The 57,671-nt window shown below is 40.8% G+C and carries 38 protein-coding genes (2 of these 38 cut by a window edge); 27 read left to right on the top strand and 11 right to left on the bottom strand.

The window, feature by feature from the left end; all coding sequences use genetic code 11:
- On the top strand, positions 1-422 hold the end of the coding sequence (locus tag VS868_RS03480) for a RagB/SusD family nutrient uptake outer membrane protein (RefSeq protein ID WP_266069209.1). Its footprint begins 1,519 nt before the window's first position; only the last 422 of its 1,941 coding nucleotides appear in the window; its start codon lies beyond the left edge, outside the window; the stop codon is at positions 420-422.
- A gap of 274 nt (positions 423-696) precedes the next feature.
- On the opposite strand, the gene xylA is transcribed toward VS868_RS03480, so the two are convergent.
- The 3 genes from xylA to xylE are packed head-to-tail and all read right to left on the bottom strand — an operon-like array spanning position 697 to position 5,126.
- Positions 697-2,010 (bottom strand): xylose isomerase, encoded by a 1,314-nt coding sequence (xylA, locus tag VS868_RS03475; RefSeq protein WP_266069208.1) that lies wholly within the window; start codon positions 2,008-2,010, stop codon positions 697-699.
- 2 nt (positions 2,011-2,012) lie between these two features.
- Positions 2,013-3,509 (bottom strand): FGGY family carbohydrate kinase, encoded by a 1,497-nt coding sequence (locus VS868_RS03470; protein WP_345599210.1) that lies wholly within the window; start codon positions 3,507-3,509, stop codon positions 2,013-2,015.
- 9 nt (positions 3,510-3,518) lie between these two features.
- Positions 3,519-5,126, bottom strand: a complete 1,608-nt coding sequence (gene xylE, locus VS868_RS03465) for a D-xylose transporter XylE (protein WP_345599209.1) — start codon at positions 5,124-5,126, stop codon at positions 3,519-3,521.
- Positions 5,127-5,283: 157 nt separating this feature from the next.
- On the opposite strand from xylE, the gene VS868_RS03460 reads away from it, so the two are divergent.
- Together VS868_RS03460 and VS868_RS03455 are read left to right on the top strand one after the other, a co-directional pair.
- Positions 5,284-6,003 (top strand): NUDIX domain-containing protein, encoded by a 720-nt coding sequence (locus VS868_RS03460; RefSeq protein WP_266069205.1) that lies wholly within the window; start codon positions 5,284-5,286, stop codon positions 6,001-6,003.
- Between the two features lie 102 nt (positions 6,004-6,105).
- On the top strand, positions 6,106-7,134 hold the full coding sequence (locus VS868_RS03455; protein WP_345599208.1) for a LacI family DNA-binding transcriptional regulator: 1,029 nt from the start codon (positions 6,106-6,108) through the stop codon (positions 7,132-7,134).
- Positions 7,135-7,211: 77 nt separating this feature from the next.
- On the opposite strand, the gene uxaC is transcribed toward VS868_RS03455, so the two are convergent.
- Together uxaC and VS868_RS03445 are read right to left on the bottom strand one after the other, a co-directional pair.
- Entirely contained in the window at positions 7,212-8,609 is a 1,398-nt protein-coding gene (uxaC, locus tag VS868_RS03450; RefSeq protein WP_345599207.1) for a glucuronate isomerase, read from the bottom strand.
- A gap of 18 nt (positions 8,610-8,627) precedes the next feature.
- Positions 8,628-10,832, bottom strand: coding sequence for a glycoside hydrolase family 3 N-terminal domain-containing protein (locus VS868_RS03445; RefSeq protein ID WP_345599206.1), 2,205 nt, complete (start codon positions 10,830-10,832; stop codon positions 8,628-8,630).
- A gap of 178 nt (positions 10,833-11,010) precedes the next feature.
- Here VS868_RS03445 and VS868_RS03440 point away from each other — a divergent pair, with 178 nt between their 5' ends.
- The 20 genes from VS868_RS03440 (at position 11,011) to VS868_RS03345 (ending at position 48,862) form a co-directional block, all read left to right on the top strand.
- Positions 11,011-13,176 carry an alpha-glucuronidase family glycosyl hydrolase gene (locus VS868_RS03440; RefSeq protein ID WP_345599205.1) on the top strand — a complete coding sequence of 722 codons (2,166 nt, stop codon included), beginning with the start codon at positions 11,011-11,013 and terminating at the stop codon, positions 13,174-13,176.
- Positions 13,177-13,183: 7 nt separating this feature from the next.
- The gene (locus tag VS868_RS03435) at positions 13,184-13,927 is read left to right on the top strand and encodes an SDR family oxidoreductase (protein WP_266069200.1); all 744 of its coding nucleotides are present in this window, start codon (positions 13,184-13,186) and stop codon (positions 13,925-13,927) included.
- Between the two features lies 1 nt (position 13,928).
- On the top strand, positions 13,929-15,098 hold the full coding sequence (uxuA, locus tag VS868_RS03430; RefSeq protein ID WP_345599204.1) for a mannonate dehydratase: 1,170 nt from the start codon (positions 13,929-13,931) through the stop codon (positions 15,096-15,098).
- A gap of 6 nt (positions 15,099-15,104) precedes the next feature.
- Entirely contained in the window at positions 15,105-16,247 is a 1,143-nt protein-coding gene (locus VS868_RS03425) for an endo-1,4-beta-xylanase (RefSeq protein WP_345599203.1), read from the top strand.
- Between the two features lie 12 nt (positions 16,248-16,259).
- Positions 16,260-19,121, top strand: a complete 2,862-nt coding sequence (locus VS868_RS03420; protein WP_345599202.1) for a glycosyl hydrolase 115 family protein — start codon at positions 16,260-16,262, stop codon at positions 19,119-19,121.
- A gap of 14 nt (positions 19,122-19,135) precedes the next feature.
- Positions 19,136-20,122: an aldo/keto reductase gene (locus VS868_RS03415; RefSeq protein ID WP_345599201.1), complete on the top strand. Its 987-nt coding sequence runs from the start codon at positions 19,136-19,138 to the stop codon at positions 20,120-20,122.
- A gap of 467 nt (positions 20,123-20,589) precedes the next feature.
- On the top strand, positions 20,590-21,765 hold the full coding sequence (locus VS868_RS03410; RefSeq protein ID WP_266069195.1) for an AraC family transcriptional regulator: 1,176 nt from the start codon (positions 20,590-20,592) through the stop codon (positions 21,763-21,765).
- Between the two features lie 567 nt (positions 21,766-22,332).
- Positions 22,333-29,373 carry a gliding motility-associated C-terminal domain-containing protein gene (locus tag VS868_RS03405; RefSeq protein ID WP_345599200.1) on the top strand — a complete coding sequence of 2,347 codons (7,041 nt, stop codon included), beginning with the start codon at positions 22,333-22,335 and terminating at the stop codon, positions 29,371-29,373.
- A gap of 11 nt (positions 29,374-29,384) precedes the next feature.
- On the top strand, positions 29,385-30,278 hold the full coding sequence (locus VS868_RS03400) for a type IX secretion system membrane protein PorP/SprF (protein ID WP_345599199.1): 894 nt from the start codon (positions 29,385-29,387) through the stop codon (positions 30,276-30,278).
- Between the two features lie 192 nt (positions 30,279-30,470).
- Positions 30,471-31,223, top strand: a complete 753-nt coding sequence (locus VS868_RS03395; protein WP_345599198.1) for a LytTR family DNA-binding domain-containing protein — start codon at positions 30,471-30,473, stop codon at positions 31,221-31,223.
- Positions 31,201-34,182 carry a histidine kinase gene (locus VS868_RS03390; RefSeq protein ID WP_345599196.1) on the top strand — a complete coding sequence of 994 codons (2,982 nt, stop codon included), beginning with the start codon at positions 31,201-31,203 and terminating at the stop codon, positions 34,180-34,182. The genes VS868_RS03395 and VS868_RS03390 overlap by 23 nt, the downstream gene beginning before the upstream one ends.
- Positions 34,183-34,831: 649 nt before the next feature.
- A complete protein-coding gene (locus tag VS868_RS03385; RefSeq protein ID WP_345599195.1) occupies positions 34,832-37,201 on the top strand; it encodes a class I SAM-dependent DNA methyltransferase in 2,370 nt (789 codons plus the stop codon).
- A 127-nt stretch (positions 37,202-37,328) separates the two neighbouring features.
- A complete protein-coding gene (locus tag VS868_RS03380) occupies positions 37,329-38,474 on the top strand; it encodes a Fic family protein (RefSeq protein ID WP_345599194.1) in 1,146 nt (381 codons plus the stop codon).
- Positions 38,475-39,791 (top strand): restriction endonuclease subunit S, encoded by a 1,317-nt coding sequence (locus tag VS868_RS03375; RefSeq protein ID WP_345599193.1) that lies wholly within the window; start codon positions 38,475-38,477, stop codon positions 39,789-39,791.
- Between the two features lie 9 nt (positions 39,792-39,800).
- Entirely contained in the window at positions 39,801-40,856 is a 1,056-nt protein-coding gene (locus tag VS868_RS03370; RefSeq protein ID WP_345599192.1) for a DUF3644 domain-containing protein, read from the top strand.
- A gap of 9 nt (positions 40,857-40,865) precedes the next feature.
- On the top strand, positions 40,866-41,456 hold the full coding sequence (locus tag VS868_RS03365; protein WP_345599191.1) for a hypothetical protein: 591 nt from the start codon (positions 40,866-40,868) through the stop codon (positions 41,454-41,456).
- A complete protein-coding gene (locus tag VS868_RS03360; RefSeq protein WP_345599190.1) occupies positions 41,456-42,853 on the top strand; it encodes a DUF262 domain-containing protein in 1,398 nt (465 codons plus the stop codon). Before VS868_RS03365 ends, VS868_RS03360 begins: the two co-directional genes overlap by 1 nt.
- Positions 42,843-44,810 (top strand): DUF262 domain-containing protein, encoded by a 1,968-nt coding sequence (locus VS868_RS03355; protein ID WP_345599189.1) that lies wholly within the window; start codon positions 42,843-42,845, stop codon positions 44,808-44,810. Before VS868_RS03360 ends, VS868_RS03355 begins: the two co-directional genes overlap by 11 nt.
- Positions 44,794-47,895, top strand: a complete 3,102-nt coding sequence (locus VS868_RS03350) for a DEAD/DEAH box helicase family protein (protein WP_345599188.1) — start codon at positions 44,794-44,796, stop codon at positions 47,893-47,895. The genes VS868_RS03355 and VS868_RS03350 overlap by 17 nt, the downstream gene beginning before the upstream one ends.
- Positions 47,896-47,914: 19 nt before the next feature.
- A complete protein-coding gene (locus tag VS868_RS03345; RefSeq protein ID WP_345599187.1) occupies positions 47,915-48,862 on the top strand; it encodes a phospholipase D family protein in 948 nt (315 codons plus the stop codon).
- Positions 48,863-48,950: 88 nt separating this feature from the next.
- Here VS868_RS03345 and VS868_RS03340 read toward each other — a convergent pair whose 3' ends face one another.
- The 6 genes from VS868_RS03340 to VS868_RS03315 form a co-directional block, all read right to left on the bottom strand.
- Positions 48,951-49,325, bottom strand: a complete 375-nt coding sequence (locus tag VS868_RS03340) for a YkvA family protein (protein ID WP_345599186.1) — start codon at positions 49,323-49,325, stop codon at positions 48,951-48,953.
- A 285-nt stretch (positions 49,326-49,610) separates the two neighbouring features.
- A complete protein-coding gene (locus VS868_RS03335; RefSeq protein WP_345599185.1) occupies positions 49,611-49,820 on the bottom strand; it encodes a cyclic-phosphate processing receiver domain-containing protein in 210 nt (69 codons plus the stop codon).
- A 45-nt stretch (positions 49,821-49,865) separates the two neighbouring features.
- On the bottom strand, positions 49,866-50,324 hold the full coding sequence (locus VS868_RS03330; RefSeq protein WP_345599184.1) for an AAA family ATPase: 459 nt from the start codon (positions 50,322-50,324) through the stop codon (positions 49,866-49,868).
- Positions 50,300-50,929 carry a hypothetical protein gene (locus VS868_RS03325; protein WP_345599183.1) on the bottom strand — a complete coding sequence of 210 codons (630 nt, stop codon included), beginning with the start codon at positions 50,927-50,929 and terminating at the stop codon, positions 50,300-50,302. Before VS868_RS03325 ends, VS868_RS03330 begins: the two co-directional genes overlap by 25 nt.
- Positions 50,930-51,095: 166 nt before the next feature.
- Complete coding sequence (locus VS868_RS03320; RefSeq protein ID WP_345599182.1) at positions 51,096-51,983, bottom strand: WYL domain-containing protein; 888 nt, start codon at positions 51,981-51,983, stop codon at positions 51,096-51,098.
- Positions 51,984-51,987: 4 nt separating this feature from the next.
- Entirely contained in the window at positions 51,988-52,482 is a 495-nt protein-coding gene (locus VS868_RS03315) for a YqiA/YcfP family alpha/beta fold hydrolase (RefSeq protein WP_345599181.1), read from the bottom strand.
- Positions 52,483-52,688: 206 nt separating this feature from the next.
- Between VS868_RS03315 and VS868_RS03310 the strand changes: the two genes are divergently transcribed.
- From VS868_RS03310 to VS868_RS03295, 4 genes are all read left to right on the top strand, one after another.
- Positions 52,689-54,785, top strand: a complete 2,097-nt coding sequence (locus VS868_RS03310) for a lipocalin family protein (protein WP_345599180.1) — start codon at positions 52,689-52,691, stop codon at positions 54,783-54,785.
- Between the two features lie 362 nt (positions 54,786-55,147).
- A complete protein-coding gene (locus VS868_RS03305) occupies positions 55,148-56,503 on the top strand; it encodes an HlyD family efflux transporter periplasmic adaptor subunit (protein ID WP_345599179.1) in 1,356 nt (451 codons plus the stop codon).
- Positions 56,503-56,832, top strand: a complete 330-nt coding sequence (locus tag VS868_RS03300; protein ID WP_345599178.1) for a hypothetical protein — start codon at positions 56,503-56,505, stop codon at positions 56,830-56,832. The genes VS868_RS03305 and VS868_RS03300 overlap by 1 nt, the downstream gene beginning before the upstream one ends.
- Before the next feature lie 21 nt (positions 56,833-56,853).
- Positions 56,854-57,671 carry the 5' portion of a TolC family protein gene (locus VS868_RS03295; protein WP_345599177.1) on the top strand. The gene runs 118 nt beyond the window's last position, so the window shows 818 of its 936 coding nt (coding positions 1-818); the start codon lies at positions 56,854-56,856; the stop codon falls past the right edge of the window.

Here is a 57,671-nt window from a genome sequence, read left to right as displayed (position 1 = left end):
CTGCTGAAGCTGCTGTAAAAGGCGCTAATGCTACAGGAATGTCTGCAAGAGAATTGATCAATGTGATTAGAGCAAGAGCAGGAGTTTGGAGATGGGATAATAATGCAGGAGAGCCTAAAATAGCAGATTTCAGCAACGAACTTATTTCTGAAACTCCGGCAGAAATAGATATTTACTACATCCTGGCAGAAAGGTCCAGAGAATATTTTGGGGAGGGATATCGCTGGTATGATCTTATTCGTACCCAAACATGGGAAGAATTGGCTTCAACCTACCGTATTGCGGGTAGTGATTATGGAGATCATAATGCTCAAACCATAAATCGGGATATTCAGCCATTCCACTACTTACGTCCCATCCCTCAAGGTCAAATTGACGCAATGGAAGGGGATACAGGAGTATACCAGAACCCGGGTTATTAAGAATAAATATTGAATATCAAAAGCTAAAGAGGCTGTCTGAAAAGGCAGCCTTTTTTTGTTCGGGTTACACCGCAAAATTTCTTGTTTAAGAATGCTGAAAAATGATATATAAGCTGTATCATTTCTTACCAATTTTTCATTACAAAAGATTGTTTATAAATGCCCTTTTTGACAGGTAAGGAGATTTTGTAACCGCACAGTTTGTATAAAAAAAAGCCGCCTGAAGAATGCTTCAGGCGGCTTAATAGTAAAACTTTGTTTGGTTGAAATTATTCTAGTAGGAATTAGCGATAATTTGTTCAAACAGCTCTTGTTTACCACTTATTTGCTGAGGTTCTCCTGCTTCACGGGCTATCTTGCTCAAATCTTCCAGAGAAAGTTCGCCGTTTTCGAATTTAGCTCCGTTTCCACTGTCAAAAGAGGAGTAGCGTTCTTTTCTAAGTTGTTTATACTTAGAGTTCTCCAGTATATTATTGGCGCAAATAAGGCCTCTCGCAAAAACATCCATTCCTGAAACGTGAGCAATGAATTTATCTTCCAGGTCGGTAGAATTACGTCTTACTTTAGCGTCAAAATTGATTCCTCCGCCCTGTATTCCGCCGCCTTCCAGGATAATAAGCATTGCCTGCGTGATTTCGTATAGATCAATTGGGAATTGGTCTGTATCCCAGCCGTTTTGATAATCACCCCTATTTGCATCGATGCTTCCTAACATTCCGGCATCAACAGCTACCTGCAACTCATGTTCAAAAGTATGTCCTGCAAGGGTTCCGTGATTTACCTCCAGGTTTAATTTGAAGTCATTTTCAAGGCCGTACTGTCTTATGAAACTCAGCGAAGTTGCAGCATCATAATCATACTGGTGCTTGGTAGGCTCCATCGGCTTTGGTTCTATAAAGAAATTTCCTTTAAAACCTTGTTTTCTGGCGTAATCTTTACAGGTGTTAAGGAATCTTCCCAAATGATCTAATTCTCTTTTCATATCGGTGTTAAGAAGGCTCATATAACCTTCACGGCCACCCCAGAATACATAATTCTCACCTCCAAGGGCCATAGTAGCATCTAGAGCGATCTTTGCCTGTGCACCTGCGTAGGCCAACACATCAAAGTTTGGATTCGTAGCGGCACCATTCATATAGCGTGGATTGCTGAAGAGGTTTGAAGTACCCCATAACAATTTGATCCCGCTTTCTTGCTGCTTTTGCTTAGCATACTCTACCATGGTTTGTAGGCGTTTTTCGAACTCTGCAAGAGTTGGTGCTTCATCTACAACGTCTACATCGTGGAAACAGTAATAAGATGTTCCCAGCTTGGTCATGAATTCGAATGCCGCATCCATTTTGTCTTTTGCTCGGGTAATGGGATCGTTACTTTTATCCCATTCAAATGTTTCTGTCCCCGGCCCAAATGGATCACTTCCGGTGTTGTTAAAAGTGTGCCAGTAGGCAGTAGCAAATTTCAGGTGTTCCTTAAGTGTTTTACCTGCTACAACTTTATTTTCGTCATACCATTTAAAAGCAAGCGGATTGTCACTCTCCCTGCCTTCAAATTTGATTTTGTCAATGTTTTTGAAAAATTTTGATTCCATAATTACTCTTTTTCAGTTTTAATGTTGCTTTTCCATTTTCCGTAGATCTCTTCATACTGGCTGGAGAGTTCTTTTTGTGGTTCCAGGCACTCCAGGCGTTGAAGATTTTGAAACGCTTCTTTTAGATTTTTATAATATCCGAAGCCATAGGCTGCGCCACGTGCTGCACCCTCGGCTCCTGAAGTGTTATAGAGTTCGAGTTGTGCCTGGGTGGTGTTGCAAAAGATCTCCCTAAAAACAGGACTTAAGAAAAGGTTTCCTTTTCCGGCACGTACAATTTCACCAGATGTTCCAAGCGACTTCATAACATCGAACCCATAATTCATTGCGAATACAATTCCTTCACAGGCAGATCTTATCAGGTGGGCAGGTTGATGAATATTAAAATTGAGGTTTTCAATACCCGACTTTGCCTGTCGGTTATTAAAAATTCGTTCTACTCCATTTCCAAAAGGGTAAAAACGTAGATCTTCACTTCCGGGTTTTGCTTTTGCAGCTTCGGAATTAAGTACATCATATGAAATGAGCTCTCTGTCTCCCACCGACATTATTTTCCGAAGCCATTGATATAGAATTCCTGAGCCATTTATAATTCCCAGCAGGCCATTTCTCTTTTGATCTTGAGTATTACTCACATGAAGAAATGTATTGATACGATTTTGCTCGTCGTAAATGTCTTTATCTGTAACAGCGTATATTACTGCTGATGTTCCTGCCGTGGTGGCTATCTCTCCCGGATTAAGTACATTAAGTGAGAGGGCATTGTTTGGCTGATCGCCTGCGCGGTATGTGATTTTGACACTGCTGTCAAGCCCCAGTTGGTTTGCTACATCAGGGTGAATGGTAGCCTGCTCCCCAAAAGTGGGAACAATTTCGGGCACCAATTCCCTTTCTAATCCCATTTTCTCAAGGATTTCGGTAGCCAGCCTGCCTTCGGGAAAATTCCAGAGTGCAGCTTCAGATAAGCCAGAAGAAGTTGTTTGAGGAATACCTGTAAGCTTTGCAGCTAAAAAATCTCCCGGTAACATCATGTATTTTGCCCTGGCATATACTCCCGGCTCATTCTGCTTGACCCAACTAAGTTTAGATGCAGTAAAATTTCCGGGACTTCCAAGGATCTGCTCATTGCAGTTCTTCTCCCCTATAGTTTTATATGCTTCATGACCTATTTCTGCAGCCCGGCTGTCACACCATATAATTGAGGGCCTTACGGGCTCAAGGTTTTCATCGGTAATTACAAGGCCATGCATTTGGTAAGCAATACCAATTCCTTTAATCTGCTTTAGGTCATAGTTATGCTTGTTACTTATTTCATTTAGACCCTGCTTTAGATATTGCCACCAGCTGTTAGGATCCTGTTCGGCCCAACCAAACCTGGGTGCCTTCATTTCCATTTCAAAATCGGGTGCCGTAACAGAACATACGGTCTCACCTTTTTCTGCATTTAGTACAGATAGTTTTATTGAAGAACTACCTAAATCTATTCCTAAAAAGTGCATAAATATTCTTTATTTTTTCTTCATCCATAGTTCTTCCATATCTTCCAGGGTTCTTCCTTTAGTCTCTGGGACAAACTTCCAGATAAAGAGTAAAGAAAGAAGAGCCATCACTCCATATATCCAGTAAGAGAAGCCGTGATTGAAATGTTCTACAAGAGCCGAATTGTTATTCATCATAGGGAATGTCCAGGAAACAATAAGATTGGCTAACCATTGAATTGCTACTGCAACTGCCATTACACCCCGAATTTTATTAGGGAAAATTTCTGAAAGTAGTACCCAGGTTACAGGTCCCCACGACATAGCGAATGCAGCAATGTAAAGAAGCATAAGAAGTAGTGCTGGTAAACCTTCAGTTTCTGTATACAGTGCAAAGCCAAGGCCTATCATAGCTACAGCCATAACCGCACTACCAATCATCATCAATTTTTTTCTTCCAAAATTATCCACAGTCATGATTGCCAGTACTGTGAAGAGCATATTAATTGCTCCCACAATAATGGTTTGGAGCATCGAAGCATCTGTTTCCATTCCCATTCCCCTAAAGATTTCCGGGGCGTAGTATAAAACCACGTTGATACCTACAAACTGTTGGAATATGGAAAGAAGAATTCCTATGATAACAACACCCCACCCAAAAGAAAGCCAATGCGATTTTGTGCGACTAAAAGAGGCTTTAATATCGGACAGGATTCGGGTGGCTGTTTCAGGCCCATTTAATTTGGTAAGTACTTTCATCGCATCTTCTTCATTCCCCTTCATGGTCTGGTACCTTGGAGTTTTAGGAACAAAGAACAGGAAGAGCAGGAAGAGTAAGGCAGGAATTGCTTCAGAAAGGAACATATATCTCCATCCGGTTTCATTGATCCACAATTCTGTTTGTCCACTTACAATAAAGTAGTTTACAAAATACACCACTAACATTCCTGTAACGATTGCGAACTGGTTAAAAGAAACGAGTTGACCTCTTATATTAGCAGGTGCCATTTCGGCTATGTACATTGGGGCCAGCATACTTGCCAGTCCTACTCCTATACCTCCTATAATTCTATAGATGATAAAAGCAGTTAAGTCATTCCCGGGGAAGATATTCATGACCTCGGGGTAAGAAGAACCAAGTGCTGAAATTAAAAAGAGTAGGGCTGCAATGATCAATCCATTTCGCCTACCTATAGAATTAGCTACGTTGTCACCAAGTGAGGCTCCAATAATACAACCTACCAGGGCGCTACTCACCATAAACCCTAAAATAGAATTCCTGAGATTCTCGGTGAGAATGTTAGGAAGGGTTAGGAATTGAAAATAAAAGACCGCACCTCCAAAGATGAGGATTGCGGCAATAATGGTATAAGCTTTATTTTTCTGAAAGAACTTAAGGATAAAATCTGCAAACAAAATACCTATGGCCAGAACGCATAAGCTTATTGTGATTTTAAACTGAAAAATAGTGTCTTCAGCAAATGAAGGGCTGTTCTCGAGGGAGGTGATAAAGAAATTTTCCAGAGCACCTACCGCTCCTGATATCACTGCAGTATCATAGCCAAATAAAAGGCCTCCTAAACTTGCTACTATGGTGATAAGATAAACGCTTGTTTTACTTGTGTGGGTTGTGGCCATCTTATTTTTGTATCTTATGGTTTAATTGACTACAAGTTTAAATATTAATTTTTAATTTAGCAATTATTAAATGCTAATATTAAAGTATTCTTAAAATTTTTGTCTGTGATGATTATCTGTGTATTGCACAGGTAGTACAGATGTACCTGGTAAATAAATGAAGAAAGAATTGTTAGATATTGAATCCGGAGAACTTATTTCCACATCAGTGATGAGTTCTATTACTATTGACTGTACCATTTTTGGTTTTGAGAATGGCAGTCTTGAGGTTCTTCTGGTGAAACATGCGAAGGGTATCAGTGAAGGAAAATGGGGGCTCCCGGGGGGATGGATTCAGGAAGTGGAAAGTATAGATGCTGCGGCTCACAGGCTACTAAGAGAATTAACAGGACTGGAGAATATATACCTTGAGCAGCTCAAAGCTTTTGGAGAGCCCGATCGTTTCCCATTAGGGAGGGTCATAACTGTGGGTTATTATGCTTTGGTGAAACGGGAAGATTACAGCGTTAAAGCGGGGTTTACTGCTTCGGAAGCAAAATGGTTCAAAATTGCAGAGGTGCCCGAGCTGATATATGATCACACACAAATTTTGGAATACAGCATCCAAAACCTGAGAAAAAGAGTGCGGCAGGCTCCCATAGGTTTTAATCTTCTGCCAGAAAAATTTACACTCTTGCAGCTTATGCAATTATATCAGGAGATTTTAAAGGTAGAGATGGATAAGCCGAACTTTAGGAGGAAGTTCTTAAGGATGAAACTTTTGGTCGACATTAACGAGAAACAAAAAGATGTTTCGCACAGGGCGGCCAAACTGTACAAATTCGATAATAATACCTATCAAAAACTAACGGAAAAAGGTTTTAATTTCGAGTTTTAATAAGGCATATAGCTTTTAAAATAAAGGTATAGTTACTTAAGATTATCTATATTTGTATACATCTGCAAAACAACCATTTGTTGTTATTTCCAAGTTGATTCCATGAAAAAGAAAGAAGTGACTATTTATGATTTGGCTAAAGAGCTAAACTTTTCCCCTTCTACAGTTTCCCGGGCGTTAAATAACCACAAGAGTATCGGGAAAAAAACAACAAAGGAAATCCATAAAGCGGCACAAAGGCTTGGTTACAGGCCCAACTCTATTGCAGCCTCTCTGCGAAGTAATAAAAGTAAAACTATAGGTATCCTAATTGCCAGAATTAATAGCCCTTTTATGTCTACCCTTATAAGCGGAATTGAAGATACGGCGCGTAAAGCCAATTATAACGTGCTCATAAGTCAGTCTAATGAGAGTTATGAAAATGAGGTGAATAATGCCAAGGCGCTATATGATAGTCGCGTAGGGGGAGTGATTGTATCGCTTGCCATGGAAACAGTAGATACTTCTCACTTCAAGCAATTTTTAGACAAGAATATTCCTGTGGTTTTTGTAGATCGTGTTCCAAAAGAATTTAATTCTTACCGGGTAGTAATTGATAATTATGCTGCGGGGTATCGTGCCACGAAACATCTTATTGATCAGGGTTGTACCAGAATAGCACATTTTGCAGGGTCTCAACATGTAAATGTATATAACATGCGAAAGAAAGGATATATTGATGCCCTGATTGAAAATGGAATTGAGCTTGACGAAAAGCTGATCATTAGCCTTAAAACTATGAGTTCTACCGAAGGTTGGGAAGCGACAGAAAAACTGCTTGGTATGTCAAATCCGCCTGATGGCATCTTTTCTTCAAACGACAGTGCCGCTGTTAGTGCCATCCGCTGTGCAAAAGAAAGAGGAGTGAAGATACCGGAAGAACTAGCTATCATTGGTTTTAATGATGATCCTGTGGCTTCTATTGTGGAGCCTTCACTTTCCACTATTTCACACCCTGCAAGACGAATGGGGGAGATATCGGCTTTAAGAATTCTGGAACATTCAAAGGAAAGCCTCGGTACCAGCGTATCAGAGATCACAATGCTTGATACCAAGGTGGTTGTTCGTAATTCCAGCAGAAGAAAACCTTAGATTCCAAACTATTTTGGTGTTTAAAATATTAGATCAAGGCTAAAATAGGGTTTATAAGCGAAATCTATTTACCTGGGTTAAAAGTCAAAATATTCCTTCGCATTGTAATAGCATATATCCTGCACAATTTTTCCAATCCATTCCAAATCTTCAGGCAGTTCCTTCTTTTCGATCGCATTTCCGAAGTAGTTACATAAGATCCGTCGAAAATATTCATGTCTTGGAAAAGAAAGAAAGCTCCTGCTATCTGTCAACATACCCACAAAACAACTAACGAGCCCCATATTTGAGATGGTGGTTAATTGTTTCTCAATTCCATCTTTTTGATCGAGAAACCACCATGCAGAACCATGCTGTATTTTGCCTTTTTGGGAGTTGCCCATAAAATTTCCGGCCATGGTGGCCATAACCTCATTTTCGGAAGGATTTACATTGTATAAGATCGTTCTGGGCAGGGAATTGATTATGTCTAAAGAATCCAGGTATTTTGCCAGTGGTTTAGCTTGTTGAAAATCGCCTATACTGTCAACGCCTGCGTCTGCTCCCAGGTTATTCAACATTCTGGTGTTAGTATTACGAATAGGTCCCAAATGCAATTGCATTGTCCAGTTCTTTTCTGAATACATTTTTCCCAGATGGTACATTACTCCCGATTTAAAGACCAGAACTTCAGTTGTTTCCAGCAGCTCTCCTGACATTCTTTTATTCAGAATTCTATTGAGCGCTTCATCAGTAAAATCTTCGGAGAATGCACAATCCAAGCCATGGTCAGAAAGGCGGCAGCCATGTTCATGAAAATAGTCTATCCTGCTTTTTACGGCATCAAGGAAGCTTTCAAAGTCATCAATTTCAATCTCTGTTTGGGCTGATATTTTTTCAAGATAGGTCTGGAAACCTGCTTCCTCAATTCCCAGAAATCTATCAGGTCTAAATGTTGGTAGGATTTTAATTTGAAATCCGTCTTTGGCTATTTCCCGGTGGTAGCGTAGATCATCTGCAGGATCATCGGTAGTACAAACCACCTCTACATTCATTTTCCGAAGCAAATTCCGTACAGAAAATTCGGGAGTAGAGATGAGCGAGTTGCAATGATCATATACTTCTTCAGCATTTGAGGTGTTGAGAATTTCATCAACTCCAAAATATCTTTTTAATTCCAGGTGGGTCCAGTGATATAGCGGGTTCATTAGGGTATAAGGAATAGTCGCGGCCCATTTTCTGAATTTTTCCCTGTCGCTGGCCTCTCCCGTAATGTATTTTTCTTCTATGCCCAGTGCTCTCATTGCCCGCCATTTGTAATGATCGCCCTCTATCCACAGCTGGGTGAGGTTCTCAAAAATGCGGTTTTTTGCAATATCTTTTGCTGAAAGATGGCAGTGATAATCAATAAGGGGCATTGATTTAGCAAAATCGTGATATAACTTTCTCGCGTGATTGGTCTCCAGGAGAAAATCAGCGTCTATGAAATTTTTCATTTTAATCTTCTTAGAATATTACCTGAGTGTGAAATTGGCTTCTTTTAGTTCTTTTCCCAGTTCAATGCTTCTTTTTCCGGGGCTTGAGCCACCAATGTAGACGCTAAATTCACCCGATTCCAAAACGCTCTCTCCTTCATTATTCACTAGTTGCATCATCTGCGGAGTGATCTCAAATGAAATTTCTTCGGAAGCGCCAGGCTCCAGTTCAACCCTTTTTATTCCGTATAATTGAGATTTTGGGGTTCTTACTGAAGCTTTAAGATCAGATACATAAAGCTGAACTACTTCTTCTGCTTTCGTTTCTCCGGAATTTGTCACCACAACTTTTGCTGTTAATGATTTTCCTTTTTTCAGTTTTTTGTCTGAAAGTTTGATCTCTGAATAATTAAAGTCGCTGTAGCTAAGGCCATAGCCAAAGGGATACATGGGCTCTGCATCCATGTATTTATAGGTTCTGCCTTCCATACTATAATCTTCGTATGCCGGAAGGTCATCTAAAGACTTAGGAAAGGTTATTGGGAGCCTTCCCGATGGTGATACCTTTCCAAAAATGACATCTGCAACGGCATTTCCTCCCTCTTCCCCGGGATACCAAACCAGGAGAACAGCATCTGCCAGTTCATGTACTTCCTGAAGGTTCATAGGGCTACCTCCTGTGATCACGGCGATAACAGGAGCATCACCTGCCGCTTCATTCAGTTTTCTCAAATAATCGATCTGATTTTGTGGAAGATTGTAATCCAGCCGGTCTCCAAAAGTTTCTGAAGCTATAGATTCTCCTTCTTCTCCTTCAAGAACTCCCGAAATTCCTAATACGGCAATGGTTGCATCGCTATTGCCCGCATTTGGGGAAGCCCAGTCCTGCGGATTCGCATTTGGTCTGTCAAGCAATGTTCCCTGGCGGTATTGCATTTGGCTCTGTGGCTCAATCGCCCCGGCAAGGCCTTCAAGAATGGTGACAAGGTTGGGGTTGATTCCGTGGTAATTTCCAAGTAGCACCTCAATACTCGTAGCATTCGGGCCGGTAATAAAGTACTTGGAAAGGTCATTTTTGAGAGGTAATGCTCCGTTGTTCTTAAGCATTACAATAGATTTCTGCGCAACTTTTCTTGCCAGAGCCCTGTGTTCTTCGGTGTCGAGATCTTCTGCTGAAAGCTGTGAATATGGATTGTCTTCTGCGGGGTCAAAAAGGCCTAATTTGAACTTCGTTTTTAGAAGGACAGCAAGTTGCTCGTCAATTTCGGCTTCAGTTACCAAACCTTGTTCAACGGCTTCGACCAAGGAAGGATATACGCTTCCGCAGTTAAGGTTCACACCGCTTTTAATTCCCAGAGCTGCAGCTTCCTCGGGAGTTTCCACCACGTTGTGGCCTTCGTAAAAATCTACCAACGCCCAGCAGTCACTTACGATATGCCCCTGGAAATTCCATTTGTCACGTAAAACGTCCTGCAATAAATATTTGTTTGCGCAACAGGGTTCCCCGTTTGTCGCGTTATAGGCGCACATGATGGTTTCCACATCTGCATCTACAAGGGCTTTAAAAGCCGGTAAATAAGTTTCCCACATATCTTTCATGGAAGCTTCGGCATTGAACTCATGACGAAGTTTTTCGGGTCCGCTGTGCACGGCATAATGTTTTGCGGCCGCAGCAGTTTTCAGGTATTTAGGATGATCACCCTGTAAACCTTTTACAAAAGCTGTCCCCAATAAGGCGGTAAGGAATGGATCTTCTCCATAAGTCTCCTGCCCACGGCCCCAACGAGGGTCCCGGAAGATATTAATGTTCGGAGTCCAAAAAGTGAGTCCGCTGTATTGACGGCGATAGCCATTTTCTACTGCGGTATTATGGGTAGCCCGCGCCTCATCCGAGATCGCATTGGCAACATCAAGAATTAGATCTTCATCAAAAGTAGCTCCCATGCCAATGGCCTGAGGGAATACAGTTGCCACACCAGATCGTCCAATACCATGTAAAGCTTCGTTCCACCAGTTGTATTCGGGGATGCCCAGTCGTTCTACTGCGGGACTGTTATGCATCATCTGCCAGGCCTTCTCTTCAATAGTCAATCGATTGATTAGATCCTGAGTCCTTTCCTCTATACTTAAGGTAGGATCATTGAAAGGATAATTTTGATTTTTAGGATTTTCCTGGGCAACGGCAAATCCCGTAATAAAGGTTATAAGTAAAATTAAAAACTTTCTGATTATTAGACTTTTCATGTGGCTATTTTATGGGTTGGTTATTCTTCTAGTGTAGAGGTAATAAACATTGCATCTTAACAAATTAAATATATTTTTAATTTAAACGCAACCGATTGCGTAAAATGTTTTGCCGATAGGTTATTTTTTTCTATTTTTCCGTTCCAAATCACGTGCATATTTTAAATAATCCTCTCCAATGTCTAAATGTCTTTACTTCATATTTTTACTAGTAATTCTCCCGTTAAACCTTCGTTCTCAGGATGGTTATGACCTATGGCTGCAATATTATCCTATTGAAGAAGCGACCCTAAGAGAAAACTATTCCACCCAAATTCAGGGATTAATAACTTATGGGTCTGGCGCTACACTGGATGCTGCGGTCTCTGAGCTTGAAAAAGCTTATGCGGGGTTCTTTGACGCATCAATTCCAACCGCTATCTCCATTAAAGAAAACAGCCTGGTTCTGGGCACCCGTGATAACCTTCCTGCGTATGTGCTTCCTTCTTTGGAAGGAGAATTTACAAAAATTAATTCTGAAGGTTATATTATCAAAAAGATCCGCATTGGAAATACACCTGCAACAGTAATTACTGCAGAAACTGAAGCCGGACTTCTATACGGTACTTTCAGGTTTATCAAAGAAATGCAGTTGAGAAACGCAATAGATAAAATATCTATAACCGATTCTCCAAAAATTCAGATCAGGGTGCTAAATCACTGGGACAACCTGGATAGAACCGTGGAACGCGGCTATGCCGGCTTCTCCATTTGGGACTGGCACCACCTGCCCGAGCTTATCAAACCTGAATATATTGACTATGCCCGCGCTAATGCCTCTATTGGGGTTAATGGAACCGTGTTGACCAATGTGAACGCCAGTTCGGTTGTGCTTACTTCAGCATACATTGAAAAAGTAAAAGCCCTGGCTGATGTTTTCAGGCCCTACGGAATTAAGGTCTACTTAACGGCACGTTTTTCTTCCCCAATGGAATCGGGTGACCTGGAAACGGCCGATCCTTTTGATCCTGAAGTAAAACAATGGTGGAAAGATAAAGCCGATGAAATTTATGCTGAAATCCCCGATTTTGGTGGATTTTTAGTCAAAGCAAATTCTGAAGGACAACCCGGCCCTAATAACTATGGTAGATCTCACGTTGATGGTGCAAATATGCTTGCTGAGGCCGTAGCGCCACACAACGGAATTGTGATGTGGCGGGCCTTTGTCTACTCAGAACACGATCCTGATGACAGGGCGAAACAGGCGTATTCCGAATTTGTACCTTTTGACGGGCAGTTCCATGACAACGTGCTGGTGCAGGTGAAGAACGGGCCAATAGATTTCCAGCCGCGGGAGCCATTTCACCCTATGTTTGGCGCAATGCCCGACACCCCACTAATGATGGAATTCCAGATCACGCAGGAATATCTTGGTTTTAGTTCCCACCTGGTTTACCTGCCAAAAATGTTCGAGGAAGTGCTTGATGAAGATACCTATGTACAGGGGGAAGGATCTACAGTAGCGAAAGTTATAGATGGAACCCTGTCAAATAAAAAATTAACAGGAATCGCCGGGGTGGCCAATATTGGAACTGCAAAGAACTGGACAGGTCATCCTTTTGGGCAGGCCAACTGGTATGGCTTTGGAAGACTGGCCTGGGATCCTTACATAGATTCTGAAGAGATCGCAGAAGACTGGCTAAAAATGACATTTTCAAAGGATAAGGATTTTGTTGATGAGGTGAGTGAAATGATGTTGGATTCCCGGGAAGCAGTTGTAAATTATATGACTCCTTTAGGTCTCCATCATATCATGGACACAGGGCATCATTACGGCCCCGGCCCGTGGGTTGACAACCTGGACAGGCCCGAATGGAATCCCGTCTATTATCACCGTGCCGATTCTTTGGGAGTTGGTTTTGACCGAACTACTACAGGAAGCAATGCGCTTGCTCAATATGCAGAACCACTTAGAGAAAAGTATAATTCAATAGAAACAACCCCCGAGCAATATTTGCTTTGGTTCCACCACGTGCCCTGGGATTATGAAATGAAGAATGGAAAGACTCTTTGGCATAACATGGCTGCTAAATATCAGCAAGGTGTGGAAGAAGTGGAAGATATGGTGAAGACCTGGAATGAAATGGAAGAATATGTAGATGAAGAGAGGTTTGCCACGACACAAATGCTGCTTCAAATTCAGCTAAAAGAAGCAAAGTGGTGGCGTGATGCCGTACTTCTGTATTTCCAGCAGTTTTCTGAAATGGAATTACCCGAATTTGTCCCTACACCCGAACATGATTTAGAATATTATCAATCACTGGAATTCCCTTATGCACCCGGCATAAGCCCTTCCTGGCATTAAACTACTTATGAACAAAAATCTTATAGCACTGGTAACTGGCGCAAATGCCGGACTGGGATTTGCGACCGCAAAAAAATTCTGTGATAACGGAATTACCACCTACGTAAATGGTAGGAATAAAGAGAAAACCCTGCAATCCTGCGAGGAACTGGGGCCAAATGCAAAACCTTTTATCCTTGACCTCAATAATCTGGATGAAATACCTGAAGCCGTCGCAAAACTTGCTGAAGAAGCCGGAAAAATTGATATTCTGGTGAACAATGCAGGGATCAATATGAAAAAGGAATTTCTTGAAGTTACTAACGACGAATTTCAGAATATTCTCCACACCAATGTGCTTGCGCTGTTTGCAGTGAGCAGGGAAGTGGCAAAAGTGATGAAAAAGAATAACTACGGAAGCATCATCAATATTAGCTCTATGGCGGCTCAATATGGTATTCCTAAAGTGATCGCATATTCGGCGAGTAAAACTGCCATAGACGGGATGACGCGTGCAATGGCCGTAGATCTTGCGCAATTTGGGATCAGGGTGAATGCTGTTGCTCCCGGGTTCATTAAAACCAATATGTCCAGCAAAGCTTTGGATAATGATCCAGAACGTAAGAACAAGGTGCTTTCCAGGACCCCAATGGGAAAACTGGGAGAACCTTCAGATGTTGCAGATGCAGTTTACTATTTCGCAACTTCAGAATCCAAATTCACTACCGGAACTGTTCTTCCGGTAGATGGTGGAAACTCAATAGGTTTTTAGAATGTATAAAATGACCCAAACCATGCGTTGGTACGGCCCTAACGACGTGCTCTCGCTTAAAGAATTGAAACAAGCCGGGATCACCGGGATTGTCACTGCATTGCACGAAATTCCCGTGGGAGAAATCTGGTCCAAAAATGCCATTTTAGAGAGGAAAGAAGAAATTGAAGGCCTTGGTTTGCAATGGAGCGTGATAGAAAGTCTTCCAGTGCATGAGGATATCAAGAAACGCTCGGGTAATTTTGAAAAATACATTGAAAATTACAAGATAAGCCTCCGCAACGTAGGTGAATGTGGCATTGAAGTAGTGGCTTATAACTTTATGCCTATCCTGGATTGGGTGCGTACAGATCATTTTTACGAAAATAAAGAAGGCGCAACAGTACTAAGGTACGACCCGGTAAAATTCGCTTTTTTCGACCTTTTTCTGCTGAAGAGGAAGAATGTAGAGCAGGATTATTCCGATGCTGAGATTGCTGAAGCCAAAGCTCTTGGCGAAAAGATGTCTTCTGAAGAAAAAGAGCAGCTTTTTAAGAACATCCTTCTAGGTTTGCCCGGAAGTAAAGAGAACTTCACTCCGGAAATCATTAAAGATCTGCTTGAATCCTATAGCCATATTAATGATCAAAAACTTCGGGAGAATCTGGTTGCTTTCTTAAAAGAAGTAGCTCCTGTAGCGGCTGAAAGTGGTGTAAAACTGGCCATTCATCCAGATGATCCCCCATTTTCTGTATTGGGATTACCAAGAGTGGTTAGCAAACAGAGCGACCTGGAGTATATTTTCAGCAATGTGGATAATAACGCCAACGGACTCTGTTATTGCACCGGATCTCTTGGTGCAAATCCCAAAAATGACCTTCTGCAGATCTTTGAAAAATTTAGTGACAGGATCCACTTTTTGCACCTTCGGAATGTGAAAAGGGAAACTTCCGGAGTTTTTATGGAGTCAGATCATTTAGACGGAGATGTTCCTATGACCGAAGTAATGAAGAAGATCCTTAAACTTCAGCAGGAAAAACAGAAAAGCATCCCCATGCGGCCAGATCATGGTTATCTGCATTCCATGGAAAAAGATAAAAATTATTACGCCGGCTATTCATTTATAGGACGGTTGAAAGGTCTGGCTGAATTGCGCGGACTCGAACTCGGAATCCTTGAAACTCACAAATAGAAATCTATGGCTCAATTAAACATTTTAAAAAATTCAGCGCTTTTGATGCTGTCCCTTTCCCTTTTGACCGCTTGTAAAAATGAATCGGAAAAAGAAGAACAGACGACTTTGACCGCTGAAGAACAGCAACAGGAAAAAGGCCTTAAAGATTATTATTCAGACTATTTTCCAATAGGAGTGGCGGTGGGACCGGGCACTGTTCAGGGAGAATCTGCCGAACTTCTTAAAAAGGAATTTAACAGCATTACTCCGGAAAATGTAATGAAGATGGGGCCAATTCATCCCGAGCAAGACCGGTTTAACTGGGAGCAGGCAGATGCAATTGCAAATTTTGCCCGTGAAAATGATCTTATGATGCGGGGGCATGCCCTGGTATGGCATCAGCAAACCGGAGACTGGATCTTTGAAGCTGAAGATGGTGGGAAAGTGAGTAAGGAGGAGCTGCTAAGCAGGATGAAAACCCATATTGACTCTGTAGTCTCGCGATATAAAGGAACTATTTACGCCTGGGATGTAGTCAATGAAGCCATTGCCGATGACAGCACCCAATTCCTAAGAAAATCTGAATGGTATGACATAGCAGGAGAGGATTTCATCATTAAAGCCTTTGAATATGCCCGCGCAGCCGATCCTGATGCTAAACTTTATTACAACGATTACAACGCCATTATTCCCGAAAAAAGGGACCGTATCTATAAACTTTTAAAGATGCTGGTTGACCGGGATGTGCCAATCGACGGAGTGGGAATTCAGGGGCACTGGTCTATCTATGGCCCTTCGGAAGAGGAATTGCGTAAAGCTTTGGATATGTATTCTTCTTTAGGCCTGGAAGTGCAGATCACAGAACTTGATGTGTCTATTTATCCGTGGGAAAAGGAACAAAGAGACCGCAGGCCAGATGAGTCCGACGAGTTCACACCCGAACTGGAACAAAAGCAACTGGAAGCTTACGATATGTTTTTCCGGGTTTTTAGAGATTACAAAGATGTACTTTCAAGCGTGACCTTCTGGAACCTTTCAGATCAATATTCCTGGTTGGATTATTATCCGGTGGAAGGCCGAAAAAACTACCCGCTATTGTTTGACGAAGATATGCAGCGAAAAAAGGCATATTTTGAAGTTATTGATTTCCAGGAAGAAAAAGAATAAAATATCAGTAGTATGAATATCTCCCTAAATATCATGAAAACCAATTTTTTGTTCTTCCTGCTTTTCCTGGGATTGAGCTACAGCTCTGTACTTGCACAGGAGTCTTATATATCTACTTCTGAAGAAAACGGATTTTTTCCGTTGGTCACTACAAATATAACATCGGCAATTTACGTTGATGATCATGACTTTAAAGGCGTTCATCGCGTAGCCGAAGATCTTCAGAAGGATATTGAAAGGGTGACCGGAAAACTTCCGGAGTTATTAAAAATTTCCGAAGTAACTTCAGGTACACCTGTAATTGTTGGTACCCTGGGCAAAAGTGGCCTTATTGACCAACTGGTTCAGAATAACAAGATTGATGTTTCGGGGATTGAAGGAAAATGGGAAACCTTTGTCATTAAGGTGGTGGAAGATCCATTTCCCGGGGTGGAGCAGGCACTGGTGATCGTGGGAAGTGATAAACGCGGGGCCATTTTCGGGATGTATGATGTGTCCCGAGAAATTGGGGTTTCTCCCTGGTACTACTGGGCAGATGTTCCGGCGAAAAGATCGGATGCCCTTTATGTAAAGCCGGGAACTCATACCAAAGGAACGCCAGAAGTTAAGTACCGCGGAATTTTCATAAACGATGAAGCCCCTGCACTTGCAGGTTGGGCAACAGAGAATTTTGGCGGCTTCACCAGCGGATTCTATGTGCATGTTTTTGAACTCATCTTGCGGATGCAGGGGAATTACCTGTGGCCGGCGATGTGGGGAAGAGCTTTTTATGATGATGATCCCAAAAACCCTGTTTTGGCAGATGAATACGGCGTGGTAATAGGAACATCTCACCACGAACCATTAATGCGGGCACACGACGAGTGGAGACGCTTTGGCGAAGGGGAATGGAATTATAATACCAATCCAAAAAATCTTCAGGGGTTCTGGAGAGGCGGGATTGAACGCATGGGCGATTTTGAAAGTGTAGTTACGGTGGGAATGCGCGGCGACGGCGATGAGCCAATGGCTGAAGGTACTGCGATAGAACTACTCGAAAAAATTGTGGAAGACCAGCGGGAGATCATTGCTGAAGTCACAGGCAAACCGGCAGAGGAAACTCCGCAGGTTTGGGCACTTTATAAAGAAGTGCAGGATTATTATGACCAGGGAATGCGGGTGCCCGATGATGTTACCCTGCTTTTGGCAGATGACAACTGGGGAAATATCCGGAAGCTCCCAAATCCCGATGACGCTCCAAGAGAAGGTGGCTACGGAATTTATTATCACTTTGACTACGTGGGAGGCCCAAGAAATTATAAATGGATCAATACCTCTCAAATTTCCCGCGTTTGGGAACAAATGAACCTCGCTTACGAATTTGGAGCAGACCAACTTTGGATAGTGAATGTGGGAGACATAAAACCTATGGAATACCCTACAAGTTTCTTCCTGGATTATGCCTGGAATCCTGAAAAAATTGATACCGGAGATCTGAGAAGTTATACTGAAGATTGGGCTGCAAGGCAGCTGCCCGAAGAGCATTCCGAAGAAATTGCAGATATCCTGCTCACTTACACAAAATACAACAGCCGCAGGAAACCTGAATTAATAAGTCCCCAAACCTATAGCCTCACAAACTTCAACGAGGCTGATAGAATTGTAAAAGAATATCGTGATTTGGAACAGCGGGCGGAAGCAATCTATGTACAGATCCCTGAAGAATATCAGGATGCTTATTTTCAACTGTTATTATTTCCTGTAAAGGCGTCGGCAAACCTGAATGAGTTGTACGTTTCGGCGGCAAAAAATGAACTTTATGCAGCCCAGGGCAGAGCTGTAGCAAATAAATATGCCGATAAGACCCAGGAACTTTTTGAGAAAGATGCTGAACTGACGGAGCAGTATCATACCGATCTAGCAGACGGAAAATGGAACCATATGATGTCTCAAACGCACATTGGTTACACCTATTGGCAACAACCCGATCAAAACAATATGCCTGAAGTTGCAAAGATCGAAGTTCCCGAAAAAGCTGAGATGGGTGTGGTTGTACAGGGTGCCAAAAATGCCATTTTTGAGAGGAATTCTTCCGGCAGCTTGCCAGTCTTTGATCTCTTCAACGACCAGGAGTTTTACGTGGAAGCTTTTAATAAAGGCCAAAAATCTTTTCAGTATAAAATTCAGAAGAAGTCAGATTGGATAGAGATTTCCGAAGAAAAAGGGATAATAGAAGATCAAAAAAGACTTTTGGTTAGTGTGAATTGGGAAAAAGCTCCTAAAGGTATGACTCATGGCTCTTTCCAAATTAAAGGTGCTGGAAATAAAGTAACTGTTGAAGTTCCGGTTAACAACCCGCAGGATGAGAATATTCAAGGCTTTGTAGAGAGCAACGGCTATATTTCTATGGAAGCGGCTAACTTTTCAGAAAATAATCAGGTAAACAGCAGAGGGTGGCAATTGATCCCAAACCTTGGCCGAACAGGATCTTCAATGGCTTCTTATCCGCATGCACCCACGCAGCAGGAACTTTCTGAAAATAACCCTTATCTCGCTTATAATTTTCATAACTTTAGTTCAGGTGATGCTGAAGTTGAATTTTACTTATCTCCCACGCTGGATTTCAGGAACCAGGGCGGCTTGAAATTTGCAGTTTCTGTTGATGACAGGGAACCGGAAGTGATCAATATGCATGAGCAGACAGAGGATAACTGGAATACTTCGGTAGCCAACAACGTAACGAAAGTAAGAACAACAATAAACCTTGAGCCGGGGAATCACAGCTTGAAAGTGTGGGCCATAGAATCTGGCGTGGTGGTACAAAAGATTGTGATAAGGACGGGAGAAAATAGAGATTCCTATCTTGGACCTCCCGAAAGTGCAAAGGTGGAATAAAATAAAATTTAATAATGAAGTATAGAATTTTAGGAAAGACAGGATTTAAAATATCTGAAATATCTCTTGGAACCTGGCAGGTAGGAGGGAAATGGGGTTCGGGATTTGATGACCAAAAAGCCGAAGAAATACTTAACACCGCAATTGACAACGGGATAAATTTCATAGATACAGCCGATGTTTACGAAGATGGCTTGAGTGAGGCAGCGGTAGGAAGAGTGGTAAGATCAAGATCTGAAAAGATCTATGTGGCTACCAAGTGCGGCCGCAGGATATCACCTCATGTAAATGAGGGCTACACACCCGAAGCTTTAACTAAATTTGTAGAGGATAGCCTAAAAAACACCGGGCTGGAAAGACTGGATTTTATTCAGTTGCATTGTCCTCCAACCGATGTTTACTACAGGCCGGAGATCTTTGAGACTTTTGAAAGATTGCAGGAGCAGGGCAAAATAGACAAGTTGGGCGTGAGTGTCGAAAAAGTTGAAGAAGGGATCAAAGCTTTGGAATACGATAACGTTTCTACGGTCCAGATCATCTATAACCTCTTTCGGCAGCGGCCACAGGAGAAGTTCTTTAAAATGGCAGCAGAGAAGAATGTTGGGATCATCGTAAGAGTCCCTCTGGCGAGCGGATTGTTAACCGGAAAATTCAGTAAAGATTCTCATTTCTCGCCCGAAGATCACCGTAATTTTAATCGTGACGGGGAAGCTTTTGATAAAGGGGAAACTTTTGCCGGAGTAAATTTTGAGAGGGGGGTAGAGGCTGCAAATGCTTTAAAAGCAGTTTTCCCCGATACAGAAAATCTGGCGCCCATGGCCTTGAAGTGGATCTTGAGAAGGGAAGAGGTGAGTACTGTCATTCCCGGTGCTTCAAAAGTAGATCATTTGCTATCAAATCTTTCAGTAGAGGAAACTCCAGATCTTTCTGAAGATCAAATTCAGAAAATGAACAGGGTTTACGAGGAATTTATCAAAAACGAAGTTCATCAACGCTGGTAGAAATTTCGGCAACGAAAAATTGACAATAAAAACACCATTTTTGAGATCCCGTCACTTCTTTTGTGACGGGATCTTTCTTTTAAAGAGATCTGAATATGGATATTTTTTCAGAAGAAGCTTCATAAAAGATCCAGCCAAACATACTTTAGTGAATTCCTCAAAACCTGATACTTTCTCTTAGTGATTTGTGGGAATTTTCAGGGGGTTTATGCCTCAATTTGATGAAGTAGGTGTTTTTAAGCGATCTTCTTTATGATTTTATAATGAACAATTTACTCGACAAATCGCTTTATTGTTGACCTGATTGATGAAAAAGCTGCTTATAATTATATTTTGGGAATTTCCGTAAATATTGAGTTACTTCGTGTCGGTTATTTTAGATCCATTTTTGGAGACAAATTTTGTCTTTAAAACTGCTTTAAATTTCCGAAAATGTTAAAGGGGAGTAACATTTATAAAGGTGTATTTTGATTCTAATTTTATTAATCGCAGCCATATTCGGCTTTGTTTTATCAACTACCTTATTTCTTAAGAGGTCAACAAATACACTTGCCACCCGTATTTTGGGAGGTTTCTACTTTCTTCTTTCGCTATATGCCTTACAGGCTTATATTATAGATGGGGGCTATTTAGAACACTTTACCTGGTTCTTTCTGTGGCCTTTGTTACCATATCATCTCATTTTTGTTCCCATTTACTATTACTTCCAGGTTATTTTAACGGATAGGCTTAATTTCAAGATCACCGATTTAATTTTATTCATTCCCTTTCTACTGGGCGTTATAGATGTAAGTTATGTTTATCTTCAACCGGTAAGTTTTTATAATGATATAATCTCCCATACGATATCATCTCCGGAAAGGAGGCTGGAAGTAGATTACTGGCTGCTCACTCTTGATCAACACCTTCTAATACGCCACGTTTGGCAATTAGGGGTGTTAGTGGTATTACTGCCTCAACTTATAACCTTTATCAAAAAAGACAAGAATGATGAGCTAAAATCTATTCTAAATAAGTGGTTAGTTACTTTTTGGAGTATTCTCATGATCATGGCATTACTGGCTATTCTTTATGCATTAGAAAAAATGTTTGAAGAGAATTTATTCCATTCGTTGCTGGTCATTGGAAAAAATGGAGGTATAATTACTTTCTTTCTTTATATAGCCTTATTCCTTATTGGAGTTATTCCAATTTATTTTCCGACAATTCTGTATGGATACCCTCAAAAAGTAATACCTGCTTCCAGTCCCGAAGTAGCTGTAAAGGAGCCAAAAGAGCAGGATGATGAATTAAAATTTGGTCTCGATGAGCAGGAGGTGAAATCTAAACTCATGGGGTTAAAGGATAGAAAATTGTACCTAAACCAAAATTTTAATCTTACCGAATGTGCAAGGGAACTGGAAATGCCTTCACATCATATCTCATACTTCCTCAAAAAGCAGTACGGATTAAGCTTTGCTTCCTACAAAAATAGTCTACGCATGGAGCATGCAAAACAACTTATTGAAAATGGCTATTTAGAAAGCAACACTATTGAAGCTTTGGCCAGTGAATGTGGTTTTACCAGCAGAACTTCCTTTAGTAAAACCTTCAAAACCCTTGTGGAAGTTAGCCCTAGCGAGTATGCCGCCACTATGAATTAGCTTTGTGAAGCCTCTCTGTTTCAGTAATAAGCACGTGTCCAAATTTAATTTGAATACATCATTTGTGGGATTTTAACTGCATTAACGTTTTTTTAAGGTTTTTTTTGCGCCATGAAATGGGAGCAATTGAAGATTTATGTTAGGATCTTCTATATATACCCAAAAGTGGGTATTGTTATCAATTAAGTACTTATATATATTCGCCGCTTTAACTTTTTGTTAAGAAGTGCTTTCTTTCATAAGACATAATTGAAACAGATTTGACTTTAAACTAAATCATTAATACATAATCAATGGGGGCTGGCAGCTAGCTTTTGCTTTAGATCTATGTTAAACAACTTATTATCATGAATAAAAAGAAGTTTATCAATAACATTATTCAAAAAATTGAGTAGTTGAACCTTAATATATTGCTTTTCATCTAAAATATTTTATCCATCATGGGATTTAATGCTATCTATTTGTTAAATAAATCTAAATTAGCCTCTTTTAGTCCTGTATGTTTAAATATCCTGCAGCTTAATTGATGGATATTTTAAATAGCTAATTAATACTAAACAAATCTATATGAAGAAACTTTTACTATTTATTTCTTTCCTACTATTGAGCTTTATCAGCTCTGCTCATACAGTCCAAACTTTTTGGGAACTCAGGGATGACGGGACTATACGTTTTTGGTTAGAGCATTGGCACAATGATGTAACTGACTCGAATTTGGGTAATTTTTATATAGTCGTTAATCAGGGAAGTGGGAACCAAAATATTTCAGGATCGGGTTATTATAATAACATCCCTTTTGGCAATTTACCTGTGCAGGGTACAATAAATAACCGTGTTCAATGTAGCGGCCAGGCAAACACCTATAATGACTGGGTGTATTATGATTTCTTACCAGTTAAATGTAATGAAGAAGTTACAATTAAATTTGTGGAAGGCCCCCCGGCTGAAACTGAGGAGGCCTGTACTAATGGACTTTTTGGATACTCCATTACCCAAACTTTTTATGATCGGTCTGCCCCCACAATTACTGCAAGTGATTTAAATGTAGGTACAAATCAAACAAATTGTGAATTTGTAGCTGGATCTTTTTCTAATGTTTCTGTAGCAGACAACTGTGATTCAAATCCTACAGTAGTTTACTCTGTTGAAGGTAATGTAATTGATCCGCAAACTTTCGTTTTTCCCCTGGGGACTACTACAGTATCCGTGAATGCGACAGATAATACGGGTTATCCTTCTAACAACTCATCAAGTGCTAATTTTGATGTGATTGTGAGCGACAACCAGCCTCCAGCCTTCACAAGTTTTCCTGCAGACATTCAGGTAAATGTTGATGCAGGGCAATGTGATGCAGTGGTGACTTATAGCAGTCCAACAGCTTCAGATGACTGTGATTCTGATCCTACCATAAGTCTAACTACAGGTTTTGCAAGTGGTTCTGCTTTTCCACTGGGCGCTACCACTGTTACTTATGAAGTTTCGGACGGGACAAATAAAACCACACAATCCTTTACTGTAACAGTAATAGACAATGAACTACCAACTCTTAGCCTTCAGGATATAACCCGCAAACTTACCAGTATAGATGGGCTAACGGTTCCAGCGACAGAATTTATTTCTGCAGTAAACGATAACTGTAGCTATACTATTACACCGGCTAATTTCACCTTTGACTGTACTAATGTTGGCACTCAACAAGTGACCATCACAGCGAAAGATGGTGCCGGGAATGAGGTTATCAAAAATGCACAAATTACAATTGAAAACCCCGATGCTCTTGTGCAGCCCAGCGAAGGTAGTACTGTAGTTTCTTCACCTGGAAATTATACAGTAATTGATAGTAATTTATTGATTCTTTTGTCTGACAATGTTAACGGTGCGACTGTTTCAATTAACGAGAATTTCCAATCGGGTGATGAGTTGAGGTTGGCTACAGGTTTTACTTTGCCTTCAGGCGTCTCAGGCAGTTATAATACTTCTACGGGGGTGTTCACTATTTCGGGAGCTATGACCTCCCAGGAGCTGCAGGATATCTTTCAGAATATCCAGTTTCGTACTACCAGTAGCAACGTTCTCGAAAGAGAAATAGTTTTCAATATTGGAGCAGGAGTATCCAACTCCGATAATAATCATTATTATGAATATGTAGACGGTGCTTTTACCTGGCAACAGGCAAAAGCCGATGCTGCAACTAAAACCTTAAACGGTCTTCAGGGATATCTTGCAACTATTACTTCTGCGTCAGAAAATCAATTTATACTAACCAAACTATCAGGTGATGGATGGATTGGTGGATCAGATAGTTTTTCTGAAATCAATTCAGCAGCAGGCAATCCGCTTTACAATACTCAAGCCGAAGCAGAAGGCAAATGGTACTGGGTGACTGGCCCCGAAGCCGGAACCCAATTTTCAGAAGTGTCACAAAGTGTAAATGGTCAATTTGAAAACTGGAATGCTTCAGAACCTAATAATTCCGGTTCCTCAGAGCATTCTCTTCAAATATATTATCAAAACGGAGGTTTATGGAATGACTTGAACGGAGGCAATAGCTTAATAGGCTATATTGTAGAATACGGGGGGCTTTCAGGTGATCAATCTTGTTTTCAGTATTCAGGTGTAAAAACCCTGGAATTGAACACTCCACCACAAATTTCTGAAATTTCAGATATTGAAAACTGTCCTTCAGAGACATATAGTTTTACTGTTGAAATTACAGATGCCGAAGATTCTTATCAAGACCTGGAAGTAAAAGCTACTTCAGACAACCAGGCATTTATACCCAATACCAATATTAGTGTTGTGCATAATGGGACTAATTATGAGGTAACTATAGTTCCTGTTGAAGATACACAGGCCAGCGCTAATATTACTATAACAGCGACAGATTCCGGAAACCTGTCATCAACCGGGGTGTTTAAATTTACCGCGGTAGACAATGTAGATCCGGATGTGGTCACCCAAAACATCACCGTGCAGCTTGATGAAAACGGAGCTGCCTCCATCGTACCTGCCGATATAAACAACGGCTCTTCTGATAATTGTGAAATTGATACGATGAGTCTCGATATTACTGACTTTAGCTGTTCAAATCTCGGTCAAAATACAGTGACTTTAACTGTAAAAGATAAAAGCGGAAATGAATCTTCCGAAACAGCAACGGTAATTGTTGAAGACAAGATTTCTCCTCAAATACTTAAGCCTTCCCAATTGGTTTTTGAATCCGATTCAGAACTTTGTGGTGCATTAATCGATTTAAGATTTAACACTCAGGATAATTGTGCAAGTACTGGCAATATCGCTTATAACGGGAATGCAGCCGGAGGGTTGGCCGGTTGGAATGTTACCTTAAATGGGGGTAATGGCTGGGCAGTAAACGGAAATTCTTTTCGCACCTCTTATAGCCTCGCAAAAAAATCTCAGGTTATAGATTTACTGGCTCAGGGTTATAGTAAAGAGTTGCTCGATACCGCACCAGAGATCTCAATCTCTGAAAACTACCGTGGGGGATGGCCAGACTTTAATGATACCTACTTTTTTAGGGTTGAACTAAGAGATGAAAAAGGGGAAGTTATTGAGTCCTTCAACTCGGGTACTTTAACCGCAAATAACACCTGGCAAACAGTTAGCAGTTCTTTTAATGATTATGGAACCGGGCTGCGGTATATCTTTATAGAACATGGTGGTAAGGATGTTGAATTCTGGGCAGGTCATTATGGGACAGAGATTGGAAATCTAAATGTTCAGGTCAATGCTCCGGGTGTAACTCCAAACCTGCCGGTTCAGCAAACTGCGGGAATTCCGTTGAGCGATGAATTCCCGGTAGGGGGAACTGTGAACTCCTATGTGGTTATGGATTATGCAGGGAACACCAGCACTACAAGCTTTACCATTACTGTAGAGGATAAAACTTTGCCAAAGGTGGTCACCCAAAACATCACTGTTCAGCTGGACGAGAACGGACAGGCCTCTGTTTCTCCCGATCAAATAAATGATGGTTCTACAGATAATTGTGAGATTTCTGAAATATCATTCTCTAAAGAAATCATTGAGTTTGCAGAAGTAAATGAAAATGAAAATCTCTCTATCTCTTTGCCTGCCGGAAAAGTTGTAACAGCGGTAAAATTCGCCAGTTATGGTACACCAACCGGAAGTAGCGGTGACTATAATTTAAGTTCCTGCCACGCTGCAAGTTCTCAGGCAATTGTTGAAGGCTACGCCCTTGGTAAGAACAGTTTTACCATTCCGGCATCAAACGGGGTATTTGGAGATCCTTGCTCTGGGACAGTAAAGAGATTATATGTTGCAGTGAGTTATTTGACTGAAGCAAATGATGTAGAATATACCTGTGATAATATTGGAGAAAATACGGTCTTCTTAACAGTAGTAGATAAAAGTGGGAACGCTAATTCTTCCGAAGCTACAGTAACTGTTGAAGATAACGTAGCTCCGGTTGCGGTAATCCAAAACATCACTGTACAGCTTGATGCTGAAGGAAACGCAACCATCACTCCTGAAGATATCGACAACGGTTCTTCCGATGCCTGCGGAATTTCAGAAATGTCTCTTGATAATGCCATTTTTGACTGCTCTAATGTTGGGGAGAATACTGTGGTGCTAACTGTGGAAGACAACAATGGAAATACAACTTCTTCCGAAGCTACAGTAACTGTTGAAGATAACGTAGCTCCGGTTGCGGTAATCCAAAACATCACTGTACAGCTTGATGCGGAAGGGAATGCGACCATCACTCCTGATGATATCGACAACGGTTCTGCCGATGCCTGCGGAATTTCAGAAATGACGCTTGATAATGACACTTTTGACTGCTCTAATGTCGGGGAGAACACTATAACTCTTACAGTAATCGATAATAACGGAAATGAAAGCTCTGCGGAAGCTACAGTAACTGTTGAAGATAATGTAGCTCCGGTTGCGGTAATCCAAAACATCACTGTACAGCTTGATGCGGAAGGGAATGCGACCATCACTCCTGATGATATCGACAACGGTTCTGCCGATGCCTGCGGAATTTCAGAAATGTCTCTTGATATTGACATTTTTGACTGCTCTAATGTTGGGGAGAATACTGTGGTGCTAACTGTGGAAGACAATAGCGGAAATACAACTTCTTCCGAAGCTACAGTAACTGTTGAAGATAACGTAGCTCCGGTTGCGGTAATCCAAAACATCACTGTACAGCTTGATGCGGAAGGGAATGCGACCATCACTCCTGATGATATCGACAACGGTTCTGCCGATGCCTGCGGAATTTCAGAAATGACTCTTGATATTGACATTTTTGACTGCTCAAATGTTGGGGAGAACACAGTTGTTCTGACTGTTGAAGACAACAATGGAAACAAAACTTCTGCGGAAGCTACAGTAATTGTTGAAGACAAAGTAGCTCCTGTGGTGCTGACTCAAAACATCACTGTACAGCTTGATGCCGACGGAAACGCGACCATCACTCCGGCAATGATCGACAACGGTTCTTCAGATGCCTGCGGAATTTCAGAAATGACGCTTGATAATGCCATTTTTGACTGCTCAAATGTTGGGGAGAATACTGTGGTGCTTACTGTTGAAGACAACAATGGAAACAAAACTTCTGCGGAAGCTACAGTAACTGTTGAAGATAACATAGCTCCTGTTGTAGTCACAAAAAATATCAGCGTACAGCTTGATGATGACGGTAAGGTGACTATTGCCACTGAAGATATCGACAGCGGCTCTTCAGATGCCTGCGGAATTTCAGAAATGACTCTTGATATTAACATTTTTGACTGTTCTAATGTTGGAGAAAACACTGTGGTGCTTACTGTGGAAGATAACAATGGAAACAAAACTTCTGCGGAAGCTACAGTAACTGTTGAAGATAACATAGCTCCTGTTGTAGTCACAAAAAATATCAGCGTACAGCTTGATGATGACGGTAAGGTGACTATTGCCACTGAAGATATCGACAGCGGCTCTTCAGATGCCTGCGGAATTTCAGAAATGACTCTTGATATTAACATTTTTGACTGTTCTAATGTTGGAGAAAACACTGTGGTGCTTACTGTGGAAGATAACAATGGAAACAAAACTTCTGCGGAAGCTACAGTAACTGTTGAAGATAACATAGCTCCTGTTGTAGTCACAAAAAATATCAGCGTACAGCTTGATGATGACGGTAAGGTGACTATTGCCACTGAAGATATCGACAACGGCTCTTCAGATGCCTGCGGAATTTCAGAAATGACTCTTGATATTAACATTTTTGACTGTTCTAATGTTGGAGAAAACACTGTGGTGCTTACTGTTGAAGACAACAATGGAAACACCACTTCTTCCGAAGCAATCGTGACTGTTGAAGATAATGTAGCTCCGGTTGCGGTAACTCAAAACATCACTGTACAGCTTGATGCCGACGGAAACGCAACTATCATTCCGGAACAAATCGACAACGGCTCTTCAGATGCCTGCGGAATTTCAGAAATGTCTCTTGATATTGACACTTTTGACTGTTCAAATGTTGGGGAGAACACAGTAGTGCTTACTGTTGAAGACAACAATGGGAATACAACTTCTTCCGAAGCAATTGTAACTGTTGAAGATAATGTTGCTCCTGTAGTTGTGGTCAAAAACATCAGCGTGCAGCTTGATGATGATGGCAAGGTGACTATCGCCACTGCAGATGTGGTGGAAAGCGCGACCGATAATTGTGCAGTTGGCAGTATTACGCTAAGTGAAACGCGTTTTGACTGTGCTACCGGTGCCACAAAAGATGTGACGGTGACGGTTACCGATGTGAATGGCAACATTACAACTAAAGTTGCAACGGTGACCATTCTTGATGAAACCGCTCCCGTGGTAATCGCGAAAGACATCGTGGTAGAGCTTGACGAGAATGGCGTGGCCAGTATCGTTGCCGAAGATGTCTACGATGAGGTTTTTGACAACTGCGGAATTGCTTCCATGAGCCTTGATGTGACCAGCTTTGGATGTGACAATGAAGGGATGAACTTTGTATTGCTAAGTGTTACCGACTTTAGCGGAAACTTAGGAACGGCCGAAGCTGTTGTAGAGGTTCAAAACAGCTTTGGAGACAATGATTCCGACGGAATGAAAGACAACTGTGATGACGATGATGACAATGATGGTATTCCTGATGATGTTGACAATGCACCCTTAGTTCCAAACCCCGATCAAACAGATACCGATGGCGATGGCCTGGGAGATATCATTGACACAGATGATGACGGTGACGGAATTCTTGATGAAGATGACAACTGTCCGCTAACCTACAATCCTGGTCAGGAAGACATCGATAAAGATGGTGTGGGAGATGTTTGTGATACAACACAAATCCTTGTTTCTGAAGCCATGACGCCAAACGGTGACGGTATCAACGACACCTGGAGGGTGGTGAACATTGAGAACCATTCAAACTCCCTTGTCATTATTTACAACCGCTGGGGGAAAGAGATCTTTAGACAGTCGGCCTACCAGAACGATTGGGACGGTACGTACAACGGCGATGCACTGCCCGAAGGCTCTTATTATTTCCAGATTTACCTTGACGGAAAGAACCTGGATAAAGACGGATGGTTGTACATAACAAAATAATGAAGCTCACAATGAAAAGATATATCAATAAATTTACCGTACTGTTCCTGATATTCACCGGAACGACTTTATACGCGCAACAACAGAATTCGTACACTTTTTACCGCCAGAATATGAACATCGTGAACCCGGCTTATGCCGGGGCCGATGGGCATACTACTTTTGCAGGTATTTTCAGGAGTCAGTGGAGTGGTGTGAAAAATGCCCCCGAGGCCCAGGCTTTTTCCTTTGGCACCTATGCCGGGAAAAATGTGGGCGTGGGACTTTCGGTAGAAAACGACCGCACCTTTGTGGAGCAGCAAACCTTTGTGACTGCCGATTTTTCCTATAGGCTTCCCATGAACGAGCAACTTGACCTTTTTCTTGGTTTGAAAGCGGGTGGAAATTTTTACAATGTAAATACCTCTGAGCTGGAGACCTGGAATTACGACCTGGATCCGTCGCTGGTGGGCCTTAGCCGGTTCAACCCCAACGTGGGGGTGGGTGCTTATTTAAAGCATGAGAAATACTATATTTCTCTATCGGCTCCAAAGATCCTCGAGACCAAGCGGGCCCGAGAAGAGGAAGGCATAGTAACTACGGCGGCAGACAGGGTGCATATGTACTTAAGTGGAGGATATGACTTCAGGCTGAACAGCACGTTGGAGTTAAAACCCTCTGTTATGCTTCGATATGTGCATGGCGCCCCGGTTTCGGTAGATTTTACAGCGCTTATGAACATTCATAACAACTTTGAGATTGGAGCAGCTTACAGGACCGATGAGGCCATTAGCGGCCTTGCTTTGATCAAGGTGATCGACTGGTTTGACTTAGGTTACGCTTATGAATCTTCCCTGCGTTCGGAATTACAAAATGCAAGCAACGGCACCCATGAGCTGTTTGTGAGGTTTACGCTGAAGGACTAGTAGATAGTTTCTGAACTTGATTAAGCTTCAGGATTTATTTCAGAAATAATAAATAAGAATCTGCTGTGGTAGAAATACCCGGCAGATTTTTGTTCTTTAAGGCTGAAGCAAAAAACTTCCGAAGAAAAAAAGCTGCCCGATTTTGACATTTTTGATACCTTAACAAAATCATAAAAAATGTAATATTGTTATATGATAAAAGCAGTAATCATTGATGATGAGCTTAATGCCCGTGATTTGCTGGAGAAAACCCTTGACAGGTATTTGCCTAACCGGGTCCATATTGTGGAGAAATGCAATTCGGTAGATTCGGGGGTGACGGCAATTAGGAATCATGCGCCAGAGCTGGTTTTTTTGGATATTCAAATGCCCGAAAAGAATGGTTTTGAACTCTTCAATTATTTTGATAAGATCAATTTTGAAGTCATTTTTACCACGGCTTTCGATAGGTTTGCTATTAAAGCAATAAAACGCAGTGCGCTGGATTATTTGCTGAAGCCAATAAATCATCTTGACCTGGCTGAAGCTTTAAAAAAATTTGAAAGGAAAAACGAAGGCAACGCTGCGCAGAAAAAACTGTCTTTACTGCTGGAGAACCTCAATGTCAATGACCAGAATGTGAGTAAAATTGCATTCCCTACGCTTGAAGGTTTTGAACTGGTGCACACCAACCACATTCTCTATTGCAGGGCCGAAAGCAATTACTGCAACATAAAGAAGATTGACGGCAGCACAAAAATGGCTTCAAAGACTTTAAAATACGTAGAAGGAATACTTCCGGAGCACGCTTTTAAGAGAATCCACAAAAGCTACGTGATCAACCTTAATTACGTGGTGAGGTACAATAAGGCAAACAAGGAAATTGAATTAACAAACGGAGAGAAACTTCCTGTTTCCCATCGAAAAGAAGAAGACTTCATAAATGCCATTTTACAAAACCACTAAGGTCTTCCTTTTATTTTTGATGTGGTGTACTGTAGCACTCTCTCAAAATTATCCCGTAAAACATTTCACCTCGGCTAATGAGCTGCCCAATAATGCAGTGAGATCGCTATTTATTGACAGTAATAAGGTACTGTGGATTGGTACTGAGAACGGTGTGGTAAGAAAGGAAAATGGGGTTTTAAAATACTTTTTTGAAGAGGACGGCCTGGCCCAGAACAGCTGTTGGGCCATCGCTGAAGATAAAAAAGGCAATTTGTGGTTTGGCAGTTATGGCGAAGGGGTTAGCATCTATAATGGCTTTGATTTTAAAGTTATTTCTGAAGAAGACGGATTAATCCACAATGAGATCACCAAACTCTTTTCATACCAGGACAAGGTTTATGTGGGTACCAGCGATGGGGTTTCCATGATTGATATCAATACTTTTGAAGTAGTTTCCATGGAAAATCCGCCGGGAAATACGCTTTTTCGGGTGCAGAATTTTATCAGCTACAACAAAGAGATTTATGTGGTTACCTACAATTCGGGCATCTTCAGAATTGATTGGCAGAAGGCTGGGGTGGCTCTTGTGAAAGTAAGTGATCACAGGTTTATTTACTCTGTTTGGATAGATAAGGATAGTATTTACAGCAGCAACAAGGAGTATTTTACCAGGCACAAACTCGTCGATTATTTAAAAGGAAAAAATCTTTCGGCCAAAAAACAGGGGGCTTCTATTATTTGGGATTACGTAAAGACAAAAGATGAAAGGATATTTGCCGGGGCCTGGGGCATATATGATGCGAGCGGCGGCATTTATGAACTGGTAGGGGGGCGAATGGTCTCAAGGGCATCCGAATTTAATATCTCGAGCAGGGAAGTTATTTCCCTGGCCTATGATCCCGATTTTGAAAAACTGTATGTGGCAACCAGAAATGAAGGGCTTTATGAAGTTGCGCTAAATCCGCCAATTACTTTCCATAATGCCGGTGGAATTAAAACTTTGGGATTTGCCGGGACAAAGAATACTTCAGCAGTGCTTCGGGATGATGCTATTCTTGTCAAAAATGGCAAAAATGAACAAACAATTAGTTTGCTTCAGCTTAAAGAATGGCAGGAGGATTATGTGCAAACCACCAGCATGCCACTTCCCAGGCACGAAGATCATTTTTACGAACTTGATTATTCTACAGTAGCTGAAGATATTAAGTTCTACGACATCAAAGTTCACCAGGATATGTTTTGGGTGAACACCAATATCGGGTTGTTTGCAATCCAGGCTTCAGGAGAATTGGAGCGCTATTTACCCCTGCATTCCGAAGAAATCAATTTTACGCCTGAAGGTAAACTCATAGAAACCAATCCTTATGGCGGGGTGAGGGTTTACGACAACCTGGATGCGTTTAAGTACAGCTGGTTTAATCCTGAGAGCAACAGTACCCCAACCATGATTGTTAATAGTCTTCAAAAAGGGCAAAAAACTTACCTTTTATCCATTTTTTCAGGGCTTTACACCTGGAAGGAGGATCGCTTTATTTCCTATCTTGAAAAAGGCATCTGGAACGAAAAAAAATTAAAATATGTTGCCCCATTGGGCAAAAACCTGTCCATTTCAAATGAATTTGGTGATGTGTTCATCGTAAATGATGAAGCTGCTTTCAAGGTCTTAAAGAAAGTTCCGCGGGCTGAAATTCAGGGTAATACCATCTCTTTCATGGAGAATTACCGGGGGACACTTATTATTGGCACCGAAAAAGGACTCAATCTGTACAAAGATGACCGGTTTATTTTTGTAGATCGGGAGCAGGGGCTCGGGCAACCATTATTGAGTGCTGAAGTGAGGGAGAATATGCTTAGCATTGGAAGCGAAAACGGATTTTATGAGCTGGATCTCGATGCGCTTATTGAGCCAAAGTTGCTGGTGGATGATATTGAGCTAAAAGAAGTTTTTGTTAATAACCACAAAATTGAATGGTTGCCGGTAAATATTGAAGACAGGATAGAACTGGCCCATAATGAGAATACGCTGTTGCTGAAGTTTAGCACCAAGGCGCATCCTTTTCCCAATAAACTTAAGTACAGGTACCGGTTGAACAAGAATGCCTCCTGGAGCCTTGCCTCTTCGAAACCTGAAATATTTTTACCTTCCCTACCTTCAGAAAATTACAATATTGAAGTAATGGTTTCGGATAAAAGTACCGGGCTCAGTTTTACCCGGCCTTTGCTTAACATGGCAATATTTCCCCCTTTTTGGAAGACCTGGTGGTTTGGCTGCCTGCTGGTAATTGTTGCCTGTACCGGGGTTTTTGGGATCTACAACTTCAGGATGCGGCAGAACAGGAAATTTGAAGTGCAAAAAAGACTTATTCAAAAGCGTTTGGAAGAGACCAAAATGGAGGCCCTGCTCGCTCAGATGAATCCGCATTTTATCTTTAATGCCATGAATTCTATCCAGTATTTTATCATGGATAGTGATGTTGAAAAGGCGACAGAGTTTCTTGCGGATTTTTCAAAATTGATAAGGCTTAACCTCGACCATTGTACCAGGCCCAAGATCCTGTTAATTGAAGAAATTGAATACCTGCAGGCCTACATTAGGGTTGAAAATACAAGGTTCAATAATGCCATTCAGGTAATCTTTGAGGTAGATCCTTCGATTGATGCTTATGAGCTGGAAATTCCTACCATGTTGCTGCAGACTTTTGTAGAAAATGTCTTTGTACATGCTTTCCCACAAAGCATTAAAAATCCGATTTTAAAGGTTTCCTTTAAATTGCTTTCAGAGGGTTTACTGCAGTGTAAAATTGAAGATAACGGGGTTGGTTTTTCGAGCGGGGCAGGCAACAGGTTGCATGAATCTAAAGGGGTCAATTTGGTCAGGGAGCGGGTGGCACTGCTGGGTTACGAGGTGGAAGAGACTTTACAGGTAACTTCAGTGAAAAATGAAGGCACTCTGGTACTCTTAAAACTAGAAGTTTAACGCTTACTTTCAAATTCCATACGTTTACTAAATGCTTTAATTACTTCTTGCAATATCCTTTAGTTTTGTGGCAAATTAAGGAAAGATACAGTTGCTGTTCCCGGGATTATTATAAGTAGGGGTTGTAATTTTTTTGGAACATGCGAACTGTTCTTTTCCTTAGTTTTTATTCCTGTCTACAATTATCTGTATAACTACATCTTTTCAAGGGGCAACATAACTGAAACCTCATACCGGTTCTCGTGTGTCCAGATCTAAAGGTTTATGCTGAAGCTGTAGGATACCTGAAATTCAGTACAGAAAAATATCATGGTGCCGATCGAAACAGAATCCGATGGTTCAGTTGTGGTATTAGGATGCAATAGCTGAGAAGCAGGGTTGTCAAAAATGACATTTTTGCGAACAGTTATTTCTGAAGTTTTTGATAATTGGCTGTATGTCAGTTTATTTATGATTTATGGCTGAAGAAACATTAGGAGAAGCTTGCTTTTACGGCAATCTGCTTTCAAAGCTTTAAGAAAATATTTAGATTTACAGGCAAACCTATTCCGCATTCCCTACTTCGCGGAAAAATGCTGGTACAGGAAATTATTTCTCCTGATCAAATTTGCAGGTAATTTTTAAAACCCTACACCTAATAATTTCGTTTATGACTCAACAAACCCACAATAAATTAGTTTCCTTCATCTGGTCTATTGCCGATGATTGCCTGCGCGATGTGTACGTGCGCGGAAAATATCGCGACGTGATCCTGCCAATGGTGGTGCTGCGCCGACTTGACGCTTTGCTGGAACCCACCAAAGATGCCGTGATGGAAGAACTGGCTTTTCAAAAAGATGAAGCCGGATTTACAGAATGGGACGAAAGCGGACTCCGTGACGCTTCCGGATATGTTTTTTACAACATCAGCAAATGGACGCTTCAAAAATTACACGATACCGCAACCAATTCGCAGCAGATCCTGCAGGCCAATTTTGAGGATTACCTCAATGGATTCAGCCCGAACGTAAAGGAGATCATTGACAAGTTCAAGCTGAAGAGCCAGATCCGCCATATGGCAGGCAAGGATGTCTTGCTGGATGTGCTGGAGAAATTTACTTCGCCTTACATCAACCTAACTCCATTTGAAAAAGAAGATCCGGAAGGCCGAAAAATGCCTGCGCTTTCTAACCTCGGAATGGGCTATGTTTTCGAGGAGCTCATCAGGAAATTCAACGAAGAGAACAACGAGGAAGCCGGGGAGCATTTCACTCCGCGGGAGGTGATAGACTTGATGACGCACCTGGTTTTTGATCCCATAAAAGATGAATTGCCGCCAGTGATGACCATTTATGATCCTGCCTGCGGGAGCGGCGGGATGCTTACCGAAGCCCAAAATTTCATCAAAGACGAGGAAGGCCTCATTAGGGCGACCGGCGATGTCTATCTCTACGGTAAGGAGATCAATGACGAGACCTACGCCATCTGTAAGAGTGATATGATGATCAAGGGCAACGACCCCGGGAATATCCGTGTGGGTTCTACACTGTCTACAGATGAGTTCGCGGGTACCAGCTTCGATTTTATGCTCTCCAATCCGCCTTACGGGAAATCCTGGAGCAGCGAACAAAAATATATCAAGGACGGCAAGGATGTTATCGATCCGCGCTTTAAGATCACGCTGAAAAATTACTGGGGTGTGGAGGAAGATGCCGATGCCATTCCGCGTTCTTCAGACGGGCAGTTGCTGTTCCTTATGGAGATGGTGAACAAGATGAAGCCCGCGCACCAAAGCCCTTCCGGTTCCAGGATCGCTTCGGTACACAACGGTTCCAGTTTATTTACGGGCGATGCCGGCGGCGGCGAGAGCAACATTAGGCGCTACATCATTGAAAATGACCTTTTGGAGGCCATCATCCAGCTGCCCAACAACCTGTTCTACAACACCGGGATCACCACCTATATCTGGCTGCTGAGCAATCATAAAGCCGAAAACCGTAAAGGCAAGGTGCAGCTTATCGATGGCGGACAATTATTTAGAAAGCTACGGAAGAACCTCGGAAACAAGAACTGCGAATTCGCGCCCGAGCATATTGATGAGATCGTAAAGGTGTATGCTGAAATGCAGGCAGTAAGTCGAAGCATTGATGAAGATACGACTGCCGAAGTCCCCGGAATAGCCGCACAGGTTTTCGATAATGAGGATTTTGGCTATTATAAGGTGACCATAGAACGCCCGAAGCGCCTGAAAGCTCAGTTTACTGCGGAAAGAATTGAAGAGCTGAGATATGACAAACAGCTGAAGGAGCCAATGCAGTGGGCCTGGGAAAATTTTGGTGAGGAAGTTTACACAAAGCTGAAGGAACACGAAAAGGAGATTTTGGCTTATGCTGAAGAAAACGACCTGAACCTAAGCAGCAAAAACCGGAAGAAACTGCTGAGTTCCAAAACCTGGAAAAAGCAAAAGGAAATATTAGAGCTTGCTGAAAAATTGCACCAGGCGATTGGCAAAAAAGAGTATTCAGATTTCAACATTTTTAAAAAGGAAGTGGAAGCAAAGCTGAAGGAATGGAAATTAAAACCCGGCGCTTCAGAAAAGAATGCCATTTACAATGCCATAAGCTTGTATGATGCCGAAGCCGAAAAGGTGGTCAAAAAGAAGGAAAAACTGAGCGGAGAAAAACTCAGCAGCCTCCTCGCTCACCTCAATTGCACCGAAGAACAGCTGCCCGACTTTGGCTATTTTCCAACCGGAAAGCCTGCCGAATATGCCATTTTTGAGACCGAAAGCGACCTGCGCGATTATGAGAATGTGCCTCTAAAAGAACAAATTCACAGCTACTTTTTGGAAGAAGTGAAACCCCACGTTTCTGAAGCCTGGATTAATCTCGATGCCACCAAGATTGGTTATGAAATAAGCTTCAACAAATATTTCTACCGCCACACTCCACTAAGATCTTTAGATACTGTAGCCAAAGAGATCGTGGAGCTGGAGGAGAAGAATGAAGGTTTGATTATGGATATTTTAAATCTGGGATAAAGTAAAATAGGAAACCCACTATGTTACTTTAATTGCATGAAGGTAAAATAGATAATCTTATATTTACATTTATAACGCCTAAAGTAACATATAACATTGTAGATGTTACTTTCCAGAAACAAAAAGAATGATCGATTTAAGTACATACAAGTCAGGGAATTTCCGGAGTAGCGGACTAAAATTTGAACAATTCCATCCCAATTCCATCAATGAACAATGGATTTGGAATGACCCCCAAATCAATAGTCTTTTACAGGAAGCTGCGGTAAAACTTGGTGAACTCAATGCTTATGCCCGGTTGGTACCCAATGTTGATTTGTTTATCCAATTACACGTTACAAAAGAAGCTGTAACAAGTAGCCGCATTGAAGGAACTCAAACAGGAATAGATGAAGCCTTATTACCGGAAGATGAAATTATGCCTGGCAGGTTGCAGGATTGGTTGGAAGTACAGAATTACAGTAAAGCTCTTAATTATGCGCTTGATACATTGCCAAAACTTCCTATTTCTTCCAGACTTTTACGTGAGACCCATAAATTATTATTAAGCAGTGTACGCGAACAGGAAAAGCAACCGGGAACTTTTAGGAGTAGCCAAAACTGGATTGGAGGTACAAGTATATCAGATGCGGTATTTATCCCGCCCCCGCATCAGGAAGTAAACCCATTAATGGGCGACCTGGAACAATTCCTACACAATACAGATATTGCAGTTCCCGAACTTATTCGTATTGCCATAGCCCACTATCAATTTGAGACTATTCACCCTTTTTTGGATGGAAACGGTCGTATAGGCAGATTGCTCATAACCTTATACTTGGTAGGAGAGAAAATTTTAGATAGACCGCTGTTATATCTTTCCAGCTATTTTGAAAAGAATAAGGGCCTGTATTATGACAACCTTATGCGCGTTCGTACCCATAGCGACATGCGGCAATGGCTAAGGTATTTTTTAGTTGGCGTTCGTGACACTGCTACACAGGCAGTGGATACTTTGGGAAAACTGATAGCTTATAAACAGGAAAGCGAATTAAAAATTGCCGAAACTTTTGGAAGGAGAAGTGCTAGCGGGCATACGCTTTTTCAGTATTTACTAAAGAACTCGGTAATAACCAAAATTGAACAGGTGCAGGAATTATGTAACTTAAGCTACAAGGCCGCAAACCATCTTGTAAAGAAATTTGAAGAAGAAGGGCTGTTGAAGGAAACCACCAATCAATCAAGAGGCAGAATATTTATTTTGCAAGACTACATTAATATTATTCGGGAATAAATGGAAGCAGTAAAAGAAAAGGTACAGTTACAAAAATATCCTGCCTATAAAGATTCCGGAGTGGAGTGGTTGGGAGAGATTCCTGAGCATTGGAAAATTGTAAGGATGAAATTTCTTTACAATGATTACTCAGAAAAAAACAGGAAAGATGCAGAACTTCTTTCTGTAACTCAGGATAAAGGAGTAGTTCCAAGAAGTTGGGTCGAAAATAGAATGGTAATGCCATCGGGAAATTTAGAGTCCTTCAAGTATATCCAAAAAGGAGATTTTGCGATAAGCTTAAGGTCTTTCGAGGGTGGATTAGAATATTGTCATCACGACGGGATAATTTCACCTGCATATACTGTTTTAAAGCAAAGACGGAACGATCTTAAATCATCTTACTATAAATACCTTTTTAAAAGTCATTCCTTCATTTCTGAATTGCAAACAAGTGTTGTTGGAATTAGGGAAGGAAAGAACATTAGCTTTAATGAACTTTCATATTCATTAATGCCCATTCCTAAACCAGAAGAACAAACCGCCATTGCCACTTTCCTGGATGAAAAATGCGGCAAGATCGACACTGCCATCGCGCAAAAGGAAAAATTGATCGGGCTGCTCAAAGAGCGCAAGCAGATCATCATCCAAAATGCCGTGACCAAAGGTTTGAATCCTGAAGCCAAAATGAAAGATTCCGGTGTGGAATGGATTGGAGAGATTCCGGAGCATTGGGAGGTGAAGAAAATCAAACATGTTACAAATAAGATTGGTAGCGGAGTTACACCTTCAGGAGGTGGAACTACGTATTTAGATGATGGCATTCCATTACTTAGGAGTCAAAATGTTCATTTTGGGAATATAGATTTAGAAGGTGCTGCAAAAATATCTCAGGCCGTTCACGATTCTATGAGCAATAGTAAAGTTGAAAGAGGTGATGTATTGTTGAACATTACCGGTGGATCAATAGGAAGATGTCATTACGTGGAAACTGATGAACCTATAAATGTAAATCAACATGTGTGTATTGTTAGACCAAATAAATTAATAAGTACTAATTTTTTGAATGCGTTACTTGCTTCAGAAATAGGACAAGGGCAAATATGGTTTTTTCAGCAAGGTGGAGGTCGGGAAGGATTAAATTTTCAGGCTTTAAAAAACTTTGATATTCCGTACCCCCCAAAGAATGAACAACGGAAAATTCTAAATTTTTTAGAGGATCAGGTTAAAAAAATTGATCAAACAATTCTTTTACAACAGCAGCAAATCGAAAAATTAAAGGAATATAAGAGCAGTTTAATAGACGCGGCGGTGACGGGGAAGATAAAGGTGAGTTAACTTAAAATTATGCCAAGAGGATTACCAAAAGCAGTAAAGAAAAGTCTTGAAAAGGCAAGAGATTGTGCTCTCTTGGCGGTAGAGACTTATAATAAGCCCGCTGTAAAATTTAAGTCCGGAGGTTATATTGTTTTAATGGTAATTTCCTGGACAGCCTTATTTCATGCTATATTCTTTAAACAGAAAAAGAAGCCATTCTATAAAGATGGAAGATTTTTCAAAAAAAGGGATGGCGATTACTGCTATTGGGAATTATCAGTTTGCTTAAAAGAATATTTCGGAGCAGAATCAAATAATCCAATTCGTAAGAATTTAGAATTTTTTATTCCTCTCAGGAATATGATTGAACATAAATCTATTCCGGAATTGGATGCGGATATTTTTTCGGAATGCCAATCTCTCCTGCTTAATTTTGATAAAATAGTGGAGAATGAATTTGGAAAAAAATATTGTATTAGAGAATCGTTGTCTTTTGCATTGCAGCTCTTTCCTTCATCAAAAAGTCTCAACAATGCTGTAATTGAAAATCCATCAAATAAGCCTATCGTAGATTTTATAAAATCTTATAGAAATAGTATTACGACCGAAATAAGGGAAAGTGGAGAGTACAGTTTTAAGGCATTCCTGATTCAAGTAGCAAATCACGACAGTAAAAATTCTCTCCCAATACAATTTTTTTCTTACGATAAATTAACTGAAGAAGAAAAGAAGAAGGTAAATAAAGTAGCCGCATTGGTTAAAAATAAACATGTTCAAGTGCCGGTTCAGAATATGGACTTGCTGAAACCAAGTAAGGTTGTAGATCGTGTTCAAAAAGGCTTAGGAAATCCTAAAGTAGTAAGGAATGGAAAGGAAAAAGATAAGTTCACACAGCACACTCATACTCAATGCTGGTATGCTTATGATGTAAGACCACATAATGGGCACGCCAATCCAGAACGAACTAAGAGTGAATATTGTATCTACGATGCACCCAACAATTCATATTTATACACGGAAGCTTGGGTCGATTTTCTAATCGAAGAAATGCAAATTGAGGAAAAATATAACGCGTTATATAATTAACCAAGCAATATGACCAAAGAAGAAATTTTGATAGAAATGGACGAATGCCTTGACTGCGCAAGTATTTCAGGATTTAAAGAGCAGCTGGACCACCTGTTGGAAATTTCCAGCGATGAAGAAACCAGCCTTATTCTCGCCCAATATTTAATGACCAAGTATACGGCATTTAAGGCCGATAGCTTGGCGAGCTACATGGAAGCAGCTATAAGAAAGCGTCCCAATCTGGCAATGCTAAAACATCCTGAAAACCCACTTTTCAAATTGGCAGTAATACGAGGATCAAAAGACCTTTATGATTGTTATATGGAAGAAGCGGTTGAACCTTTTCTTGCCAATGTGAATAAGGATGAGCATATGGATCATTTTTTCGAGTTGCTAACCCTTACTGAAAAACTAAATGAAATGATCTTTAACAATTATGAACCGAGATTAAAAGGTCTGCACTATAGTGGTGCCTTTCCGGGAGAGCAACCACATTTAGTAAGGATCAACAAAGAAGATTATGAGACGATGGAAGATGTTATTGAGCAGTATAATGCAATGATTGGGAGAAGAGAGATTTTAAGGGACTTGAATAGAAGAATTGAGAACCTAGACTAATGGAAAATACAATTACCAAAACTAAAAGTCCAGAAACGGTATTTCATTCGGCAGAAATAAAACCTCAAATTATTACAGTCGCAGATTTGTTGCAGACTCAGAATCTGATAATTCCAATATATCAAAGACCTTATAAATGGACTGCTAAAAACGTTCATCAATTATTTGATGATATTCTCACATTTAAAGAAAAACCTGCGTATCGCTTAGGAACAGTGGTATATCATTTAGATGAAGAAAACAATTTAAATATTGTTGATGGGCAGCAAAGAACTTTGACACTTATGCTTATCGCTCTGGCTATAGAAAAAAAATCTTCTTTTTTTGAGGAGCTGAGAAAAATGTACTCTGATGTACCGGATTTGGGTCTTGTAAATCAATTAAAATTTACGAGCCAAATTAGCAAACGTAATCTCCGAGACAACTATCGTGTGATTACTCAAAGAATCAAGGATTTTGATGCTCAAACCGCGCAATTTTTCTACCAAAAGTGTCAGGTTGTAAAGGTTGTTTTAAAAGATATTTCAGAAGCCTTTCAGTTTTTTGATTCCCAAAATGCGAGAGGTCTGGACCTTGAACCTCATGATTTATTAAAAGCATTTCATCTAAGAGAGATGCAGGGAATTGTTTCTGAACAAGAGCAAACAAAGATCGTTGAGACTTGGCAAGATATAGATCAGAATGAATTAAAGTCCACCTTTGCGTATCATCTCTTTCGAATCAGAAATTGGTCAAAAAATAAATCTGCTAGAAACTTCACGAAGGACAACGTAGAGGTATTTAAAGGGATTACTCCTAATATAAGTGAGCCTTATCCCTTTGCCTCTATTTATAGAATAAGTCATTTCTATGTTGATAACTACAACTCCGACTACAACCGCAAAATAGATAAGAACAAGATGTCTTATCCCTTCCAGGTAGATCAGGTAATTATTAATGGTAAGCGCTTTTTCGAGATGATTAATCATTATCATGAAATGAGAAAAGTAATTATGGACCAATTAGACCCTTCCGATACTGGGAAAGAAATCATGGAAAATTTAGACCGTTATGAAGGGAAAGAAAGAACGGGAGATAAATATATTCATAATCTTTTCAAGTGCGCATTAATTTTTTACATCGATAAATTTGGCATGCAAGACATTGATAGAGCGATAGAAAAGATTTTCATTTGGGCCTATAGCAAAAGATTAGTCCATAAAAATGTGCAGTTAGCCACAGCAGATAACCATGCAATTGAATATCCATTTATTTTTAAAAGAATTAAAGAAGCTTTAAGTCCTAACGAAATTCTCAATATTCGAATAGAACCTATCCGTCGTTCTGATATACAGGCGACGAAAGTAAATGAACTTAAGCAGATTTTTGATACTCTAAATTTTATAGATGAACGATAATATTCCGGTTTTTACTATTCGAGAGTTGTTTGAAAATAGAGATTCATACCTAATTCCTATTTACCAAAGAAATTATGCTTGGGGCGAAGGTCAGGTAAATCAACTCATTCAAGATGTTTATGATTTTGCTTTTGATGAAGATAAAAATTCGAAAAGATACTACATAGGAACTTTAGTAGTAAATGCAAAACAAAAAGAGAACGACCTCTATTATGAAACTATTGATGGGCAACAAAGATTAACAACATTGAATCTTGTTTTAGCAGCGCTGCACCACACATTTCCATTTATAGAAGAGAAAATAGATTACAAACTCAATTTGAAATTTTCAAGCAGAAAGAAATCTACAGATACCCTGGAATATATTTGTCAAAAAGGTTTTCAAGGAAAATTTTTAAACGATAAAGAGTTTAACTCTAATATCAAAGAGCGATATTTTGATGCGGTAAAAACATTAAAAAAATTACTTGTTGATAACCAAACCCTCAATATTTTCTATAAATATCTTACTGATCAAGTTCAAATCGTTCGTGTCTCAGTTCCAGAAAAGACAGACCTGAATCATTATTTTGAAATAATGAATAATAGGGGCGAACAATTGGAAAAGCATGAAATCCTAAAATCAAAAATGCTGGAAGTGCTTAAAAATGATGAAGATTTGAGCAACGCTTTCAGTACAATTTGGGATTCTTGTTCTGATATGGAACGTTATGTACAATACGGTTTTAGCGTAGAGGAAAGAAACCTGATTTTTGGCAGAAATAATTGGAATGATTTAAAATGTAAATCCTTAAAGGAAGTAGCTGAAAATTTGCTAAAGGAACAAGATCAAACTAAGAAGGAGTTATCTCTTATAGGAATTGCAGAATCTAATTTTTCTTTTGATTTAAATACTAACCATTCCAAGGATGCTCCGGAACGATTCAATTCTGTAATTAATTTTCAGAATTTCTTACTTCATGTTTTAAAAATTCAAACTAGGGCAAGAGATGCTTCTTCGAAGAAAAATGAAGTTAAAGCAGTTAGCCTTGATGATAAGAGACTATTAGATTTTTTTGAACCATATATAAACCCAAAAATTAATGAGGAACATTACGAATTTGTAAAGGAATTCGGGTTTAACTTATTGAAAGTAAAACACCTTTTTGACCAATATATTTTAAAAAGAGAATTTAAAGGAGATAAGGATGAATGGAGTCTAAAAAAACTAAAATGGTATCCTGATAACCGTGTCAATTATGTGAATTCTTTTGGCGAAGAAGAGGATGACAATATTCAAAATCAAGAATTAATTATGCTCCTTTCAATGTTTCACGTGTCAACACCAACATTGGTCTATAAGCATTGGTTAAACGCAGCATTATTTTATTTATTCCAAAATTCTGAGAAAGCAATCCTGGCAGATAATTACAAAGACTACCTTAAAGATCTCGCACGTAGATTTCTGTTCAATAGATTTTTGAGTGTCGGACCGGAAATGTCTTATTATGACATTATATTTAGATCAAACCATGCGGATCTTACGATCAATTCAAATCCAAACTGGGATAAAATAGATAATGGTACTTCCGTAGAAAACTTCATTTTTAATTATTTAGACTACATTTTGTGGAGAGATTTGGAGGAATTTAGGAATTTCAAATTCACTTTTAAAAGTTCTATTGAACATCATTATCCTCAGAATCCACCAGATAATCACAGAAAATTAGATTATCTAGACCTACATAGTTTTGGCAATCTTTGTTTAATGAGCAGTCAGAAGAATTCCCGATTTACGAATAATATGCCCGAGGCAAAACAGAAAAATTTCAATCTGGATAAGACTTCAGACAGCATTAAAATGCAACTTATGTTCAGAAGGACCGATAAGGAAGGATGGAGTGAACAGCAAATAAGGGAGCACAGAGAAGAAATGAAATTAACTTTACTAAACGGATACTATGCCCGCCCAAACTAACGAACAAGCATTAGAAGCCGCCATTCAGGAAAAGCTCTCGGGGCTCACTCTGGAGGAGATCAAAGAGAAAGATCCTGCTGCCAATGTCGCGGAGGAGTCGGAGCAATATAGATCCGGCAATGGCTACTATATAGGAGATCCTAATGATTTTAATTCTCGTTACGCGGTTGACACCAGGAGGTTCTGGAGCTTTTTGCAGGAGACCCAAAATGAGGAACTGGAAAAACTTCAAAGGCACGGAGACTGGAAATTAAAGATCCTGGAGCGCCTGGACAGGCTAATTAAAAAATACGGTGTACTTCGGCTGCTAAAGAAAGGTTTGGATGTAGATGACGCCCATTTTACGTTGTTCTATCAGCCGCCCCTGGCCAGCAGCAGTCCGCGGGTTAAGAAGCTTTTCGAAAGCAATGAATTCAGCGCTACACGACAGCTAAGATATTCTTTGGAAAATCCGCGGGAGGAGATCGATATGGTGCTTTTCATCAACGGTCTTCCCATTGCAACCCTGGAATTGAAAAATCACTGGACAGGTCAGAACGCGAAGGTGCACGGCCAGAATCAGTATAAGTTCAAAAGAGATCCAAAGCAGCCGCTGTTGAATTTCGGGCGTTGCCTGGTGCATTTCACGGCAGATACCGATGAAGTGTATATGACCACCAAATTAAGCGGAGGAAGTACCTACTTCTTACCCTTCAATAAAGGAAATAACCACGGCAAAGGAAATCCGCCAAACCCTTTTGGGCACAAAACAGCTTATCTCTGGGAAGAGGTACTTACCCGCCACAGCCTGGCTAATATTATTCAGCATTTTGTAAGACTGGATGGTAAGGCCAAAGATCCGCTAAATAAGCGCACTTTATTCTTTCCGCGTTACCACCAGATGGACGTGGTGCGAAAGATCGTGAACCACGCCTCTCAGAACGGAGTCGGACACAAATATTTGATCCAGCATTCCGCAGGTTCAGGCAAATCGAATTCCATCACCTGGGCAGCATTTCAGCTGATAGAAACCTATCCGGAGAACGAAGGACTTCCGGGAAGTAAAAATCTGGAGCAGCCATTATTTGATTCGGTCATTGTAGTAACCGACCGCCGCCTGCTCGACAAACAGATTAGGGAGAACATCAAGGAATTTTCCGAAGTAAAAAATATAGTTGCCCCGGCTTATTCTTCCAAAGAATTAAGAGATAGCCTGGAAAGCGGGAAAAAAGTGATCATTACTACCATTCAGAAATTTCCGTTCATCGTTGACGGTATCGCAGATCTTGCAGATAAGCGTTTCGCGGTGATCATCGATGAAGCTCATAGTTCTCAAAGTGGTTCGGCTCACGACAACATGAACCGGGCGATGGGACAGCAACAGGAAGAGGAGGAAGAAGATGCGCAGGACAAGATCCTTAAGGCGATGCAGTCCCGTAAAATGCGGGGCAATGCCTCTTATATGGCTTTTACCGCTACGCCCAAGAACACCACCCTGGAGAAGTTTGGGGTAGAACAGGAAGATGGTTCTTATAAGCCTTTCCACCTGTATTCAATGAAGCAGGCAATAGAAGAAGGTTTTATCCTGGACGTGCTGGCGAATTATACCACCTACAAAAGTTATTACGAGCTGGAAAAATCCATTGAGGAAAATCCCCTTTTTGACACTGCAAAAGCGCAGAAGAAATTAAAAGCTTATGTAGAAAGGGACCAGCGTACGATCAATACCAAGGCTGAGATCATGATCGACCATTTCATCCCGAACATCTACAATACCAAGAAGTTGAAGGGAAAGGCCAAGGGAATGGTGGTGACCCAGAGCATTGAGTCAGCCATTCGCTACTACAAAGCGATTAAAAGGATCTTGAAAGATAAAGGAGATCCTTTTGGTGTACTGGTCGCATTTTCAGGAAAGAAAACAGTAGACGGAATAGAATATACCGAGGAGGCCATCAATGACTTGCCAGCACATCTGGACACTGCAAAAAGTTCAGATCCCGGGTACATCAGCGATAAGCTCGCCCGCTATTTTGATATGCCCGATTATAAACTTCTCGTGGTAGCCAATAAATATCTCACCGGATTCGATCAGCCGAAATTAACGGCGATGTATGTGGACAAAAAGCTGCAGGGCGTATTGGCCGTTCAGGCATTGAGCCGATTGAACAGAAGTGCCAATTCTCTGGGCAAGAAAACCGAGGATCTTTTTATCCTCGACTTCTTCAACAGCACCGATGACATCAAGAATTCTTTTGATCCGTTTTACACCGCTACCTCTTTAAGTCAGGCAACCGATATCAACGTGCTGCATGAATTAAAAGATGCTTTAGGTGACACAGGAGTTTACGAATGGAGCGAAGCCTTGGATTTCACCACCAAATATCTGAACAAAGTAGATGCCCAGGAGCTGAGTTATATTATTGATGTCCCAACAGAACGTTTTAATGAAGGCCTGGGACTGGAAGATGATGAAAAAGCTGATTTCAAGATCAAGGCTAAGCAATTTGTTAAGATCTATGGACAGGTGGCTTCCATTATGCCTTATGAAGTAATGGATTGGGAGATCCTGTTCTGGTTCCTGAAATTCCTGATCCCAAAACTGATCGTAAAAGATCCCGAAGCAGATAAGCTGGATGCATTACTGGAATCTGTGGATCTCTCCACCTACGGCCTGGAGCGGGTGAAATTGAATGAGAAGATCGGCCTGGACGATTCAGAAACTGAGGTAGATCCCCAGAACCCGAATCCGCGTGGAGCACATGGTCCGGAAAAGGAAGAAGATCCGCTGGAGCTGATCATCAAGAGTTTCAACGAAAGATGGTTCCAGGGCTGGGAAGCTACTCCCGATGAGCAACGGGTAAAATTTGTACAGCTAAGCAAACACATCCAGGCCCACCCCGACTTCCAAACCAAAGTCGCCGAAAATCGCGATCAGCAAAACAGCGACCTCGCCCTGCGAAAGATCCTCGATGATGTAATGAGAAAACAACGTAAAAACGAACTCGACCTGTACCGTCTCTTCGCCAAAGATGAAGCTTTTAATCAGGCTTTCTTTGATACCATGAAGAGGATGGTGAGTATGGGGGAGGGTAGAAATCAATTGTGAAAAAATATAAATAACCAACATGAGCCAATTTTTAACCGGAAAAGATTTAGAAGACTGTGTTTACAATATTATTTGGGAGGCTGAAAAAACTTTATTAATTGTATCACCTTATGTTAAGCTTGATAATTACTTTAAAGAATTATTCGATCGTCATGAAGCCAATCCTAAACTCCATATTGTTCTCGTATTTGGAAAAAATGAAATGAATGTAAAAAGAAGCATGCGAGCTGAGGATTTTGAATTCTTTAAAAAGTTTCCAAACGTCAGCATAGTTTACGTTCCTAACCTACACGCAAAGTATTACGGTAATGAAAAAAAGGGAATTATAACTTCCATTAACCTTTATGATTATTCATTTAAGAACAACATCGAATTTGGGGTTTACTCTGAACAAAGTTTAATCAACAGATTATCTTCATCTACTTCAGATCTTGATGCCTGGAATAAGTGTACAGAAATTGCCTTCAATAATGAAGTAGTATTTGCCAAAAGACCGATCTATAAAAACAAGAAACTCTTGATCAATTTAGGAAAAGACTATGTGAAAAGTGAGGTTCTTCTTGATGCTACAGATAAGTTTTATGGTTCAGGAGAAAACATGGCAAAGTCTGAAAAAAAGTTGGGAGATTTCCCCGACAGCCTGGATTATGACGAGAAATTTTCCACAAGACCAGAACGCGACTGGACTGAGACAGCAACAAAGCAGGAACCTTCCAAACCGGTTGAGACGGTAACAAATACAACTAAAAATCAACAACACGTTGGATATTGTATTAGAACAGGAGAAGAGATAGAATTTAACCCGGAAAAGCCAATGTCCAATAAAGCCTTTAAAATGTGGAGCAAATACGGAGATAAGGATTATCAGGAGAAATTTTGTCATTATTCTGGAGAACCTTCTAATGGAGAAACAACTTTTGCTAAACCAATTTTGAGGAAGAATTGGAAGAAGGCGATGAAGAATTAAGCAATTTCCAATGTCCTACAAAGTAAGAAAAAGCTCCAGATATTATTAATTATAATATTTGGAGCTAAATTATATCTTGTATTATTCCCTACGAAAGCTCCTCCTCATCAAAATCACCAAACCAATCATGGAGTTTGTCTTTTGCGTATTGCTTCACTTCGCTGTCAATATAAACACCGACAGTAGCAACGGCCGCTAATAAAACACCTATGTCATCTGCGTATCCAACAGCAGGGGTGATATCAGGTATAGCATCTATTGGTGAAATAAAATAACCTAAGGCTCCAATTATTACCCCTTTAGCCCAAACAGGTGTATCCTTTTTTTGATAAGTATAATAAAGCGTTAATGCTGAATATACAACTTTAATACCTGCTTTTTTAAAAACAGTTTTTACCTTGTTCCAGAAACCTTCGTCAGAGAATTCCTTTCCGTATCCATTTTTTTCATTTTGATCAGACATAAAAAATTTGATTTTAAATTAAATTAATATTGAGTCATACATATTTTCTAAACCTAAAAATTATGTTAAAGCAAAAAAATCTCGTTTAGTAAACGTGCGGTATTTAAATGTTATCGTAATTGAAGATTCCTCCGTCGTCGGAATGACAAAGCTGATTTATTGATTTCCATTTAGGAAATCAATATAATTCTTCAATAAGCCTCTAATCTGTTCCGCCGCCACAGGGTTTGCAGAATGGACTTTGAATTTCAGTTTACGAAGATCCAAACCCGATTCATAGACCAATCATTTAGCTGCGGCATAACCATCGGGTGCCAATTCTCCATTTTCATCCAGCCCCAGGTCATTGTCGAAACTGATAAAATAGGGCAGGCCATTTTGCTCAATATATTTTACAAATTCAGCATAGCTCCTCACCACAACAAATGCAGCGGCTACAGATTTAGCATAGATCATGTCGGGAGACCGCAGGTCGTCTAGGAACAACTTTGACATAATAGCTTACTAAACATTATTCATTATACCCTATACATTAAACAATTATTTAAACCCCACCGCCTTCCGCACCGGACTCTTATACTGCTCTTCTTCGCTGATGTTGTAGATCTCTGCCAAAGTCATTTCTTTATCGGTCGTGTATTCTGAATTTTGTTCTTTGAATAGCATATTTGCTTTTTTGGGAGCCAGGGCTTTAAATTCATAAGCCGATTTTAAGCGGCCTTTTCTTTTAAGGGCAGGATCTATATTTTGAACATCGGTATTAAAAGTGGCAATGATCTGTATGCCCAAAGATTCTCCTAAAATACCGTCGGTAATATTCAGGATCATGGCCAGGTTCGAATTGCGTTGCCGGTCACGGGAGACAATCAATTCTTCGGCATCTTCAATAACGAGGATGGAGTTGGGATTGTCTATAAGGTACTTGGTCATGGCCACATTATCAAGGTTCTGCGCCATCTGCCCCGGCAGGAAGACTATTTCTTTTTGATGAGTCCGCACAGGTACCTTATGTAGGTGCTTTTACCTGTTCCGGGTTTGCCGTACAGCAGGTGAAGTCCGCTTTTGTTATCCTCCTGCAGGATCTTCAGCATCCTTTCATGAAAACCGGGAAAATCATGGTTGTAGCTTAGGTTTAGGTTGAGATCTGGCTTGGCAAAATTTATCTTTTTATTGTCCAGCCCATGGGGTTGCATGATGATGAGGTTGATTTCGGCTTTGTGCGGTTTTTCCTTTTTAAATGTTCTAATAAAATCTATTAACTCAAGCAGGAGAGAAGCATTCTCATTGTGGAAATACACGGTCACTTCGTCTGCATCCTGCTTAAGCATGATCTGCTGCTTCAGTATAAAAATTACATCAGCTTTATACTCCTCTTTTTCAAAGTTTCGCATAAAATGCTTTCCCAGAATTTCCTCTTTGAATTTTGCCTGGAATTCAGGATAAAACCTTTTAATATCGCATGCCGAAAAGCTGTAATAGCTGGGAACTTTTCCGAAGTAACCCAGGTACATCTTCGGTAAATGATAGAAGTTCATCAGGTGATTCACATGCTGCAGGTTGAAATCGGGTAAAAATTCAGGCTCGTTATTATTTCCGTAGTTCATTGCTATTAGTGTTTAAGATAATTCCGTCTCTACAACCTTCCGAAGTCCCCCTACATTCCCGCAGAATTTTAGCAGAGACGGATTATATTTTAAAAGAACCTGCTGTTCTTTGATACAAAGATGATGGGAAGCGACGCCAAAACATGATGCTCAAAAATGTCATTTATTAATACCTTTTTAGAGCCTGCTGTAATTGAGATTTGATTTCTTCCTTTAATTTTTTGGGTTTAAGCACCTTAACCTGGTCACCGTAAGAAAGAATTTCCATCCTAAAATCGTAAGTAGGCCTGATATAATACCTGAACCTCATCTCCCTGTCATTCTTTAACAACAACTCCTGGCTGTGATGCAACGGGAGGGATTGCACATATTGGCCTTCGCGGGGAGTGAAAGACAATAGCACTTCTTCAGCAGCTTCATTGGTGCCATTAATGATCCCAAAACTATCGCGGAATTCTTCGTGTACGTTGTAATCTATGGCCAAAAATTTATTTTCGGTAATGACCAGCTTCTTCATACGGTCAAGAGCAAAATTCTTGACCTGCTCTTCATCTTCAGCTATTAAATACCAGCGGTTTTTGGCTTCTTTTAGGGCAATGGGCTTCACACTCCGGCTGCTTACCGACTCATCCCAATACTTGTGGTAATCAAAATTCACAACGAGCTTGTTCTGGATGGCGTGGATTAATCCTGCCATATGTTCTGTACCCAAAGATTTCCGCTCCTCAAAAATGAGGATTTCAGCAAAACCTTTAGACAGGCGAATGGCATTAACGATCTCAAAATTCTCCCGGAGTCGGCGGGAATGCATGCCCTCTATGTCATCCTGTATAGAATATTTGTTGGTGCTTTTATCTGAAGCTATCGTAATATCATAAACCCTCTCAATATTTTTAATATCCCTTTGAAAGGTGCGGTGAGAGGTAAGTAGATTTTCTTCTAAGGCATCACGGGCCTTGCCTATCTCTCTTTGCACCTCTTCATAACTCATAGGTCTTATTCTCAAAACAGAAATGATCCTGTTGTACCGTCTAATGGTTTGGGCTAATGACATAATTCTAAGAACAAATTTTTGAAAAGAAAGATGCTACCTGTTCTTCAAATAAATCTACAGGATTGCGATGCCCCAGTAACGGATCAATCTTGATCTCCAGTTCATGATCCTGCAGGTGCCTGCCCAAAAAAGCCAATGTTTTCTGCGGATTCACAATCTCATCCCTGCCGCCAAGCAGAAGTTGCTTTGAAGCATTACCTCTGCGGAATTTTGCTTCCGGAAGCATAAGGCTCCACGGGTATTTCGACAAAGGCGGATTAAATAAGAGTGCCGGCCTGCCAATCCAGTTTGAAATAATGTATCCGTTCAAAGCTCCCATACTGCTCCCTATAATCACATTGAATTCAGTTTCAGGGTAGGGCTGAAGGATCTCGATTGGCTGAAGGTGTTTTTGGGGATAATTAATATCGGGTGCGTGAACCTTGCCATACCTCTCTAAAATGGCATTTTTAGCCTCGCTTAATTTGCTGTTCAATCCGTGTAGATAAAGAATGTTCATAGGTGTTAGCTTGTTTACTAATGTAAAGAAACATAGAGAAGGCGACAAAAAGTGTCGTGAGTAAATTTTTTTCTGAAAATCGAGCTATTTAGCCTCTGCTGAATTTTAAAATTTGTTAATTCCATTAACTTTTAAGAAAGCTTTTTTGATATATTTGGTCTGAAATAACAGAATAGGCCCTACCTATCCTTCTCATAATTACGCACATGCATAATCTAATGTTTGCCTCCTGTTACAGGAGGAACTTCTCGCGCATCTTCTTATTTCTAGGGCTCATTTTAATTGCCGGTTGTTCTAAAGATGATGATGAAATTACCGAACCTGAGGATTTGTTCTATAAAGATGCATTGACTTCTGCCAGCATGCAGCAATTGAATGGGGTATGGGCTATTTATGAAGTAGCATTTGAAGGTAAAACTGCAGGTGTGCCTGCAAATTATGAGGAATGCGGTCGGGATTTTTTTCAGTTTACCACCAATAATGTCTACCGCGATTACTTTCATATCTCCAGCTATGAATGCGAAAAAGAGGTGCAGAACCTGAGCTATGACCTGGAAAAGGGTGTGATCACGCTGCGTAATGACTGGGGCTCTTCCGAAGAAATGGTTATTACCCAGCTCACTGCCGATAAACTGGTGTTTAAGATGAAGGTGGAGATAGATGATGATCCCGAACTTGAGATAGTCAGTTTTATGGCGCATAAATATTCCCCGCCCAATGACATCGACCTGTATTCCTACACTTTTGGAAATGAACTTACCGACGAAAACCGGAACGAGATCAAATATACCTGGCAGGCCTATGACGGCTTCTATAAGTTTGACCGTTATGAGATCTATAGAAGTGCTGCGGGCTGTAGCAAAGCCAATGCCCAACTGGTAGCGACGATTAAAGACGGGACTCAAACTTCTTTTATAGATGTAGATCCGCCTGCATCTAAGGAGATATGTTATTACATCAGGATCTTTAATGAAAAAGGTTTGCTGGGGGAGAGTGGGTTGGTTGAATTTTTTACCGAAAACCTTAGACCTTCTCAGGTGAATTTTGTGAATGCCGAAGTGCAAAATGGGGAGGTGAAACTGGAGTGGGAGCCGTTTGAGGGGAATTATTTTTCCCATTACAAAATAGCCGTTCGCAACTACGACGGCGGTTCAGGTTATGCTTTTCAGGAGTATCCTGTAGGAATAATAGAAGACAGGGAGGTGACGAAATTTATAGACAAAACCCCTCCTCATCTTAAGGAGCCTGTATATGCCATTTATGCCTATGATATCTTCGGAAATGTGAGTGCAGATCCATATTCCAATAAAAATAAATGGGAGCTAAGCTGGTCGCATCCTGAAGTCTTGGATTTCGATAACCTAAAGTTTGCAACCCCTGCTCCAAATGCTTCCGAAATATATTTCTACGGAAGATCGGAGACCGGCCAGAGTCAACTAATCAAATACAACTACCGGGACCATGTAGTTACAGCCACCGCCAATAAACAACCCGAAGCAATGACCAGCATACATATGCAGGTACATAACAGCGAAACCGGGAATGAGCTGTTTTTTGCCCAGGGAAATGCACTTGCTGTATATGACGCCAGTAACCTTTCTTACAAGTATGAACTGAAGCTTGAGGGCATACCTTTCTTCTTTGATTTTGCGTATCTGGGCAATGGTATTTTCAGCTTTACTAATAGCACAGATATCTACACGTTTAAACGCACAAATGGTAGCATGGAATTAATTTCTCAAAAGTCTCACTTTACAACGCACTTCGGAAATACAGCTTACCACCTGCTGCCTCTCAAAAATGGCGAAATTCTGGTAGGGCATTACCAGGAGCCCAAAAGTTATAAATTTTCGATCGATGCCCAGGGCAAAATCTCTGATGGGCAGCTTGTGAATATTCCTATCACATCACGCTCACAGAAGACAACATTATACAGTCCCAATCAGAATTATGTGATCAACTTACTGGAAAACAAGCTTTTTTCCACAGTGAATTTTGATGTACAGGAAACATTTGAAATCCCATACTTTCCGTCAGGAATAAGCAGAGACGGGAATCTGATCCTGGGCTCCAATAATGATCCGCAGGAAAATATTTCAACCGAATCTATCCACGAAAAGAAAGCCAGGATCTATAACCTCACTACAAATAAAGTGACTACTGTAGAAACCAAGGGATATCCGCATTTAATCTTCGAGAACCACCTGGGGCAGATCATTAGTATCTCCTCCGGTTTCAAAAGAGAAGACCTTGAGAGTACCGCACCTAAACCAGATATTTTTGTCGAGATACTGGAATATTAGTGGTCAGTGATCGGTATTTAGTAATGAGAATTGAGTATTGAGTATTGTGTGAAGTGTCAAATTCCGATGGCACGGATTTGCAATCCGTGACGAGTCTTATAATTCAGTAATCAGTGGTCACCTGGAGCGAAAAAAGATCATCCTGGCGCGGGCTATTCTTAAAAAACCTGAACTCCTTACTCTCAAAGAACCTCTTGAGCTTTACAATAAAGAAGAGGCTACCAGGCTTATTGAGTTTTTAGCCGATAAAAAACACGGGTGGTCTATAGTTGTGGCCAGTAGAAATGAACTTTGGGAAAATGTATGTAGTAAAAAGATCATACTGGAAAACGGAAGGATCAAAGAAACAATAGAGTTAGAACATGCTTAATATATCAAAATATCCTGTAGGCAATGAGGTAGACCTTAAGAAGTTTGAAGCAGGAAAAAGGGCACTTCACAAAAGGCACTATAAATACTTCAATAGGTTTTTGTTAGCCGCTTTTATAGCCTTGTTGATCATCCTCTTTCTGCCCTGGACGCAAAATGTAAGTGGCAAGGGCTATGTCACCACTCTTATGCCCGAACATCGGCCTCAAACCATTCAATCCCCAATTCCGGGGAAGATTGAAAAATGGTATGTGCAGGAGGGGGAGTTCGTGCAAAAAGGAGATACAATTCTTCATATTTCCGAAGTAAAAGGGGAGTATTTTGATCCTTTACTGGTAGAAAGAACTGCTGAACAGCTAAACGCAAAATCGGGTTCTGTAGAGTCCTATTCCGAAAAAATTAAGGCGCTTTCCTCTCAAATTAATGCGCTGGGAAATGAAAGGGAGTTAAAAAAGCAGCAGGCTTTAAACAAACTGCGACAGGCCCGGCTAAAGCTGGAAAGTGACAGTATAGATCTTGAAGCTGTAAGGGCTAACCTCGATATTGCGCAGGCTCAGTTTGAGCGAACCCAACAGCTACAGCAGGAAGGGCTTAAAGCACTGCCCGATGTTGAGGAAAAAAGGCAAAAGTTGCAGGACTCCCGGGCGAAACTAATTTCCCAGGAAAATAAACTGCTGGCGAGCAGGAATGAAGTTATCAATGCCGAACTTGAAATTAACAGGATAGCTGCCGAATACAGTGATAAGGTTTCTAAGGCGCAAAGTGATTTGCATACGGCGCGTTCCAACCAGTATGATGCTGCGGCCCAGGTGAGCAAGCTCCAAAATGACTATAGCAATTACTCTATTCGCAACCAGATGTACTATGTGCTGGCCCCTCAAAAAGGTAATATTAATAAGGTCTTAAAAGCAGGTTTGGGGGAAACTTTTAAGGAAGGAGAGAGGTTGGTGGAGATTATGCCGGCCGATTTTGATTTGGCGGTAGAGACTTATGTGAAGCCGCTTGATGTGCCTCTAATGCACGAGGGTGAGAAGGTAAGGGTGCAATTTGAAGGCTGGCCTTCAATAGTGTTTAGCGGTTGGGAAAACCTTTCCTACGGAACTTATGGGGCAAAGATCGTTGCCGTAGATAATTTTATAAGTCAGAATGGAAAGTACCGTGTTCTGTTGGCACCAGATCCCGAAGATGAGCCCTGGCCTAGAGGGGTGAGAATTGGTTCGGGGGTAACAACCCTGGCCCTGCTTGATGAGGTGCCTATCTGGTATGAAATATGGAGAAACCTTAACGGCTTTCCACCAGATTATTACCAGCCTGAAGTAGTTGTTGAAAACCAGGAAAAGCAGAAGTGATGAGATTTATTTTGGCCATTGTATTATTCCTGCAGGTTTTTGTTTTAAGGGCACAGGAAACCACAACCCAGGTTTTGAGCTATCCAGAATTTTTAGCTTATGTGAAGCAGTATCATCCTATGGTGAGACAGGCAAACCTTCAGCTTGAAATGGGCGAAGCCGAACTTTTAAAAGCAAGAGGTGCTTTTGACCCCAAGCTGGAAGTAGACTACAGCCGCAAGGAATTTAAAGGCACCGAATATTATGATCTCTTAAATTCCACTTTTAAAATTCCCACCTGGTATGGCGTAGAATTAAAGGCCGGCTTTGAGCAAAATGAAGGTGTATAAACAGAAGCAGAACAAAACCTCATGATAGCCGAAGTACTTTTTGAAGCTTCCGTGGCATATCTCAATTGGGCAAGGCTCCAAAAAGAACTTGAAGTATACCAGGAATTTGTGGCCAACGCCCGGCAAAGATCAGATGGTATTGGGAAAAGTGCTGCCTTTGGTGAGATCGCAGCTATAGATACTGTTGAAGCAGGTATTGCGCTTAAGGAACGCCTGCTTCAGTTAGAGCAGACAAAGGTTAAACTGCTAAAACAAAAGCTTGAAATTTCCACATTTCTTTGGCTCGACAATAATGTGCCGGTAGAATTACAGCCTGGAACTGTACCTGAAGTTGACTTCTTACATGACCAAGTTCTTGAAGTGCAAACAGAAAAAGGTGTGAAAAATGCCATTTTTGAAGGGCATCCAAAATTAAGGGCCCTGGAGGCAAAACTGAAAGCACTAAGAGTAGAGCGACGTTTGAAGGTTAACAACCTTTTGCCAAAAATAGATTTGGAATATAACTTCATTACCCCGGAACCTGAACTCATTGATAATTTTGATACTTCAAACTATAAAGCCGGTTTAAATATAAGTTTTCCACTTTTTCTTCGGAAGGAGTGCGGCGAGCTGAAGTTGGCTGAATACAAAATTGAAGATGCTTCCCTTGAACTGGAATTGAACCGCCGGCAAATAGAAAATAAGGTCGACGGATTAACGCAGGAGCTGGATTCTTATGTAGAGCAAATAAGGTTAACTTCAGAAATGGTAGAAAACTATGAGCGACTGTTAAAAGCCGAAGAGCGAAAATTCAGTTTTGGAGAAAGTTCCCTTTTTCTGATCAATTCAAGGGAGACAAA

The sequence above is a fragment of the Salinimicrobium sp. 3283s genome (assembly GCF_039602225.1).
Taxonomy (GTDB): domain Bacteria; phylum Bacteroidota; class Bacteroidia; order Flavobacteriales; family Flavobacteriaceae; genus Salinimicrobium; species Salinimicrobium profundisediminis.
The sequence above is the reverse complement of the archived record's forward strand: the minus strand, read 5'-3'. Positions and strand labels throughout refer to the sequence as shown.

Excerpts from the sequence above, each read along its gene's own strand:
- VS868_RS03315 (WP_345599181.1), bottom strand. The coding sequence starts at position 52,482 with ATGAACATTCTTTATCTACACGGATTGAACAGCAAATTAAGCGAGGCT.
- VS868_RS03445 (WP_345599206.1), bottom strand. The coding sequence starts at position 10,832 with ATGAAAAGTCTAATAATCAGAAAGTTTTTAATTTTACTTATAACCTTT.
- VS868_RS03425 (WP_345599203.1), top strand. The coding sequence starts at position 15,105 with ATGGCTCAATTAAACATTTTAAAAAATTCAGCGCTTTTGATGCTGTCC.
- VS868_RS03375 (WP_345599193.1), top strand. The coding sequence starts at position 38,475 with ATGGAAGCAGTAAAAGAAAAGGTACAGTTACAAAAATATCCTGCCTAT.
- VS868_RS03385 (WP_345599195.1), top strand. The coding sequence starts at position 34,832 with ATGACTCAACAAACCCACAATAAATTAGTTTCCTTCATCTGGTCTATT.
- VS868_RS03300 (WP_345599178.1), top strand. The coding sequence starts at position 56,503 with ATGAGATTTATTTTGGCCATTGTATTATTCCTGCAGGTTTTTGTTTTA.
- VS868_RS03320 (WP_345599182.1), bottom strand. The coding sequence starts at position 51,983 with ATGTCATTAGCCCAAACCATTAGACGGTACAACAGGATCATTTCTGTT.
- VS868_RS03420 (WP_345599202.1), top strand. The coding sequence starts at position 16,260 with ATGAATATCTCCCTAAATATCATGAAAACCAATTTTTTGTTCTTCCTG.
- VS868_RS03390 (WP_345599196.1), top strand. The coding sequence starts at position 31,201 with ATGCCATTTTACAAAACCACTAAGGTCTTCCTTTTATTTTTGATGTGG.
- VS868_RS03395 (WP_345599198.1), top strand. The coding sequence starts at position 30,471 with ATGATAAAAGCAGTAATCATTGATGATGAGCTTAATGCCCGTGATTTG.
- VS868_RS03325 (WP_345599183.1), bottom strand. The coding sequence starts at position 50,929 with ATGAACTACGGAAATAATAACGAGCCTGAATTTTTACCCGATTTCAAC.
- VS868_RS03460 (WP_266069205.1), top strand. The coding sequence starts at position 5,284 with ATGAAGAAAGAATTGTTAGATATTGAATCCGGAGAACTTATTTCCACA.
- VS868_RS03340 (WP_345599186.1), bottom strand. The coding sequence starts at position 49,325 with ATGTCTGATCAAAATGAAAAAAATGGATACGGAAAGGAATTCTCTGAC.
- VS868_RS03455 (WP_345599208.1), top strand. The coding sequence starts at position 6,106 with ATGAAAAAGAAAGAAGTGACTATTTATGATTTGGCTAAAGAGCTAAAC.
- VS868_RS03405 (WP_345599200.1), top strand. The coding sequence starts at position 22,333 with ATGAAGAAACTTTTACTATTTATTTCTTTCCTACTATTGAGCTTTATC.
- VS868_RS03355 (WP_345599189.1), top strand. The coding sequence starts at position 42,843 with ATGAACGATAATATTCCGGTTTTTACTATTCGAGAGTTGTTTGAAAAT.
- VS868_RS03335 (WP_345599185.1), bottom strand. The coding sequence starts at position 49,820 with ATGTCAAAGTTGTTCCTAGACGACCTGCGGTCTCCCGACATGATCTAT.
- xylE (WP_345599209.1), bottom strand. The coding sequence starts at position 5,126 with ATGGCCACAACCCACACAAGTAAAACAAGCGTTTATCTTATCACCATA.
- uxuA (WP_345599204.1), top strand. The coding sequence starts at position 13,929 with ATGTATAAAATGACCCAAACCATGCGTTGGTACGGCCCTAACGACGTG.
- VS868_RS03350 (WP_345599188.1), top strand. The coding sequence starts at position 44,794 with ATGCCCGCCCAAACTAACGAACAAGCATTAGAAGCCGCCATTCAGGAA.
- VS868_RS03370 (WP_345599192.1), top strand. The coding sequence starts at position 39,801 with ATGCCAAGAGGATTACCAAAAGCAGTAAAGAAAAGTCTTGAAAAGGCA.
- VS868_RS03440 (WP_345599205.1), top strand. The coding sequence starts at position 11,011 with ATGTCTAAATGTCTTTACTTCATATTTTTACTAGTAATTCTCCCGTTA.
- VS868_RS03380 (WP_345599194.1), top strand. The coding sequence starts at position 37,329 with ATGATCGATTTAAGTACATACAAGTCAGGGAATTTCCGGAGTAGCGGA.
- VS868_RS03365 (WP_345599191.1), top strand. The coding sequence starts at position 40,866 with ATGACCAAAGAAGAAATTTTGATAGAAATGGACGAATGCCTTGACTGC.
- VS868_RS03400 (WP_345599199.1), top strand. The coding sequence starts at position 29,385 with ATGAAAAGATATATCAATAAATTTACCGTACTGTTCCTGATATTCACC.
- xylA (WP_266069208.1), bottom strand. The coding sequence starts at position 2,010 with ATGGAATCAAAATTTTTCAAAAACATTGACAAAATCAAATTTGAAGGC.
- VS868_RS03345 (WP_345599187.1), top strand. The coding sequence starts at position 47,915 with ATGAGCCAATTTTTAACCGGAAAAGATTTAGAAGACTGTGTTTACAAT.
- VS868_RS03435 (WP_266069200.1), top strand. The coding sequence starts at position 13,184 with ATGAACAAAAATCTTATAGCACTGGTAACTGGCGCAAATGCCGGACTG.
- VS868_RS03415 (WP_345599201.1), top strand. The coding sequence starts at position 19,136 with ATGAAGTATAGAATTTTAGGAAAGACAGGATTTAAAATATCTGAAATA.
- uxaC (WP_345599207.1), bottom strand. The coding sequence starts at position 8,609 with ATGAAAAATTTCATAGACGCTGATTTTCTCCTGGAGACCAATCACGCG.
- VS868_RS03310 (WP_345599180.1), top strand. The coding sequence starts at position 52,689 with ATGCATAATCTAATGTTTGCCTCCTGTTACAGGAGGAACTTCTCGCGC.
- VS868_RS03470 (WP_345599210.1), bottom strand. The coding sequence starts at position 3,509 with ATGCACTTTTTAGGAATAGATTTAGGTAGTTCTTCAATAAAACTATCT.
- VS868_RS03360 (WP_345599190.1), top strand. The coding sequence starts at position 41,456 with ATGGAAAATACAATTACCAAAACTAAAAGTCCAGAAACGGTATTTCAT.
- VS868_RS03305 (WP_345599179.1), top strand. The coding sequence starts at position 55,148 with ATGCTTAATATATCAAAATATCCTGTAGGCAATGAGGTAGACCTTAAG.